This is a genomic window from Aeromonas sp. 3P (genome assembly GCF_051919745.1).
Lineage (GTDB): Bacteria > Pseudomonadota > Gammaproteobacteria > Enterobacterales > Aeromonadaceae > Aeromonas > Aeromonas veronii.
Window position 1 is genome coordinate 2,841,620 of record NZ_JBQBED010000001.1, and the last position, 55,982, is coordinate 2,897,601.

At 60.1% G+C, this 55,982-nt stretch carries 46 protein-coding genes, 4 tRNA genes and 5 pseudogenes (1 of these 55 cut by a window edge); 22 read left to right on the forward strand and 33 right to left on the reverse strand.

What is annotated here, in order from left to right; translation table 11 throughout:
- Positions 1 to 949 carry the 3' portion of a DNA replication/repair protein RecF gene (gene recF / locus ACTG19_RS13045; protein WP_005339305.1) on the forward strand. 155 nt of this gene lie to the left of the window's left edge, so only the last 949 of its 1,104 coding nucleotides appear in the window; its start codon lies beyond the left edge, outside the window; its stop codon occupies positions 947 to 949.
- On the forward strand, positions 946 to 3,357 hold the full coding sequence (gyrB, locus tag ACTG19_RS13050) for a DNA topoisomerase (ATP-hydrolyzing) subunit B (RefSeq protein WP_439989149.1): 2,412 nt from the start codon (positions 946 to 948) through the stop codon (positions 3,355 to 3,357). The genes recF and gyrB overlap by 4 nt, the downstream gene beginning before the upstream one ends.
- A gap of 122 nt (positions 3,358 to 3,479) precedes the next feature.
- On the opposite strand, the gene ACTG19_RS13055 is transcribed toward gyrB, so the two are convergent.
- The 4 genes from ACTG19_RS13055 to ACTG19_RS13070 all read right to left on the reverse strand — a co-directional run bounded on the left by ACTG19_RS13055 (position 3,480) and on the right by ACTG19_RS13070 (position 6,515).
- Positions 3,480 to 3,857: a VOC family protein gene (locus ACTG19_RS13055; protein WP_157161694.1), complete on the reverse strand. Its 378-nt coding sequence runs from the start codon at positions 3,855 to 3,857 to the stop codon at positions 3,480 to 3,482.
- A 66-nt stretch (positions 3,858 to 3,923) separates the two neighbouring features.
- A complete protein-coding gene (locus ACTG19_RS13060) occupies positions 3,924 to 4,628 on the reverse strand; it encodes a helix-turn-helix transcriptional regulator (RefSeq protein ID WP_439989150.1) in 705 nt (234 codons plus the stop codon).
- 65 nt (positions 4,629 to 4,693) lie between these two features.
- Positions 4,694 to 5,653, reverse strand: a complete 960-nt coding sequence (locus tag ACTG19_RS13065) for a helix-turn-helix domain-containing protein (RefSeq protein WP_113740553.1) — start codon at positions 5,651 to 5,653, stop codon at positions 4,694 to 4,696.
- A gap of 91 nt (positions 5,654 to 5,744) precedes the next feature.
- Positions 5,745 to 6,515 carry an MBL fold metallo-hydrolase gene (locus ACTG19_RS13070; RefSeq protein WP_113740554.1) on the reverse strand — a complete coding sequence of 257 codons (771 nt, stop codon included), beginning with the start codon at positions 6,513 to 6,515 and terminating at the stop codon, positions 5,745 to 5,747.
- A 280-nt stretch (positions 6,516 to 6,795) separates the two neighbouring features.
- Between ACTG19_RS13070 and ACTG19_RS13075 the strand changes: the two genes are divergently transcribed.
- Both ACTG19_RS13075 and ACTG19_RS13080 read left to right on the forward strand, forming a co-directional pair.
- Positions 6,796 to 7,209: an Hsp20 family protein gene (locus ACTG19_RS13075; protein ID WP_041210487.1), complete on the forward strand. Its 414-nt coding sequence runs from the start codon at positions 6,796 to 6,798 to the stop codon at positions 7,207 to 7,209.
- Positions 7,210 to 7,301: 92 nt separating this feature from the next.
- Positions 7,302 to 7,742 (forward strand): Hsp20 family protein, encoded by a 441-nt coding sequence (locus ACTG19_RS13080; RefSeq protein ID WP_005339297.1) that lies wholly within the window; start codon positions 7,302 to 7,304, stop codon positions 7,740 to 7,742.
- A 72-nt stretch (positions 7,743 to 7,814) separates the two neighbouring features.
- Here ACTG19_RS13080 and ACTG19_RS13085 read toward each other — a convergent pair.
- Positions 7,815 to 9,064: pseudogene (locus ACTG19_RS13085) on the reverse strand (valine--pyruvate transaminase).
- Between the two features lie 380 nt (positions 9,065 to 9,444).
- Between ACTG19_RS13085 and ACTG19_RS13090 the strand changes: the two are divergent.
- Together ACTG19_RS13090 and ACTG19_RS13095 are read left to right on the forward strand one after the other, a co-directional pair.
- Positions 9,445 to 10,542, forward strand: coding sequence for an ISAs1 family transposase (locus ACTG19_RS13090; RefSeq protein ID WP_439988606.1), 1,098 nt, complete (start codon positions 9,445 to 9,447; stop codon positions 10,540 to 10,542).
- A gap of 39 nt (positions 10,543 to 10,581) precedes the next feature.
- Positions 10,582 to 10,815, forward strand: coding sequence for a hypothetical protein (locus tag ACTG19_RS13095; protein WP_101530237.1), 234 nt, complete (start codon positions 10,582 to 10,584; stop codon positions 10,813 to 10,815).
- On the opposite strand, the gene ACTG19_RS13100 is transcribed toward ACTG19_RS13095, so the two are convergent.
- Positions 10,745 to 11,569: an AraC family transcriptional regulator gene (locus ACTG19_RS13100; RefSeq protein ID WP_101530236.1), complete on the reverse strand. Its 825-nt coding sequence runs from the start codon at positions 11,567 to 11,569 to the stop codon at positions 10,745 to 10,747. The genes ACTG19_RS13095 and ACTG19_RS13100 overlap by 71 nt on opposite strands.
- Positions 11,570 to 11,661: 92 nt before the next feature.
- On the opposite strand from ACTG19_RS13100, the gene ACTG19_RS13105 reads away from it, so the two are divergent.
- Entirely contained in the window at positions 11,662 to 12,789 is a 1,128-nt protein-coding gene (locus ACTG19_RS13105) for a multidrug effflux MFS transporter (protein WP_439989151.1), read from the forward strand.
- 4 nt (positions 12,790 to 12,793) lie between these two features.
- Here the strand turns inward: ACTG19_RS13105 and ACTG19_RS13110 are convergent, their stop codons facing one another.
- The 10 genes from ACTG19_RS13110 to ACTG19_RS13155 all read right to left on the reverse strand — a co-directional run bounded on the left by ACTG19_RS13110 (position 12,794) and on the right by ACTG19_RS13155 (position 29,400).
- The gene (locus ACTG19_RS13110; protein ID WP_005357169.1) at positions 12,794 to 13,477 is read right to left on the reverse strand and encodes a response regulator; all 684 of its coding nucleotides are present in this window, start codon (positions 13,475 to 13,477) and stop codon (positions 12,794 to 12,796) included.
- The gene (locus ACTG19_RS13115) at positions 13,477 to 16,065 is read right to left on the reverse strand and encodes an ATP-binding protein (protein ID WP_439989152.1); all 2,589 of its coding nucleotides are present in this window, start codon (positions 16,063 to 16,065) and stop codon (positions 13,477 to 13,479) included. The genes ACTG19_RS13110 and ACTG19_RS13115 overlap by 1 nt, the downstream gene beginning before the upstream one ends.
- 127 nt (positions 16,066 to 16,192) lie before the next feature.
- Entirely contained in the window at positions 16,193 to 16,720 is a 528-nt protein-coding gene (locus ACTG19_RS13120) for a potassium-transporting ATPase subunit C (protein WP_113740560.1), read from the reverse strand.
- 62 nt (positions 16,721 to 16,782) lie between these two features.
- A complete protein-coding gene (kdpB, locus tag ACTG19_RS13125) occupies positions 16,783 to 18,840 on the reverse strand; it encodes a potassium-transporting ATPase subunit KdpB (protein WP_113740561.1) in 2,058 nt (685 codons plus the stop codon).
- A gap of 67 nt (positions 18,841 to 18,907) precedes the next feature.
- Positions 18,908 to 20,602: a potassium-transporting ATPase subunit KdpA gene (gene kdpA, locus ACTG19_RS13130; RefSeq protein WP_113740562.1), complete on the reverse strand. Its 1,695-nt coding sequence runs from the start codon at positions 20,600 to 20,602 to the stop codon at positions 18,908 to 18,910.
- A 463-nt stretch (positions 20,603 to 21,065) separates the two neighbouring features.
- Entirely contained in the window at positions 21,066 to 22,415 is a 1,350-nt protein-coding gene (gene gorA, locus ACTG19_RS13135) for a glutathione-disulfide reductase (RefSeq protein ID WP_064339089.1), read from the reverse strand.
- A 76-nt stretch (positions 22,416 to 22,491) separates the two neighbouring features.
- Positions 22,492 to 24,459, reverse strand: coding sequence for an ATP-binding protein (locus ACTG19_RS13140; protein ID WP_194495400.1), 1,968 nt, complete (start codon positions 24,457 to 24,459; stop codon positions 22,492 to 22,494).
- Positions 24,460 to 24,577: 118 nt separating this feature from the next.
- Positions 24,578 to 27,658 (reverse strand): multidrug efflux RND transporter permease subunit, encoded by a 3,081-nt coding sequence (locus ACTG19_RS13145; protein WP_005355755.1) that lies wholly within the window; start codon positions 27,656 to 27,658, stop codon positions 24,578 to 24,580.
- Positions 27,659 to 27,673: 15 nt separating this feature from the next.
- The gene (locus ACTG19_RS13150; RefSeq protein WP_005355753.1) at positions 27,674 to 28,807 is read right to left on the reverse strand and encodes an efflux RND transporter periplasmic adaptor subunit; all 1,134 of its coding nucleotides are present in this window, start codon (positions 28,805 to 28,807) and stop codon (positions 27,674 to 27,676) included.
- Positions 28,804 to 29,400, reverse strand: a complete 597-nt coding sequence (locus ACTG19_RS13155) for a TetR/AcrR family transcriptional regulator (protein WP_005339267.1) — start codon at positions 29,398 to 29,400, stop codon at positions 28,804 to 28,806. The genes ACTG19_RS13150 and ACTG19_RS13155 overlap by 4 nt, the downstream gene beginning before the upstream one ends.
- 232 nt (positions 29,401 to 29,632) lie before the next feature.
- Here ACTG19_RS13155 and ACTG19_RS13160 point away from each other — a divergent pair.
- The 5 genes and pseudogenes from ACTG19_RS13160 to ACTG19_RS13180 all read left to right on the forward strand — a co-directional run.
- A tRNA-Arg gene (locus ACTG19_RS13160) sits at positions 29,633 to 29,709 on the forward strand.
- A 51-nt stretch (positions 29,710 to 29,760) separates the two neighbouring features.
- Positions 29,761 to 29,836: transfer RNA gene (locus ACTG19_RS13165), tRNA-His, on the forward strand.
- 20 nt (positions 29,837 to 29,856) lie between these two features.
- Positions 29,857 to 29,942 (forward strand) — tRNA-Leu (locus ACTG19_RS13170).
- Between the two features lie 76 nt (positions 29,943 to 30,018).
- Positions 30,019 to 30,095 (forward strand) — tRNA-Pro (locus ACTG19_RS13175).
- A 216-nt stretch (positions 30,096 to 30,311) separates the two neighbouring features.
- A pseudogene (locus ACTG19_RS13180) lies at positions 30,312 to 30,458 on the forward strand (ricin-type beta-trefoil lectin domain protein); the annotation flags it as partial.
- 35 nt (positions 30,459 to 30,493) lie between these two features.
- Here ACTG19_RS13180 and ACTG19_RS13185 read toward each other — a convergent pair.
- The 8 genes and pseudogenes from ACTG19_RS13185 to ACTG19_RS13220 form a co-directional block, all read right to left on the reverse strand.
- Positions 30,494 to 31,309: a Cof-type HAD-IIB family hydrolase gene (locus tag ACTG19_RS13185; protein WP_139732805.1), complete on the reverse strand. Its 816-nt coding sequence runs from the start codon at positions 31,307 to 31,309 to the stop codon at positions 30,494 to 30,496.
- 89 nt (positions 31,310 to 31,398) lie between these two features.
- Entirely contained in the window at positions 31,399 to 32,439 is a 1,041-nt protein-coding gene (locus ACTG19_RS13190) for an alpha/beta fold hydrolase (protein WP_376889725.1), read from the reverse strand.
- Positions 32,439 to 33,098, reverse strand: coding sequence for a CatB-related O-acetyltransferase (locus tag ACTG19_RS13195; RefSeq protein WP_139440373.1), 660 nt, complete (start codon positions 33,096 to 33,098; stop codon positions 32,439 to 32,441). Before ACTG19_RS13195 ends, ACTG19_RS13190 begins: the two co-directional genes overlap by 1 nt.
- Positions 33,098 to 33,829 (reverse strand): tRNA (guanosine(18)-2'-O)-methyltransferase TrmH, encoded by a 732-nt coding sequence (trmH, locus tag ACTG19_RS13200; RefSeq protein WP_042063570.1) that lies wholly within the window; start codon positions 33,827 to 33,829, stop codon positions 33,098 to 33,100. The genes ACTG19_RS13195 and trmH overlap by 1 nt, the downstream gene beginning before the upstream one ends.
- 44 nt (positions 33,830 to 33,873) lie before the next feature.
- Positions 33,874 to 35,990, reverse strand: a pseudogene (gene spoT / locus ACTG19_RS13205) (bifunctional GTP diphosphokinase/guanosine-3',5'-bis pyrophosphate 3'-pyrophosphohydrolase).
- Positions 35,991 to 36,121: 131 nt separating this feature from the next.
- A complete protein-coding gene (gene rpoZ, locus ACTG19_RS13210) occupies positions 36,122 to 36,397 on the reverse strand; it encodes a DNA-directed RNA polymerase subunit omega (RefSeq protein WP_005307060.1) in 276 nt (91 codons plus the stop codon).
- Positions 36,398 to 36,476: 79 nt separating this feature from the next.
- Positions 36,477 to 37,103, reverse strand: coding sequence for a guanylate kinase (gene gmk, locus ACTG19_RS13215; RefSeq protein ID WP_005357125.1), 627 nt, complete (start codon positions 37,101 to 37,103; stop codon positions 36,477 to 36,479).
- 303 nt (positions 37,104 to 37,406) lie between these two features.
- Positions 37,407 to 38,459: a glycosyltransferase family 9 protein gene (locus ACTG19_RS13220; protein ID WP_439989153.1), complete on the reverse strand. Its 1,053-nt coding sequence runs from the start codon at positions 38,457 to 38,459 to the stop codon at positions 37,407 to 37,409.
- A 222-nt stretch (positions 38,460 to 38,681) separates the two neighbouring features.
- Between ACTG19_RS13220 and ACTG19_RS13225 the strand changes: the two genes are divergently transcribed.
- Both ACTG19_RS13225 and ACTG19_RS13230 read left to right on the forward strand, forming a co-directional pair.
- Positions 38,682 to 39,395, forward strand: coding sequence for a 3-deoxy-D-manno-octulosonic acid kinase (locus ACTG19_RS13225; RefSeq protein WP_005339249.1), 714 nt, complete (start codon positions 38,682 to 38,684; stop codon positions 39,393 to 39,395).
- Positions 39,396 to 39,465: 70 nt separating this feature from the next.
- Positions 39,466 to 40,329, forward strand: coding sequence for a GGDEF domain-containing protein (locus ACTG19_RS13230; RefSeq protein WP_257687313.1), 864 nt, complete (start codon positions 39,466 to 39,468; stop codon positions 40,327 to 40,329).
- A gap of 6 nt (positions 40,330 to 40,335) precedes the next feature.
- On the opposite strand, the gene ACTG19_RS13235 is transcribed toward ACTG19_RS13230, so the two are convergent.
- Entirely contained in the window at positions 40,336 to 41,190 is an 855-nt protein-coding gene (locus tag ACTG19_RS13235; RefSeq protein WP_101531372.1) for a carboxylate/amino acid/amine transporter, read from the reverse strand.
- Between the two features lie 39 nt (positions 41,191 to 41,229).
- On the opposite strand from ACTG19_RS13235, the gene ACTG19_RS13240 reads away from it, so the two are divergent.
- Entirely contained in the window at positions 41,230 to 41,691 is a 462-nt protein-coding gene (locus tag ACTG19_RS13240; protein ID WP_257687312.1) for a TNT antitoxin family protein, read from the forward strand.
- A 124-nt stretch (positions 41,692 to 41,815) separates the two neighbouring features.
- Here the strand turns inward: ACTG19_RS13240 and ACTG19_RS13245 are convergent, their stop codons facing one another.
- Positions 41,816 to 41,977, reverse strand: a complete 162-nt coding sequence (locus ACTG19_RS13245; protein ID WP_005339236.1) for a hypothetical protein — start codon at positions 41,975 to 41,977, stop codon at positions 41,816 to 41,818.
- A complete protein-coding gene (locus ACTG19_RS13250; RefSeq protein ID WP_005357113.1) occupies positions 41,962 to 42,861 on the reverse strand; it encodes a DMT family transporter in 900 nt (299 codons plus the stop codon). The genes ACTG19_RS13245 and ACTG19_RS13250 overlap by 16 nt, the downstream gene beginning before the upstream one ends.
- 91 nt (positions 42,862 to 42,952) lie before the next feature.
- Between ACTG19_RS13250 and ACTG19_RS13255 the strand changes: the two are divergent.
- Positions 42,953 to 43,911, forward strand: a pseudogene (locus tag ACTG19_RS13255) (LysR substrate-binding domain-containing protein).
- Here ACTG19_RS13255 and trpS read toward each other — a convergent pair.
- The gene (trpS, locus tag ACTG19_RS13260; RefSeq protein WP_113740708.1) at positions 43,890 to 44,903 is read right to left on the reverse strand and encodes a tryptophan--tRNA ligase; all 1,014 of its coding nucleotides are present in this window, start codon (positions 44,901 to 44,903) and stop codon (positions 43,890 to 43,892) included. The pseudogene ACTG19_RS13255 and the gene trpS overlap by 22 nt on opposite strands.
- 192 nt (positions 44,904 to 45,095) lie before the next feature.
- Complete coding sequence (locus ACTG19_RS13265) at positions 45,096 to 45,533, reverse strand: universal stress protein (protein ID WP_005339229.1); 438 nt, start codon at positions 45,531 to 45,533, stop codon at positions 45,096 to 45,098.
- A gap of 401 nt (positions 45,534 to 45,934) precedes the next feature.
- Between ACTG19_RS13265 and fabV the strand changes: the two are divergent.
- The 6 genes and pseudogenes from fabV (at position 45,935) to ACTG19_RS13295 (ending at position 52,891) form a co-directional block, all read left to right on the forward strand.
- Positions 45,935 to 47,094 (forward strand): annotated as a pseudogene (gene fabV / locus ACTG19_RS13270) (enoyl-ACP reductase FabV).
- Between the two features lie 92 nt (positions 47,095 to 47,186).
- On the forward strand, positions 47,187 to 47,711 hold the full coding sequence (ftnA, locus tag ACTG19_RS13275; protein WP_005339225.1) for a non-heme ferritin: 525 nt from the start codon (positions 47,187 to 47,189) through the stop codon (positions 47,709 to 47,711).
- 150 nt (positions 47,712 to 47,861) lie between these two features.
- The gene (locus ACTG19_RS13280) at positions 47,862 to 49,046 is read left to right on the forward strand and encodes an NAD(P)/FAD-dependent oxidoreductase (RefSeq protein WP_005355716.1); all 1,185 of its coding nucleotides are present in this window, start codon (positions 47,862 to 47,864) and stop codon (positions 49,044 to 49,046) included.
- Between the two features lie 81 nt (positions 49,047 to 49,127).
- A complete protein-coding gene (locus ACTG19_RS13285) occupies positions 49,128 to 50,801 on the forward strand; it encodes a LytS/YhcK type 5TM receptor domain-containing protein (protein WP_421351951.1) in 1,674 nt (557 codons plus the stop codon).
- Positions 50,802 to 50,847: 46 nt separating this feature from the next.
- The gene (locus ACTG19_RS13290) at positions 50,848 to 51,591 is read left to right on the forward strand and encodes a LytR/AlgR family response regulator transcription factor (protein WP_429039697.1); all 744 of its coding nucleotides are present in this window, start codon (positions 50,848 to 50,850) and stop codon (positions 51,589 to 51,591) included.
- Between the two features lie 109 nt (positions 51,592 to 51,700).
- Positions 51,701 to 52,891 (forward strand): L-lactate MFS transporter, encoded by a 1,191-nt coding sequence (locus ACTG19_RS13295; protein ID WP_005339218.1) that lies wholly within the window; start codon positions 51,701 to 51,703, stop codon positions 52,889 to 52,891.
- Positions 52,892 to 52,964: 73 nt separating this feature from the next.
- Here the strand turns inward: ACTG19_RS13295 and ACTG19_RS13300 are convergent, their stop codons facing one another.
- The 4 genes from ACTG19_RS13300 to ACTG19_RS13315 all read right to left on the reverse strand — a co-directional run bounded on the left by ACTG19_RS13300 (position 52,965) and on the right by ACTG19_RS13315 (position 55,892).
- Positions 52,965 to 54,089, reverse strand: coding sequence for a 5-(carboxyamino)imidazole ribonucleotide synthase (locus ACTG19_RS13300; protein WP_439989154.1), 1,125 nt, complete (start codon positions 54,087 to 54,089; stop codon positions 52,965 to 52,967).
- A complete protein-coding gene (gene purE / locus ACTG19_RS13305; RefSeq protein ID WP_439989155.1) occupies positions 54,086 to 54,595 on the reverse strand; it encodes a 5-(carboxyamino)imidazole ribonucleotide mutase in 510 nt (169 codons plus the stop codon). The genes ACTG19_RS13300 and purE overlap by 4 nt, the downstream gene beginning before the upstream one ends.
- Before the next feature lie 63 nt (positions 54,596 to 54,658).
- On the reverse strand, positions 54,659 to 54,961 hold the full coding sequence (locus tag ACTG19_RS13310) for a P-II family nitrogen regulator (protein WP_335819202.1): 303 nt from the start codon (positions 54,959 to 54,961) through the stop codon (positions 54,659 to 54,661).
- A 4-nt stretch (positions 54,962 to 54,965) separates the two neighbouring features.
- Positions 54,966 to 55,892 (reverse strand): sodium-dependent bicarbonate transport family permease, encoded by a 927-nt coding sequence (locus ACTG19_RS13315; protein WP_267519871.1) that lies wholly within the window; start codon positions 55,890 to 55,892, stop codon positions 54,966 to 54,968.
- Positions 55,893 to 55,982: the final 90 nt, after the last annotated feature.

Sequence of the window (55,982 nt, forward strand, 5' to 3'; positions counted from 1 at the left end):
TCGCACTCATTTGACCGGGCGGGTCATCCGCCAGGGGGAGAGAGCCTTTACCCTGTTTGCCCAGTGCGAGCTGGAAGGGCGTCAGGTACCGATCGGTCTTGCCAAAGACAAGAGTGGCGAGACCCAGCTCAAGATTGCCGGGGCGCAGGCCCAGCGGCTGGCCGATTTGGCGGAGCTGTTGCCGGTGCAGTTGATCCATCCCGATGGCTTCAACCTGCTGACTGGCGGGCCTCAGGCTCGCCGCGCCTGGCTCGATTGGGGGGTCTTCCATCAGGAGCCGACCTTCTTTGCCCTGTGGGGGCGAGTGCGGCGGCTGCTGAAACAGCGCAATGCGCTGCTGCGCCAGAGCACCCAGTACCGCCAGCTGGCGTTCTGGGATCAGGAGCTGGTGCGGCTGGGTGGTGAGCTGGCCGAGTTTCGCGCCAGTTATTGTCAGGCCATTACGCCCCTGATCAAGGAGATGACGGCGGATTTTCTGCCGGAATTCGATATCAGTCTCGGCTTTTACCGGGGCTGGGAGAAAGATACTCCCCTCGGCGATCTGCTGGAGGCGGGGTTTGAGCGGGATCGGGCGCTGGGCTATACCGGTGTCGGTCCACAGAAAGCCGATGTGCGCCTCAAGGCGAACGGTGTACCCGCTCAGGATATTTTGTCCCGGGGTCAGCTGAAGTTGCTGGTCTGCGCCATGCGACTGGCCCAAGGGCTCTATTTGAATCAACATAGCAGCCGTGGCTGTATTTTTTTAATTGACGATTTTGCCTCTGAACTGGATGTCGACAAGCGCCGCTTGCTGGCCGCAAGGCTGAAGCAGTGTGCGTCCCAGGTGTTTATCACCGCCATCGACACCGGTCAGCTCGCAGACATGATGGATGCGAATGACTGTAAGTTGTTCCACGTGGAACAGGGTAAAATCTCCGAAACGTTAGAGAAGGCAGAGAGTAAGCTATGAGTGAAAATACTTACGACTCCTCGAATATCAAGGTGCTGAAGGGCCTGGATGCGGTCCGCAAGCGCCCGGGGATGTATATCGGCGATACGGATGATGGCTCGGGTCTGCACCACATGGTGTTCGAGGTCGTCGATAACTCCATTGACGAGGCGCTCGCTGGCTACTGCTCCGATATTCTGGTCAAGATCCATTCCGACGGTTCTGTATCTGTGCGTGATAATGGCCGGGGTATCCCGGTAGACATGCACGAGGAGGAGGGCCGCTCCGCCGCAGAGGTCATCATGACCGTGCTGCACGCTGGCGGTAAGTTTGATGACAACTCCTACAAGGTATCCGGCGGCCTGCACGGCGTGGGTGTCTCCGTCGTTAACGCCCTCTCTGACAAGCTGTTGCTGACTATTCGTCGTAACGGTCACGTCTATGAGCAGACCTATCATCTGGGTGAGCCGCAGGCGCCGCTCAAGCAGATTGGCGACAGCACCGGCACCGGTACCGAAGTTCGCTTCTGGCCGAGCCCTGCCATTTTCAGCGATACCCTGTTCCACTACGAGATCCTGGCCAAGCGCCTACGCGAGCTCTCCTTCCTCAACTCCGGTGTCTCCATCCGTCTGCAAGACGAGCGTGATGGCCGCGAGGCGCATTTCTGCTACGAGGGTGGCATCAAGGCATTCGTTGAGTACCTGAACCAGAACAAGACCCCGATCCACCCGAAGGTGTTCCATTTCACCACCGAGCAGGATGGTATCGGCGTTGAAGTGGCGATGCAGTGGAACGACGCCTATCAGGAAGGGGTCTACTGCTTCACCAACAACATCCCGCAGCGGGATGGTGGTACTCACCTCGTTGGTTTCCGTACCGCGCTGACCCGTACTCTGAACTCCTATATGGACAAAGAGGACTACAGCAAGAAGGCCAAGTCTGCCGCCAGTGGCGACGACGTGCGTGAAGGTCTGATTGCCGTTATCTCCGTCAAGGTGCCGGATCCCAAGTTCTCCTCCCAGACCAAGGATAAGCTGGTCTCTTCCGAAGTGAAGACCGCGGTCGAACAGGCGATGGGTGAGAAGCTGGCCGACTTCCTGCTGGAAAACCCGGGCGATGCCAAGATCGTGGTCAACAAGATCATCGATGCGGCCCGTGCCCGCGAAGCGGCCCGCAAGGCTCGTGAACTGACCCGCCGCAAAGGCGCGCTGGACATCGCCGGTCTGCCCGGCAAGCTGGCCGACTGTCAGGAAAAAGACCCGGCGCTCTCTGAACTCTACATAGTGGAAGGGGACTCTGCTGGCGGTTCCGCCAAGCAGGGTCGCAACCGGAAGAACCAGGCCATCCTGCCGCTCAAGGGCAAGATCCTGAACGTGGAGAAGGCCCGTTTCGACAAGATGATCTCCTCCCAGGAGGTGGGCACCCTGATCACCGCACTGGGTTGCGGTATCGGTCGTGACGAGTACAACCCGGACAAGCTGCGTTACCACAACATCATCATCATGACCGATGCGGACGTCGATGGTGCGCACATCCGTACCCTGCTGCTGACCTTCTTCTATCGTCAGATGCCGGAAATCATCGAACGTGGCTACGTCTATATCGCCCAGCCGCCGCTTTACAAGGTGAAGAAGGGCAAGCAGGAGCAGTATCTGAAAGACGAAGATGCGCTGCTGCAGTACCAGACCGCCATGGCGCTGGACGGTGCGACCCTGCACGTCAACGAGTCCGCTCCGGCCATCGGTGGCGAGGCGCTGGAGCGTCTGGTCAACCAGCACCGCTCGGTGACTCACCTGATCACCCGCATGTCTCGTCGTGCGCCGGAAGCGGTACTGACCCAGCTGATCTATCAGCCGGAGTTGAACGAAGCGCTGCTGAACAGCGAGAGTGATCTGCTGGCCTGGTGTCAGGGTATGGAAGCCGTGCTCAACGAGAGCAACCACGGTATCCAGTACCAGATCCAGGTTCGTCGTGACGAAGAGCGCAGCCTGTACGTGCCGCATGCCGTGGTACGTCAGCACGGTGTCGACCGCGAATATCCGCTCAGCTACGACTTCCTGCAATCCGGTGAATACCGTCAGCTGGTTTCGCTGGGCAAGGAGATCGCCAACCTGATCGAGGAAGGTGGTTTCATCAAGCGTGGTGAGAAGGTGAAGCCGGTTGCCAACTTTGTGGAAGCCGTCGGGTGGTTGATGGGCGAAGGCAAACGCGGCATCTACATCCAGCGCTATAAAGGGCTGGGTGAGATGAACCCGGACCAACTGTGGGAAACCACCATGGATCCGGAAGCCCGCCGCATGCTGCGCGTCACCATCGACGACGCCGTCGGTGCGGACCAGCTCTTCTCCACCCTGATGGGTGATGCCGTTGAGCCCCGTCGTGACTTTATCGAGACCAACGCCCTGCGCGTAGCCAACCTCGACGTCTAATCGACGCAGTCAGTTCGATATAAAAAGCCGCTCCTTGTGAGCGGCTTTTTTTTATTTTCAGGGGCGGGGAAATGGCACGTTCCACGTGAAACATGAAACTGCTTGGTGTTGATGGTTATAACTCAGCTCAGTTCTGGTGCCAGGCAGTAGAGTCGCAGGCGATGGCCATCGGGATCAAGAGCCATGCCGGTATAGCCAAACTCCATCCGGGTTGGTTGCTGGATGATGGTCAGGCCACGAGCTTGCCACTCTGACAAGCCAGAATCGACACTGGTTTCATCAGGCAGCGAGAAGGCCAGTTCCATGGCGCCAGCACTTTGGGTAACGGCTGGCTCGACGGTGGTACTGGACCAGAGCGCCAGTCTGGCGCCTGACTCGAATACGAACATGGCAAAGGTAGGTGACTCTTCCACCGGTTCACGCCCGAACAGCTGGCGGTAGAAGAGCGCACTGCGGGTCGGGTTGGCAACGTAGAGGATGGTGAACTGGGGAACTAACATGGTGATGCTCCTTGCTGATGAGATGGCGCATTGGCGCCGACCCCGTCAGCATGGTGCTACCTGCTGTCAGTTTCTGTCAGCAATGAATTTCGGTTGCGGGATCTGCTGGGTGGTGCGCCACTTCTTCAGCAGGCTCTCTCTGCTTTTTGGATAGCGGCAATCTTGCGGTTGCATCCGGGTGATGCGATCGACCCGAAAGTGGCGAAAGCCCTGACGCAGTTCGCACCAGGCTACCAGTACCCGCACCTGTTCGAAGTAGCCGAGGGCAAAGGGCCAGACGGTACGCTCAGAGGCCTCATCCTTGAGGTCACGATAACTCAGGGTCACCTTGCGTTGCTGGCGGATGGCGCAGCGCAGCGGGGCTTCATCGGTGAGTCGGTCGCTGCGGGAGGTGCCGATCAGCAGGGCATTGCTCTGGAGCTGCTGGCGATAGTCGGCGGGCAGCACGGCTTCTATCTTGGCCAGCGCACTGCTGGCCGATGCACTCAAGGCTCCGTCACCGTGGGCGACTACCCAACGTGACCCCAGCACCAGCGCATCCAGCTCCTCTTCACTGAACATCAGTGGCGGCAGCATGAAGCCGGGACGCAACACATAGCCGATCCCCGATTCGCCCTCGATATGGGCTCCTTGTGCCTGCAGGGTGGCGATATCCCGATAGAGGGTGCGCAGGCTGATGCCAAGCTGGCTGGCCAGTTCCGCGCCAGTAATGGCGTAACGGTGGCCGCGCAGCAGCTGGAGCAGGGCCAGCAGGCGTTCGGAACGGGACATGGGATGACTCCTCGGGATTTCTGGTTAGCCTGCCATAGCGGAGTGAGCGGGTATAGAGGATGTCATCAGACATTGTTGCCACGAAAAGATCGTCGCCACTCGCTGGGGGAGATGGCAAAGCGGGCTCGAAAGTGATTGCGCAGGGAGGTGGCACTCTTGAAGCCGACCAGCTCGGCGATGCGATCGATGGAATGGCCGCTTACCTCCAGCAGCTCCTGACTGCGCCTGAGCCGCTCCGCCAGCAGCCATTCACCCACCGAGAGGCCGGTAGCCTGATGAAAACGGCGGGTAAAGGTGCGGCGGCTCATCAGGGTGTGGGCCGCCAGAGAATCCAGGGTGTGGGGTTCGGCCAGATGGGCACGCAGGTGATCGAGCAACTGGTTCATCCTGACATCGCGAGTGGAGGCGGGCACCGGCTGTTCGATAAACTGGGCTTGGCCCCCTTCCCGGTGAGGCGGGATCACCAGCCGCCGCGCCACCTTGTTGGCGATGGCCGAGCCGTGGTACTGGCGTACCAGATAGAGGCAGCAGTCCAACCCGGCGGCAGTGCCTGCCGAGGTGACCAGCCCATCGTCATCCACATAGAGGGCGTTGGTATCGAGCTGCACGCAGGGAAAGCGGCGGCAGAAATCCTGTTCGTACTCCCAGTGGGTCGATGCTTTGCGACCATTAAGTAGTCCGGCGTAGGCGAGCACATAGGTGCCAAGACAGAGCCCGACCAGCCGGGCACCTCTGGCTCTGGCGGCAATCAGGGCATCGAGCAGTGCTGCGGGTGGCTGTGCTGCCGGGTCGTGCCAGAAGGGGATGACGATGATCTCCGCCTCGGCCAGCACCTCCAGCCCATGAGGAGCCTGAATGGTGAAGCCTTGCGCCGAGTGTGCATGATGGTTGCCATCACCGCAGCAGATCTTGAGCTCGAACAGCGGCTGGCGCGGCAGGATGTCGCCGAAGATGAGACAGGGGACGGCGCAGTGAAAAGGGCTGAAGTGATCGAAGGTCACCACGGCAACGATCGGGGTGGTCATGGTGTTGGCTCCTCTCTGCGCGCAGACCACTCATCATAAGCGTTTGGCTGTGAAAGCCGAAGGGCCATGTCTGACATGGCTCTCTTGTGGATCATAGCGATATCGCCTCGCCATCTTGCGGCACCCGTACCCGATCCATCATGCCCCGGTCCACCAGATAGTCGCGTAGCTCCTGGCGTGACAGCACGGCGTGGTTGACCGCCTCCATATGACTGGCGATCAGCGTGGCTTGCGGTGCGGCCTGATAAACGGCGGCGACATCTTCCTTACCCATGATGATGGAACCGAGTCCGGGCACCTGTGCATCGCCACAGTTGAGGATGATGACCTCGGGTTGATGCTGTTGCAGGGCTTGCTCGACCCGGGGATGCCAGATGGTATCACCGGCCAGATAGAGGCACTGTTCATCGGGGTGGGAGAAGACCACGCCGCATACCTCTCCCATGCGCTCGCCCAGTACCGCCATCAACTGGTCGCTGCCGTGCTGGCCACCGGTCTGTTGCAGGCGAATGCCGGCAAACTCGGGCTGGTCGCTCAGCAGCCGCACATCCTCAAAGCCACTGGCACGAATGGCATCGGCATCTTTCTGATGTTGCACCAAGAGCGGCAGATGCTTGGGGAGCAGGGCTCTGGCGGCATCATCCCAGTGGTCGGGATGGTCGTGGGTGACGATCACGGCGTCCACATCGACCAGCTCATCGATCGGTAGCGGCAGCTCGACCAGCGGATTGCGCAGATGGCTGTTGGCGGTGCCTTCAAAGCCGGGGAAGGCTCCCTTGGCCGAGAGCATGGGGTCGATCAGAAAGCGGGTGCCGGCATAGTCGAGCAGCAAGGTGGCGTTGCGAACCTGGGTAATCTTCATGAGATGGCTCCATGTTGGCTGGTGGATATGCAACCAATTATGGAGTGCGGAGCGCATTGCCATCAGTGGCCCACGGGTCGATTATCATCACTATCGGGCCAACAGGTTGATGTTCTACAGGTCGGTGCGGCCATTTAAAAAATTCGAAAAAATCCCCTTGAAAGGAAAAAGTGAGCCCCTATATAGGTAACAAGGCCGGAACGCTCGACAGAGGTTTCGACCAGGCGCCCGTCCATAAGGAGGGCAAACAATCCGTTATCGCTCACAAGAGGGTAATACTATGCGTTCTATCGACTTTTCTCCGCTCTATCGTTCTGCCATCGGTTTCGATCGTCTGGCCAATCTCATCGAATCTGCGGCCAGCAATGGCAATGCCGGTTATCCCCCCTACAACATCGAGCAGTTGGGTGACAACGACTACCGCATCAGCATGGCGGTGGCGGGCTTTACCCAGGAAGAGCTGGAGCTGAGCTTCCAGGAAAATCTGTTGACGGTGAAGGGCAACAAGCAGGCCGATACCGAGCGTAACTATCTCTATCAGGGGATTGCCGAACGTGGTTTCGAGCGCCGCTTCCAGCTGGCCGACTATGTGCGGGTTAAAGGGGCCGATCTGAAAAACGGCTTGCTGCACATCGAGCTGGTGCGTGAAGTGCCCGAGGCGATGAAGCCGCGCAAGATCGAGATCAACGGCTGATAGCCTGAATTCACTGAAATTTTAAAATTCCCCGGGTGCCGATGACGGGCCTGTGGAGAGTTGAACCTGTTGCTTATTAGAAGGATAGGATTATGCGTAACCTCGATTTTTCTCATCTCTATTCCAACGCCGTCGGCTTCGAGCGGATGGCCCGTGAGCTGGAAGGTCTATTCGAGCAGAAGACCGCCGCTTACCCCCCGTACAACATTGAAAAGCGCGATCAGGATGGCTATCGCATCACGGTCGCCGTGGCTGGCTTCGAGCGCGAAGAGCTGGAGCTGGAGACCGAAAACGGCACCCTCAAGGTGAAGGGGCGCAAAGGGGCTGCGGCCGGTGAGCGTCAGTTCCTCCATCAGGGGATTGCCGAGCGCGACTTCGAGCTCGCCTTCAAGCTGAGCCAGCACGTGGAAGTGCAGGGCGCCAAGCTGGAGCATGGTCTGTTGACCATCGACCTGGCTCGCGAGTTGCCGGAGGCGCTCAAGCCCCGCGCCATCCCCATCGGTAAACCCGAGCAGCTGGCGCTGCCCGGCTAAGCAAACCGGATTGCGATAAACAATAAAGGCCTGCATCTGCAGGCCTTTCTGTTTTTGGCTGGCCGGACTGATTTAGCCGGCGTAGAGGGCATTGATTTCATCGGCCAGAATGGCGATGCCGCGACGAACCAGCTCCTCACTCTGGGAGTAGTTGAGGCGGACGCACTCCTGGCTGTGGCGCCACTCGGAGTCGTCGATGCCGGGGAAGAAGTAGTGACCCGGCACGATCAGCAGGTTCTTCGCCTTCAGTCGCTCATAGAGCTCCTGACAGTGGATCGGCAAATCTTCAAACCAGAGCCAGAGGAAGAGAGCCCCTTCAGGCTTGTGGATATGGAAGCGCGGGTCGGGGATCGCTTCGCGCAGCAGCTGCACCGCCAGCTCCGCCTTCTGCTGATAGAAGGGCTTCACCACCTGTTCGCTGAGGGCGATGATCTCGCCGCTCTCGATCATCGGGATGGTGATGGCGGGCCCCAGACTGCCCGGCGCCAGATTGATGATGCCGCTCAGGTTGGTGATGGCCTGGATGATCTTCTCATCGGCGATGACGATGCCGCAGCGGGTGCCCGGCAAGCCCAGCTTGGAGAGGCTCATGCAGAGGATGGTGTTGGCGTTCCAGAACGGCTTGGCTTCGCTGAAGATGATACCCGGGAAGGGGACGCCGTAGGCGTTGTCGATCAGCAGCGGAATCCCCTTGTCGCGGGCGATCTGATCGAGGTGTTCGATCTCTTCATCGGTCAGCACATTGCCGGTGGGGTTGGTTGGGCGGGAGACGCAGATCACCCCGATATCGTCGCCCACCTGCAGGCTCTCGAAATCCACGTGGTATTTGAACTGGCCATCGGGCAGTTTCTCGATGGTGGGCTTGTAGGCCACGAAGTAGTCGTCGGCCAGCGCCGAGTCGGCATAGCCGATGTATTCGGGGGCGAGCGGGAACAGCACCTTCTTCTTGCGGCCATCAGCAAATTCACCGGCCAGCAGGTTGAACAGGTAGAAGAAGGCATTCTGGCTGCCGTTGGTCAGGGCGATATTGCGGGCTGAGATATCCCAGCCCAGCTCCTTGCTGAGCAGTCCGGCAAGCGCCCTGGTGAACCTGTCTTTGCCTTGCGGGCCATCGTAGTTGGCCATCGCCTTCACCAGTTCGCCGTTGTCGAGCAGGGTTTTGGCCTCGGCCTGAAAGCGCTCCAGCATGGCGGGGATGGGGGCCGGATTGCCACCACCCAGCATGATGGCGTCCGGATTGGTCAGCCCCTGATTGAGGTCATCCATGAGTTGGGTAATCCGGCGTGGCGAGTGAACTTCTCGCCGAACAAGGAAAATTCCATTCAGTGACAGATCCAGATTTGAGTTACGGGGATGTAGCACCATAGCTCAGTTTAAAAGCGGGTGTCGATCAAAAAGATGGGACGTTCCACGTGGAACATGGTGCAAAAATCAAGCGTGGTTAAAAGCACCAACTGTTGGTTTAAAAATGACCGAGCGGGATGCATTTTGCGACTCAATTTGGTATCGAGATATAGTTAATTTAAACAAAATCATCATGTTATGAATTGCGTGAGGATTGGCACAACTATTGGAATAGCTATCTGGTCATCTCAACCATACCGGAGCAAACCACAGGGCGGGATCGCACTTTGTTAACAAACTTTGAACTGGCAGATCGTCTGTGATCTAATCGCTCCCCTAGTCCAGAGGAGCTCAAGCCATGACACTCATTGAACATCTCACTCTCGTTGAAGAAACCCGTTCAGATATCAACCGCAAGCATGATTTGGTGGACGTGATGTTCCTCGTCATCAGCGCCATCATGGCCGGAGCTGAGGGCTGGCGTGATATCCAGACCTTCGGCGAGTCGAAAGTCGATTGGTTGCGCTTATATCGCCCCTTTACTCATGGCATTCCGCGTCGTCATACCATCGCTCGCATCCTACGGACCATCGTCGTCGAGTCCTTGCTCGAAGCCTTACTCGGTTGGGTCAATGAGCGCCGCACCCACAGCGGCAAGCCCCTCATCGCATTCGATGGCAAAGTGTTGCGCGGGGCCTATCGCAATGATGCCAAGCAGGCGCTGCAACTCGTCACCGCTTATGACACCGAAAATGGGCTGGTGCTTAGCCAAAAAGTCACCCCCTCCAAGCGTGGCGAACTCGGCACCGTCAAGGCGATGCTGGATGTCCTCAACTTGAAAGGGGCGGTAGTCACCCTGGATGCACTGCATTGCCAGCGCGAGACACTGGAGAAAATCAGTGAGAAAAATGCCCATGTGGTGGTGCAGGTGAAACACAATCAGCCCTTGCTGCGTCAGGCGGTGCAGTCCCAATTTCAGGCGCTGTTCGATGCGGGAAAAGAGAAGGTCGTGGTCGAGCACAAAGAGTGCGGCCATGGCCGGGAAGAAGCGCGCTATGTGTTTCAGTTGAAGGCCAAGTTACCGCCTGAGCTGGCCGCAAAATGGCCGACGATTCGCAGCATTATCGCCGTTGAACGGCACCGGACTATCAACGGGAAAGGCACGGTGGATACGTCCTACTATGTCAGTTCACTGTCTCACAAACATAAGCTGCTGGGTCACTATATCCGGCAGCATTGGCGGATAGAAAACAGTCAGCACTACATTCTGGACGTGGTGTTTGGTGAGGATGCGTCCCGGATAGCCATGGAGGATGCCGTGGAGAATATGGCCCTGTTTCGACGATTCGTGATGAACATTCTCACTCAGAGTCAATGTGGCGCGCCAAGCCAGCGAAACAAGTTGAAAAGAGCGGGCTGGGACGATGATTATCGGGCACAGTTATTCTTTGGTTGAAAATCAAGCAAAGTGCGCTCCCGCCCTGGAGCAAACCAGATGAAAAGCCTGATCGTTACCCTGATTGTGAGTGCCCTGAGCCTGAACGTGATGGCCAACGAAAACCCGCGGCCCGAGCTGGAGAGTGCCCAGCTGGAGCAAGATGTGCAGAGCGAGTTGCAACAGGCATCACATGCCGTGGTGCAGGATGCGCTGCACAATCTCAAGCCGCTGGCGCTGGATACCCTGGTGGTGGAGGCGAGTCAGGCTGTGGCGACTCACCCCGAGAGCTGAGGTAGCGCAGGGGGGTCTGTCCCGAATGTTGTTTGAAGAAGCTGATAAAGGCGCTGTCGCTGGAGAACTCCAGCGCAACGGCAATCCGGCTGATGGACTCGCTTTCTGCCAGTAGCTCCATGGCGCGCAACAGCCGCCACTGCTGACGCCACGCCTGATAGCTCATGCCGGTCTCCCGCATGAAGATGCGGCCAATGGTCTTGTCACTGGCACCCACCCGCTCGGCCAGCCGGTTGAGCCGATCGGGCAGGGCATCTCCCCGTTTCAACTGCTGTAGCCAGTCGCCCAGTCTGGGATCGGTTGGCAGCGGCAACTGCCACGACTCCCGCGGCGCCTGCCCCAACTCCTCCATAAACAGTGCCACCGTCCGTTGTTGCTGCTCTTGCGGTTTGTCCCACGGCCAGAGCGCCATCCGCTCGATCAGTTCGTGCAGCAGCGGATTGACCGCCAGCACCTCCACCGTGCCGGGCAACTCGGGGTGCGGCTGGAAGTAGAGTGAGCGGTAGGCCACCACACCGCGCATCAGTACCCGGTGGGCGGTGCCTGCAGGCAGCCAGGCGGCACGGGTGGGCGGCAGCAGGCAGACTCGGCCTTCCAGCTCCATGGTCATGCAGCCGGATTGGGCGAACAACAGCTGGTGGCGCTGATGCTGATGCATGCCCGAGTCGTGCCAACCGAGGGCGGAGGCAATGCCGATCACGCTGCCGGTCAGCTGGTCGGGCTCAAAAGGGTGATCGGGAAGAATAAAGGCCATATGTCCGATTTTTGATGTTTATAGTCCTACTTATTGTAATCAGACAATCGACATCTCTCTAGAATGGCGACCTCTTGTGAAGGAGGTTTGTCATGAACAACAAGTTGCCACCGCTCTGGCTGGTGGTGGGATTGATGATGTTTCCCCAAATTGTGGAGACCATCTACAGCCCGGTCCTGACCCACATTGCTACCCAGTTTCAGGTGAGCGAAGGGCAGGCATCCCAGACCCTGTCGGTCTATTTTCTGGCGTTTGCGGTGGGCGTGGTCTGCTGGGGACGGCTCTGCGATCTGATAGGGCGGCGTCCCGCCATGCTGGCGGGTCTGCTCACCTATGGTGTCGGCACCTTGCTGGCGCTGCTGGCCAACCAGTTTGAAACCCTGCTGCTGGCCCGGGTTATCTCGGCCTTTGGCGACGCCGTGGGTTCTGTGGTGACCCAGACCATGCTGCGCGACAGCTATCAGGGCAGCGATCTGGCGCGGGTCTTCTCGGTGATGGGCATAGCGCTCTCCCTGAGCCCGGTGCTGGGGTTGCTCAGTGGCGGCCAGCTGGCGAGCGGGTTCGGCTATCTCGGGGTGTTCAGCGGTCTGCTGGTCCTGGCGGTAGGTTTGCTGCTGGTGACCTGCTGGCAGTTGCCGGAAACCCGTCCGGCCACCAGCCAGCGGGTCGCGCTCTGGCTGCTGGCGCGCCGGATGATGAAGGATGGCGGACTCTGGCGCAGTGCCATGCTGGTCGCCCTGTTCAACACTATGCTGTTTGGCTACTACAGTCTGGCCCCCTTCCTGTTTGCCGGATTGGGATTGAGCACCGGCGAGTTTGGCTATTCGGGGATCTTGCTGGCGCTGGCGACTCTGCTCGGCAGCTTGCTCAACAAGCATCTGCTGGGGAGGGGGTGGCTGCCGTCATCTCTGGTCAGGTTGGCTTGCGCTCTGGCGCTGGTTGCCGGGCTGCTGGTATGGGTGACTCAGGGCAACCTCTGGTTTCTGTTGCCCATGATGGGTGTGGTGGTGGCCTTCGGGCTGGCTATCCCCAATGTGCTGAGTCAGGCGCTGCTGGCCTATCGCGAGGTAGCGGGCAGTGCTGGTGCCCTGTTCGGGCTTGGCTACTACCTGCTGCTTAGTCTGGGGTTGGCGGTGGCGGCCGGATTGCAGGAGCTCGGCCTGTTGCTGAGTGGCTGCGGTCTGCTGGCGCTGATTTGCAGCGGGCGTCGTTCCACGTGAAACGTCAGTTGCCGATAAAGCGGTAGCCGATACCGGATTCGGTCTCGATAAGCGTCGGTTGCTGGGGGTTATCCCCCAGCTTTTTGCGCAGACTGGCGATGACGATGCGCAGGTAGTGGGTGTCCTCCTTGTGGCTCGGCCCCCAGATGTCGTTGAGCAGCTGGGTCTGCATCACCAGCTTGCCGGGGTGGCACACCAGCGCTTGCAGCAGGGCGAACTCTTTGCGGGAGAGAGGGATCTCCTCGTCTTTCATGGTTACCTTGTGGCTGCTGACATCCAGCGTCAGGCCGCATTGGGGGAAGTGGCGTCGCTCGCCGCTGCTGACGCCAGCACGTTGGCGCAACAGCACGCGAATACGTGCCATCATCTCACCGATGCCGAACGGCTTGCTCATGTAGTCGTTGGCACCGGCATCCAGCAGTCGCACCTTCTCCTGCTCCGAATCACGGGCCGACAACACCAGTACCGGATTGGGGTGGTGTTCGCGAATGGCCTGCAACACCTGAATGCCATCGCCATCCGGCAGACCGAGATCGAGGATCACCAGATCGGGGTTGAGGTGGCGATACTGCTCCAGCCCTTCATTGACCCCCACCGCCTCACTCACCTGATGCCCCTCGGCAATCAGGCTGATCCGCAGAAAGCGACGGATCGCCGCTTCATCATCTATGACCAGAATGTGCGCCATCAGACCTCCGGTGAATTGAGCGCGAGCGGCAGGGAGATGCGCATGCAGGTGCCGTTGCCATTGGGGCCGGAGAAGGCCCAAATCTTGCCGCCGTGGGCCTCTATCATAGCGCGGGAAATGGCGAGGCCAAGCCCGGTGCCACGGCTGCCGCAATCGCCCACCGGTTGGGTGTAGAAGAGATTGAAGATCTTCTCCCGATCCGACTCGGCGATACCGACCCCGATATCGATGATGTCGATGATGAGGTCTGGCTCGGCCACCATTACCTTGAACTCGATGGGGGTGCCTGCCGGCGAGTAGCGAGAGGCGTTGTCGAGGATGTTGACCAGCACCTGTTCGATCAGGGCGCCATGGACATAGAGCTGGGGCACATGCTGATCGAAATGGACCAGCAGCTTGTGCTGGCGCCAGGAGGAGTCGAGCCGCTTGCGGGCGCTTTCCACCAGATCCGCCAGATCGACCCAGTCCCGTTTCAGCTGGAAGTCGGGGGAGCCGATGCGGGTCATATCCAGCAGATTCTGCACATAGCTGTGCAGGCGGCGAGCCTCCTCCTGTACCGAGTGGAGCAGTTCGTTGCGATCATCCGGCGGGATCCGGTCACCATATTCCAGCAGAGTGCTGCCGGCACCCATGATGGTGGCCAGCGGCGTCTTCAAGTCGTGGGAGACCGAGGAGAGCAGGGCGGCCCGCATTCGATCTGTTTCCGCCTGCAACTGGCTGTCGGCCAGCCGCTCGTTGAGGTCGATCCGCGCCAGCGCAGCGCGAATGTCGGTGAGCAGCGCCTGCAGCTGATGCTCGGCGGAGGAGGAGAGCGGATTGGCCAGTGTTATGCCGATCACCAGGTCATCGCTGAGGTGGTGATACTGGGCCTCGGCGGCATTGAGGGTGGCAGTGTGGGCTCCGGCACTCTGCTTCTGGGCCAGACACCAGTCGATGGCCGCCTTGTCGGTCTGGCCGGGTCTGTGTTTCTCGTTGCCGAGGCGGTCGTGAAAATCCTTGTCGATCACTACGGTCGGCTGGCCCAGCGCCAGCGAGATCGCTTGCGCCCCTTGTCTGAGCACCTCCTCCGGGCTGTTGGCGGTCGCCAGCCCCTGACTGAGGGAGAGCAGGGCATTGCCCAGCTGCTGGGTCTCGCGCAGGCCTATCAGCTGCTGGCGCTGGCGGGAGGCGAGGCGCCCCGCCGTCATGCCGACGATAAGCAGCACGAACAGGGTGAGCAGGTCGCTGTGGTTGGCGACGCTCAGGGAGAAGTAGGGGGCGGTGAAGAGCAGATTGTGGGCGATAAAGCCCAGCACCGCCGCCAGTGTGGCGGGAACCAGACTGGTGGTGAGGGCCGTCGCCAGCACCCCCAGTACAAAGATGAGCGGCAACGCTGCTGGTGGCAGCCAGTAGGAGAGCCCCCAAGCGGCGGCTGAGGTGATCCCCATGATCACCACTGCCAGCATGCTGTGGTGTATATCCTTCGGGGTCGGGACGCGCATCCCCACTCTGTGTTTCTGCTTCTCGGTATCGACCAGGGTGATCTCCAGCCCCTGCGCCTGCTTGAGCAGGTGCTGCACCAGCGAGCGACGCCACGGCGCCTTGTGCGGTTTGCCGAGCAGCAGCTGGGAGACCTGCTGCTGCTCGGCAGTCTCCAGCAGGGTATTGGCGACCGCCGGACTGGAGAGGGTCAGCACCTTGGCGCCCAACTGGGAGGCGAGCGCCAGCGCTTGCTCCACGTCGGCCGAGCTGCGGCCATTGCTATCCACGTGCACTACCAGCCAGGGTAGCTGGCGACGCTGGGCAAAGCGGTGGCCATAGCGCACCAGCGCAGCCCCGTGCTGGTTGCCGAGGCAGACCATCAGCTTGCCCCGCAGCGGCAAGGTGCTCTTGCCCGCCGCCTGCCATTGCAGTTGCAGATCGCCCTCCACATGGCTGGCGGCGGTCTGCATCGCCAGCTCCCGCAATGCAGTGAGGTTGTTGAGGGAGAAGAAGGATTGCAAGGCGGCCTTGGCCTGATGGGGTACATAAACCTTCCCTTCGCGCAGGCGGCCGAGTAGCTCCTTGGGGGGGAGGTCGATAAGGATAATGCTGTCTGCATCGAGCAGAACCTGATCGGGCAGGGTCTCTTTGACCCTGACCCCGGTCAGCTGCCACACCAGATCGTTGAGGCTCTCCAGATGCTGGACGTTGAGTGTGCTATAGACGTCGATACCTGCGTTGAGCAGCTCCTCCACATCCTGCCAGCGCTTCTCGTGGCGGCTGCCGGGGGCGTTGCTGTGTGCCAGCTCGTCCACTACGGCGATGGCCGGTTTGCGGGCGAGCAGGCCGTCGAGATCCATCTCTTCCAGTCGCTGCTGGCGGTGCATGTGGATCTTGCGCGGCTGGATTGCGAGTTTGTCGAGCAGGGCCAGTGTCTCCTGCCGGCCGTGGGTCTCCACCACGCCGATCAGGATGTCGACCCCCTCCTTGGCCTGTTCCCGCACCGCCTGCAACATGGCGTAGGTCTTGCCCACGCCGGGGGCGGCCCCGAGAAAGACTTTCAGCTTGCCCTTGTGCTCTTGCTCCAGACTTGCCAGCAGGGCGTCAGCCCTTACCTCATCACGCATCCCCATGCTCCTGCATCAGACTCGTCAGCAGGGCGTCAGCGCTTGCTACATCAGCCATTGTTATCCCTATCGAGCCAACTGCCCGTTTCGAAAATGGAGGTCAACGCCAGATCGGCAAGGAGCGCCCTCAGGCGCCCTTTTGATGATCCAGTTGCAGGTTCAGCTGGAGAATGTTGACCACCTGCGGGCCAAGGATACCAGCTTGTGTGGCCGACATGACCTGCTCCGTCAGTTGGGCGGGATCCAGTCCACGTTCTTTGGCGACGCGGTCCACCTGAGCCAGTACCGCATCCAGCGGCAGGTGGGGATCGAGGCCGGAGGCGGAGCGGGTCAGCATGGCGGGGGAGCTGGTTCCCGGCTGTGCCTTGGCGGCCTGTTCGGCAAACTCTGCCCGCAGCGGTGAGCTCATCCCCAGATTGCTGGCGCTGCCGCCTATGGTGTTGAAATCGCTGGCGGAGGGACGGGGATGGAAATAGTCGGCCCGCTCGAATTTCTGCCCCAGCAGGGCGCTACCAATGAGTTGCTGCTTGCTGTCGGTGAGCTGGCTGCCGTTGGCCTGCCAGGGGAACAGCAGTTGGGCCAGCCCGGTCACCGCCAGAGGATAACCCACGCCCAGCAGCAGGGTGAGGGTCAACAGGGTTCTGATTGCTATCATGATTCTCTTGCTCCAAAAGGATGGCTGGGGATGCGGGTCTGACCCGCATCCCGGTTATGTCGTTACACCAGACCCAGGCCGGTAATAACCAGATCGATCAGCTTGATGCCGATAAAAGGCACCAGCAGACCACCGACCCCGTAGATCAACAGGTTGCGGCGCAGCAGACTGGCGGCCGAGCCTTTCAGGTCGACACCACGCAGGGCCAGCGGCACCAGCGCCACAATGATCAGGGCGTTGAAGATGATGGCCGACAGGATGGCGCTCTGCGGGCTGCCCAGCTGCATCAGGTTCAGTGCCCCCAGTTGCGGGTAGGCGGCGATGAACAGGGCTGGCAGGATGGCAAAGTACTTGGCGACGTCGTTGGCGATGGAGAAGGTGGTCAGGGCACCACGGGTCACCAGCAGCTGTTTGCCGACCAGCACCACGTCCAGCAGCTTGGTGGGGTTGGAGTCTAGATCCACCAGGTTGCCCGCCTCCTTGGCGGCCTGGGTACCCTCGTTCATGGCCAGACCCACGTCAGCCTGCGCCAGTGCGGGCGCATCGTTGGCACCGTCGCCGCACATGGCAACCAGACGACCATCGGCCTGCTCCTGCCGGATATAGGCCAGCTTTTTCTCCGGTGTCGCCTCGGCGATGAAGTCATCCACCCCGGCTTCGGCGGCGATGGCGGCGGCGGTTTTCGGGTTGTCACCGGTGATCATCACGGTACGGATCCCCATATGGCGCAGGATCTGGAAGCGAGCCTTGATACCGGGCTTGATGATGTCCTTGAGGTAGACCACCCCCAGCAGTTTCTCCTGAGTGCAGACCAGCAGCGGAGTACCACCCTGACGGGCGATGCTGTCGACTGACTTGAGCACCAGCTCCGGCACCGCCTTGCGGTCGAGGCTGAGGTAGTTCAGCACGGCATCTACCGCCCCCTTGCGATATTGATGACCGTTGCGATCCAGTCCGCTCAGCCGGGTTTCGGCGCTGAAGGGGATCACCTTGTCGCTCTCCAGTTGGCTCGGCTTGGCCATGCTCTTGCTGGCCAGAGTCTGGATGGATTTGCCCTCCGGGGTGTTGTCACCCAGCGAGGCCAGCATGGCGGCTTGTGCCAGCAGGGCGGGGTCGACGCCCGGTGCCGGGATCAGCTCATCCGCCATCCGGTTACCGAAGGTGATGGTGCCGGTCTTGTCCAGCAGCAGGGTGCGCACGTCACCGGCCGCTTCGACGGCACGGCCAGACTTGGCGATGACGTTCAGCTTCACCAGTCGATCCATTCCGGCAATACCGATGGCGGAGAGCAGGCCGCCGATGGTGGTCGGGATCAGGGTAATGAAGAGGGCAATCAGGTAGAGGCGCGGTACCTGGGTGCCGTTGTAGTCGAGGAACCAGGGCAGGGTGGCGACCACCAACAGGAAGATCAGGGTCAGGCCCACCAGCAGGGCGTCCAGCGCCATCTCGTTGGGGGTCTTCTGGCGCTTGGCCCCTTCCACCAGTGCGATCATCCGATCCAGCGTACTTTCGCCCGGATTGTTGCTGACGCGTACCCAGATCTCGTCGGAGACGACCGTCGTGTTGCCGGTCACGCCGCTGCGATCGGTACCCGACTCGCGGATGACGGGGGCTGATTCGCCGGTGATGGCCGCCTCGTTGACCGAGGCGATGCCGGCGATCACTTCGCCGTCGGCCGGGATCATCTCGCCGCTGCGTACCAGCACCAGCTCCCCCTTCATCAGGCTGGTGGCGGGTACCCACTCGCCCTGACCATCTTTGGCATTCGCCACCCGGCGGGCCTTGAGCTGGCTCATGCCCGCTTTCAGGCTGTCGGCTCGCGCCTTGCCGCGCCCCTCGGCCAGGGTTTCCGCGAAGTTGGCAAACCAGAGGGTCAGCCAGAGCCAGGCGGTCAGCTGCCAGGCCAGTGAGGGAGCAACGCCGGAGAGAGGCTGCCCCAGCAGGGACTCCACCGTCGCCATGACTGCGGCCAGCCAGAGGGTGAACAGGATGGGGCTGCCAAACAGCGCCTTGGGATTGAAGCGATAGAGGGCCTCAACCATTGCTTGGATGATCTGTGATTTCTGTTTTTTGCCCTTCACCAACATGGTGTCGGTGCTCATTGCAGTGGACTTGCTCATTGTAAAGCTCCCAGCATCAGATAGTTGGCCATTGGCATCCGGATGGTGACCGACAGGGTCGGGTTCATCAGAGTGCCCCTCCGATCAGGCTCAGATGTTCGGCCACCGGGCCCAGTGCCAGCACCGGCAGGAAGGAGAGGCCACCTATCAGCAGGACGGTGATGATCAGCAGGGTAACGAACAGCGGACCGCTGATGGGGAAGTCCCCTTCACTTGTCTCCTGACGGGGCGCACGGGCCAGCTGACCGGCGATGGCCAGTACCGGAATGATGTAGCCGAAGCGACCGAGCAGCATGGCCAGACCGATGGCGATGCACTGCCAGTTGTCACCGGCGGCAAAACCGGCGAAGGCGGAGCCGTTGTTGCCGGCAGCCGAGGCATAGGCATAGATGAGGCGTGACAGACCGTGCGGGCCATCATGGCCGATGATGGTGCTGGCATCCGGCATCAGTAGGGTGACACCACCGATCACCAAAACACCGACCGGCATGACCAGCATGCTGGCGACGACCCACTTCATTTCGGTGATGCCGAGGCGTTTGCCCAGATAGGTCGGGGTACGTCCCACCATCAGGCCGCACAGGAACACGGTCAGCAACACGAACAGCATCATGCCGTAGATACCGGAGCCGACCCCGCCGAAGATGACCTCACCCAGCAGCATGTTGATCATGCCCACCATGCCGCCGAGCGGAGTAAAGCTGTCGTGCATGGCGTTAACGGCACCGTTGGAGGCGGCAGTGGTCGCCACTTCCCAGATGCTGGAGAGCACAGGGCCGAAGCGGCTCTCCTTGCCTTCCCAGTTGCCAGTCATGTTGCTGGCGTCAGTGGTGAGCTGGGCGAGGGCGTGATCCGGTTTCAGCTCCTGGGAGAGGGAGACGAAGAGCCCCAGCACCAGCATGAGGGTCATGGCGCCGAGAATGGCGCGGCTGTGGGCCATGTCTTTCACATAGCGGCCCAGAGTAAAGACCATGGCGGCAGCGATGGTGAGCAGGGCGACCATCTCCAGCCAGTTGGAGAGGGCGGTCGGGTTCTCGAACGGGTGGGCGGAGTTGATGCCGAAGAAGCCGCCGCCGTTGGAGCCGAGCTGCTTGATGGCAATTTGTGAAGCTGCCGGGCCGAGGGGCAGCAGCTGCTCCTGACCTTCCACACCGTGGAACGGCAGATAGGCGGAGAGGCTTTGCGGCACCCCTTGCCATACCAGCACCAGCGCCATGATCAGTGCGATGGGCAGAAGCACATAGAGGCAGAAACGCACCAGATCCTGCCAGAAGTTGCCAAGGTTGATGGTCTGCTGGCGGGCGATGCCGCGGAACAGGGCAATGGCTACGGCGGCGCCCGTCCCTGCGGAGACGAAGTTCTGGGTGGTCAGGCCCACCATCTGGCTGAAGTAGGAGAGGCTGGCCTCACCGGAATAGGCTTGCCAGTTGGTGTTGGTCATAAAGCTGACTGCGGTGTTGAAGGCGAGTTGCCAGCTCAGACCCGGCAGTTGTTGCGGGTTGAGGGGCAGCAACCCCTGCGCCATCAGGATCAGGAACAGCAGACCGAAACCGGCGCCGTTGAAGGCCAGCAGGCTGAGGGCGTAGGACTTCCAGTCCTGCTCCCGTCCATCGGTGCCACAGCAAGCCAGCGTGGTGCGCTCGACCGGTGCCAGCCAGTGGATTTTGCCTTCAAATACCCGGTAGATGTAGTTGCCCAGCAGCGGTGCTGGTAGCAGAACCAGCAGCACGAAGGCTACCGGATAGATTATTTCTTGCCACATGTTCTAGTTCCTCACTCGTGGTCACGGTGCGTCAGGGCACGCATTGGATTGCTCACGAGGCTCGGCAGTTTGCTGGCCACCGGGTAGATAAATTTTTGCTGCATATAGGTAGTCCCTCACTCGTGACTGCGCGTGAGTGCGCGCATCAGATAGGCCATCAAGGCGAGGACGAGCAGCAGATATAGCCAATTCATATCGACTCCATTGAGATAATTAGCTGCGAGAGCCGATGTAAGACCATATCGACTCTGTTGGTGTCATTGACGCTGAAAAGGGTATGTAAAACAGGCGTAAAGGCGCCATAAAGCGCCATGTGGCAGGCGTAAAATCGGCGTAAAGAACGACGGATTTGCGAGAGAAATGGCGAGGAGTGATCAAAAAACCCGGCCTGAGCCGGGTTTGGGTGAAGGGGTTACATGGCTGTAGACGCCGGCTGCTCGTGACAGGCCAACTTCATCTGCCCTTAGCGCATAGTGACGAACTCTTCCGCGCTGGTCGGATGGATAGCCACGCAGTTGTCGAAGTCCGCCTTGGTGGCACCCATCTTCATGGCGACACCGAAACCTTGCAGGATCTCGTCCATCGCAAAGCCGATGCCATGCAGACCGACCACCTTCTCTTCCGGGCCGACGCAGACCAGCTTCATCCGGGTGGGCTGGCGATGCTGGGTCAGCGCAGAGTACATGGCGGTGAACTGGCTGCGGTAGACCTTCACCTGGTCCTCGCCGTATTGGGCGATGGCTTCAGGTTCGGTCAGGCCTATGGTGCCGATGGGCGGGTGGCTGAACACCACGGTCGGCACCAGATCGTAGTTGAGGTGCTCGTTGGGCTTGTTGTTGAACAGCCGCTCGGAGAGGCGACGGCCCGCAGCGACGGCCACCGGGGTGAGCTGGATGCGACCCGTGTTGTCACCCACTGCATAGATGTTGGCGACGGAAGTGTTCTGGAACTTGTCGGTCGGGATAAAGCCCTTCTCGTCCAGCGCGATGCCTGCGGCAGCCAGATTGAGGTTGTCGGTAGCCGGTACCCGGCCGATGGCCCAGATCAGGCAGTCGACGGTGAGATGGCGACCATCTTCCAGTTGCAGGGTCAGGCTGTTGTCAGCGTTCTTGAGCACGGCTTTGGGAATGGCGTGGGTGTGCAGCTTGGGCCCTTCCTGCGCCATGATTTCGACCAGTGTCTCGTGGATCATGGGGTCGAAGTTGCGCAGCGGCGCGTGCTTGCGCACCACCAGATGGGTCTCGGAGCCGAGCGCCTGCATCACCCCTGCGATCTCGACTGCGATGTAGCCCGCACCCACTACGGCAACCCGCTTGGGTTGGCTTTGCAGGTCAAAGAAACCGTCGGAGTCGATACCCAGCTCGGCACCCGGGATCGCCGGAATTTCCGGGCGGCCACCGGTGGCGATCAGGATGTGATCAGCCGTGTAGTGCTCGCCATTAACCTCGATGGTGTTGCTGCTGACGAAGCGGGCGAAGCCCTTGATGACGGTGATCTGGTTCTTGCCCAGCACGTTCTGATAGGACTGGTGAATGCGGCCGATGTAGGCCTGGCGGGACTCGACCAGCTTGGCCCAGTTGAAGTGGTTGAGGGTGGTGTCAAAGCCGTAGTCGGCACCATATTTCAGGGCATCGGCGATCTGGCCTGCATACCACATGGCCTTCTTCGGTACGCAGCCTACGTTGACGCAGGTTCCACCCAACTCTTTGGCTTCAATCAGGGCAACTTTCTTACCGTACATGGCAGCACGGTTGGCAGAGGCGATACCGCCGCTGCCGCCGCCGATGGCGATATAGTCAAAATGCTGTGCCATTGCGAGGTTCTCCGCTCATTAAGAATGCAATCACAGCATGATGGGGATAAAGCGGCTGGCTCACAAGAGCCAGCGCTCAGTTATGTTGGATCGGCAGGCGAATATGGAACTGGGCGCCCTGGCCCGGTTCGCTGGCACAGCTGATACGGCCTTTTAGCAGTTGTACTACCAGGTTGTAGATGATGTGAGTGCCCAGACCGCTGCCCCCCTGACCCCGCTTGGAGGTGACGAAGGGATCGAAGATGCGCGGCAAGATTTCGGGCGGGATGCCGCGGCCGTTGTCCGAATAGTCGATAAACAGCTCCTCTCCCTGCTGTTCCACCTTGATGGTGATCTTCTTCGGTTTGTCCCAGCTGTCGAACCCGTGGTTGATGGAGTTGAGGATCAGGTTCGAGTAGATCTGGGTAAAGCTGCCCGGGAAGGAGAAGATTGACAGCTTGGGATCGCACTGGATATCCACTTCGCACTGGCTCTTCTTCAGTTTGTGGCCAAGCGAGACCACCACCTGATGGAGGTTGTCGGCGAGGCTGAAGTTGTAGCGTGCTTCCGATGACTGGTCGACAGCCACCTGTTTGAAGCTGGCGATCAGCTCGGAGGCGCGCCGCAGGTTGCTCTGCAGCAGTTGCATCGACTCGTCGAGGTTGATGGTGAACTCGTTGAGATAGGAGCGCGACAGCTGCTTGGAGTCGATATGGGACTTGAAGTCGGCGACCCGCTCCTGCAGGTAGGAGGAGGCGGTCACGCTGATGCCGATCGGAGTGTTGATCTCGTGTGCCACCCCGGCCACCAGCGAGCCGAGGGAGGCCATCTTCTCCGACTCCACAAGGGTCTGCTGGGCCTGTTTCAGGTCGTCGTACGCCTTGCCGAGCTGGTTGTTGGCTTCGCTCAGGCTGCGGGTACGCTCCACCACCTTGCCTTCCAGCTGTTCGTTGAGCTGGATTATCTCCCGCTCGACCTTTTTCAGCTGGGTGATGTCGTAGCCGAAGCCGATCTGGTACTTGAGGTTGGGGCCATCGTAGAAGGGGACGAAGGTCCATTGCAGTACCAGCTCATGGGCCTGCTGGTCATGCATGATGACCTCTTTGTCAGCCAGTGAACCTTCCGCCGCCAGAATATCGTTCAGCTCTTCCCGTTGCGCCGGGCTGACAAAGAGATCCAGCCAGTTGTGCTGCAACAATTCTTGCTGGTGGTAGCCGGTCAGCAGTATGGCTGCCGGGTTGATGCTGGCGATGGTCAAATCCGGTTCCATGCAGCAGATGACCATGTTGGCGGAGTTGATCAGGGTGGCGGAGAAGTCCCGCTCCTTTTGCAGCTGTTCGACCGCCTGATGGCGGGCAACCAGCTCGTCACGCAGCCGGGTACGCATCTGGTTGAGGGTGGAGACCAGGGTATCCAGCTCATCGGGTTTCTTGCGTGGCTGCGGGCGGCCTTCCAGCTCCAAAGCCATGTCGAGCCGATCGAGGTTGAACTTCTGGGCGTAGTTGGCGATGCGGTTGATGTGCCTGACTACAAGATAATAAATGATGATCAGGATGCAAAATGAGACCACCAGGGTCTTGATGGTCTGGCTGACCATGATCAGCACCGATTTTTCGATGAGGCGCTGGTAGATCTGCTCGAGAGAGGCGGCAACGAACAGCTTGCCGACGATTTCACCCTGATAGGTGAGGTTGAATTCGCGGGAGATATCATAGCTCTCCCGCTCGACCCCCTGGGTCAGCAGCGGGACTTCGGAGTTGCCGAGCATCTCCTTGACCATCACGAACTGCATGTTGGGCAGGTTCATGATCCCTTCAATTTGCACTTTGACCTGCTCTTCATCCAGGTTCCACAAGCTGGCGGCGATGGGTTGCAGGAACGAGGCCTCGATCTGGCCGATGCTGTCTTCGATGACGGCAACATCCTTGCGGTAATCCCAGGCGAGTTGCAGCGCCGTAATGATCATCGCCAATACGGTACTGCAGACCAGAATGTAGGAGAGCAGGCGATATGAGAGTCCGTTGCGGCCTACGGCCCTGGCGGTCTTGGAGAAGAGTCCTGACATGGCGTCCTTGCGGTCTGGATGTGGTGTTTTTTAGTTTAACTGCTTCATGCACTTATGTCGTCTTTCCTGCGAAGCATAAAAAAGGCCCCGTATCGGGGCCTTCGCATGTGATTGATGATTAATGTCCGCCGTTTGCTTTGGGCGGAATGGTTTCATCGAATACCGGCAAGGGTTTGTGCTCGGAAGCCAGATAGGTGTATATCACCGGAAGCACGAACAGGGTGAACAGGGTACCGATGGCAAGACCTGCCACGATGACGATACCGATGCTGAAACGCTGTGCCGCACCGGCGCCTGCGGCGTAGAGCAGCGGGATCAGACCGGCAATCATGGCGGCAGTGGTCATCAGGATCGGACGCAGACGCACCTTGGCGGCCTGCATCACGGCTTCCATCCGGTTCATGCCGCGCAGCAGCTGCTCTTCCTTAGCTACTTCACAGATCAGGATACCGTGCTTGGTAATCAGACCCACCAGGGTGATGAGGCCCACCTGGGAGTAGATGTTCATGGTCGCCATACCCCATGCCAGGGCAATCAAGGCCCCGCTGATGGCGAGCGGTACAGAGACCATGATGACCAGCGGGTCACGCACCGACTCGAACTGGATTGCCAGCACCAGGAAGATGATGGCCAGTGCCAGTGCGAAGGTGGCATAGAGCGCATTGCCTTCGGTGACGAACTGACGGGCTTCACCCATGAAGTCGTAACGATAACCTTGCGGCAGCTTCTCGTCAGCGGTGGTCTGGAACCAGTTGATCGCATCACCCATGGCCACGCCCGGAGCCGGAACGGCGCCTATGGTGGCGGAGTTCAGCTGGTTGAAGTGAGGCAGGGCGCGGGGCTCGCCAACCACTTCAATGCTGATCAGGCTGCCGAGCGGGATCGACTTGCCGTCTGCGGCCCGCACGTAATAGCCCTTGATGGACTCCGGATTGAGACGGTATTTGCGCTCGACCTGCGGGATCACCTCGTAGGAGCGGCCATCCAGGTCGATACGGTTGACGTAACCGTCCGCCATCATGGTGCCCATGGTGATTCCGATATCCTGCATGGTGATGCCGTAGGCACCCGCCTTGTCCTTGTCGATGCGGATCTTCATGGTGGCGGAGTCGTAGTTCAGATCGAGATCCGAATAGACGAACTGACCGTTACTCTGCGCCGCTGCCAGAATTTCACCGGCCACCAGGAACAGGCTTTCGAAGCTGTTCGGGGTGGTGATGACGAACTGGATAGGCAGACCACTCGATGCACCCGGCAGTTCCGGGAACTGGAAGGTGGTGATGGCCATACCCGGAATGTCTTTCACCAGATTGGCGACCCGGTCCAGTACCTCTTTCTGGCTCGCTTCACGCTGGCTCCAGGGCACCATGGAGGCGATACCGAACGCCTGGTTGGCGTTGAACACCCCTGAGAAGACCTGGGAGAAGGCGATCTCGGGCTGGTCGTCCAGGATCTTGTTCACATCCGCCATGGTGTTTTCGATGTAGTCCAGGTTGGCGTTGGACGGTGCGGTACCCAGCACGGCCATTACCCCCTTGTCCTCTGACGGTGCAAGTTCGCTCGGGATGAACTTGAACAGCAGCGGCAGGCTGGCGAAGACGATGACGGCGAACACCACGATGACGGGGCGCTTTTTCATCACGGCGTGCAGCATGCTGTCGTAGCGATCGGTCATCCGCTCCAGAAGGTGGTGGACTGTGCTCTCGAACTTGCCTGGCTGCTCGTTGGCCTTGAGCATCTTGGAACACATCATCGGTGACAGAGTCAGGGCGATGATGCCCGAGACGAACACGGCGCCAGCCAGGGTCAGGGCAAACTCCTTGAACAGGGAGCCGGTGATACCACCCATCAGGGCAATAGGCGCGTATACCGCCGCCAGCGTAACCGTCATGGCGATAACCGGCACCGCAATTTCACGGGTACCGATAATGGCGGCCCGGAACGGTTCTTCCCCCTCCTTGATATGACGGTCGACGTTCTCCAGCACCACGATGGCGTCATCCACCACCAGACCGATCGCCAGCACCATCGCCAGCAGGGTCATCAGGTTTATCGAGAAGCCGAACATATCCATCATCATCACCACGCCGATAAGACTGAGCGGAATGGTGATGATCGGGATGATGACCGCGCGGAACGAACCGAGGAACAGGGTGATGACCACCAGAACGATGGCGGCTGCCTCCAGGATGGTCTTGATAACCTCGTGGATGGACTCGTTGATCGCCACGGTGGAGTCATACATCACGTTGAGACGCATGGTGCTCGGCATGTTGCGCTCAAGGCTCGGCAGCAACGCCAGCACATCGTGGGCGATGTTGATGGGGTTGGCTGTCGGCGCGGCGTTGACCGCCATGACCACGGCTTCGCGGCCGTTGGCGCTGGCGCGATAGATGTCGTGGCTCTTCTCGAGGGTCACCTTGGCAATGTCGGAAAGGCGGATCACCTTGCCGTCACGGGTAGCAACGACCAGACGCTTCAGTTCGTCGACATCCTTGACCTGGGTCTCGGCGTTGCCGTTGAACAGGGTAAAGTAACCGGTCGCCTGACCTGTCGCGGACTGATAGTTGTTGCTGTTGAGCACCGTCATCACGTCACTGGCAGTCAGGTTGAAGGCCGCCATCTTGGCCGGATCCAGCCATACCCGCAAGGCAAACTCGACACCGCCGTAGAGGTCAACCTTGGAGACCCCGCCGACAGTAAAGAGCTGCGGCTTGATAACCCGCTCCAGATAGTCGGTGATCTGGCTGGAGTTGAGCTCCGGGCTGGTAAAGCCGAGGTAGAGCACCGCCGTGGTTGAACCGGTGGAGGAGGTGACCGACGGGTCTTCCGCCTCTTTCGGCAACTGGGAGCGCACCGAGTTCACCTTCGCCAGGATGTCGGACAGCGCGGCGTTGGGGTCGGTGTTGAGCTTCATGTACGCAGTGATGGTGGAGCTGCCCAGCTGGCTGGAGGAGGTCATGAAGTCGATGTTGTCGGCTTGCGCGACCGCCTGTTCCAGCGGCTGGGTGATGAACCCCTGGATCAGATCAGAACTGGCGCCATAGTAGCCAGTGCTGACGGTGATCACCGTGTTGGTCACCTCGGGGTATTCCCGTACCTGCATCTTGAAGATGGCCTGAAAGCCCAGCAAGGCGATCAGGAAGCTGAGCGAGATCGCCAGCACAGGCCGTTTTATAAATATGTCAGTAAATCGCATCGCAGATCTCCGCGCTTACAGCATCGGGGTTTGTGCCGGAACGGCCAGGGCATCGTTCTCGACCACATGCACCTTGGTGTCGTTGCTCAGGCGAACCTGACCCGACAGTACGATCTGGTCACCGGCCTGGATGCCGGAGAGCACATGCACATCGTTGCCACGGCGCTCACCGGCCTTGACCACAACCTGCTTGGCTCGCAGCACTTTCACCTTGTTACCCTCTTTGTCGGTCTCTTCGCCCTCTTTGAGCACGTAGACGTTCTGACCGTAAAGGGTGAAGGAGATAGCGGTTTGCGGGATCACAATCTGATCTTTCACCGTCGGCAGAATGATGCTGGCGCGGGCGAACATACCGGAACGCAGCTGACCGTCGTTGTTCGGAATGTCTGCCTGTACCTGGATCAGGCCGCTCTGGAAGTTGACCGCAGGCTCTATGGCGGTGATGTGACCGTCAAACTGGGTTTGTGGATAGGCATCCACATTGATCTTGATGGTCTGGCCCAGCTTGATTTTGGAGATATCGGTCTGGGGCACGGTGAAGCGCAGGCGCATCACGCTGGTATCTTCCAGGCGCACGATATCTGTGCCCGGCTGCAGATACTGACCGAGGAACACATTGCGCAGGCCGACCACGCCGCTAAAGGGCGCACGGACTTCACGACGGGCAATGGTCGCCTTCAGACTCTCGATATCTGCTTCCAGCGAGCGATAGGCAGCTTCAGCTTCATCCAGCTGTTCTTTGGAGATGGAGCTGGTTTTGTAGAGGTTCTGGAAACGATCGAACTTGGCTTTTGCCGCCGGCAGCTTGGCCTGGGAGGCGCGCAGATTGGCCCGCTCCACGGTGGAGTCCAGGCTCAGCAGCAGCTGGTCAGCCTTGACCGGTTTGCCTGATTCAAAGGTGATGGCGTCAATGGTACCGGCCAGTTCGGTGGAGAGGGTCACCCCCTGATTCGGCTCGATGAAGCCGATCGCTTCGATGGTCGGTACCCAATCCTGCGCCTTGGTCACCATGGCGGTGACGGGGAACTCGGGTTCCGGCCGGTTGGCCATGTATTGGGCAATCATCTTCTGTTTGAACAAATTGAAGCCGATGACGCTGCCAAACAAGGCGATCGCTATCAGCAACATAATGGCCATCCACTTTTTCATGAACAGGCTCCTGAGGTGGAAAGATTGGGGGATAAAATGGCATTCCAGCTGGCCCGGATCGCGGTTTCCAACTGCGATTCGGTCAGCGTGATGTTGTGCACCCTGCACTGCAGGGCCAGATGCATGACACTGTCCAGACTCAACACCTGGAGTGCCCGTATCGGTAAATCAATAAACAATCCTTGTTCAACGCCCTGTTCAAAAAATCGGTCCAGAGGCTCCCAGGCGGCCAGAATGACAGGATTGGTCTCCAATTCTGCCCCTAGCGGAGAGCTCTCGTACTGCAATTTGCACCGGATAGCGTTGGGTTCGTTAACAAAAATGGCATGAATATTGAGCCATAATTGGCGAAATTGTTGAAATGAAACTTTATCGATTGCTACATCGGCCATGACCATGGGCACACACTGCAAGATAGTGTGCTGGTGCAGTTGCCGGATCAGATCATCCTTGTCGCCGAAGTAGCGATAGATGGTGCCGGTGGCAACATTGGCCTTCTTGGCGACTTCTGCAATCGACAGACCATGAAAACCCCGTTCACCCAGCACCTCATGGGCCGCGTTGAAGATGCTCTCTTTTTTATCCAGAATCATCAGTGTGACTTTCGATTGAATGAACGTTCATTCATTCTAGATGGGCATCAAATCAAGTCAAGGCAGCAAGGCGATTTGCGACAGCGATCTGCCCCTTTTCGGCTGGCAGCAGGGGAATAGTGGAAGAAAAGTGCGCAATATGCTTGAAAAAGCAACGAACAGTGTTTCGGTGACAGAAAAGTGTAGACAAACCAGCAACCATCATTAATAATGCGCCCCGTTCGACAGCGTAGCGCCCGTAGCTCAGCTGGATAGAGCGCTGCCCTCCGGAGGCAGAGGTCACAGGTTCGAATCCTGTCGGGCGCACCATCAAAAGTGCGTCGGTTAAACGGGCGTTGTTGTGGAACGAAAACAGCTGTGGTGGCTGTAGCTCAGTTGGTAGAGTCCCGGATTGTGATTCCGGTTGTCGTGGGTTCGAGCCCCATCAGCCACCCCATTTTACAGCTTGTCAGGTACGCGAAGGTGGCGGAATTGGTAGACGCGCTAGCTTCAGGTGTTAGTGCCCCCCGGGTGTGAGGGTTCGAGTCCCTCTCTTCGCACCATACTTGCTGTATGACGAGGATGACCATCAGGTCGTCTTTGTTTTTTTGAAGTAAACTATTTTGAAAGAAATAGCCTCGGTGATTAGCGCAGTCCGGTAGCGCATCTGGTTTGGGACCAGAGGGTCAAAGGTTCGAATCCTTTATCACCGACCACATTTAGAAAAACCTCGCTTCGGCGGGGTTTTTTGCTTTCTGGCCTCCGCCGTGCCAGTACTCTCTCCCTGTTACGTCTGTTTACACTCTATTTGGGCAGCGCGCCCCGCCTTTCGGTTATGCTTCAGCCTCGAGTCACTGACAACCGGATGTCATCGGCCCATTTCAGGCATTTTTCCATGAATAACAAAATTTCCTTTGCTTGCTCTCCCGCCCCGCTGCCTCGATGTGGCCGGGCGACGCCATACCCCCGGCACGCCGCTGCGGCTGGCTGAATGCTACGGCGGGGCGAACCAGAGCTTCAGCTGGCAGCGGCCCAATCCCTGGCTGGAGACCCTGAAAAAACAAAGCCTCACATGGTGAGGCTTTGTTGATTCGAATGTCGGGATTGAAGAGGATCAGGCGGCGCTGACGCTCTCCAGCTCGAACAGCTTCTCCAGATAGACGGCGACGCCATCTTCGTCAGAGGTGAGGGTCTGCTCGTACGCCGGCAGCGCCATTTTCAGGCGGTCATGGGCGTTGCCCATCACGATGCCGCGTCCCACCATGGTCAACATCTCGAAGTCGTTCATGCCATCGCCGAAGGCGATCGCCTCCGACATATCGAACCCGTTCTGCTCCAGCACGGCACGCACCGCATTGCCCTTATGCACCCCGGCGTGCATCACTTCGAGGCAGTCCGGCAGGGAGAAGGTGACGTTGAGCTGATCGCCATAGCGCTGGTTGAGGTGCGCCTCGATCTTCAGCAGTTTCTCGTGGTCGCCGATGTAGAACACCTTGTTGATCTGCTCTTTCGGTTCCTGCTTCAGGTCATCGACCAGACGGTAGGTGAACCCTGACTCGTCGTGGAACTGCAGCAGCCAGGGCAGCTCCTCTTCCACCACCCAGTCATCACCCTGATAGACATTGAGGTGGATAGAGGGGTCGCGCTCCAGCGCAATCAGTTCGGCGGCGATCTCGGTCGGCAGCGGCTGGTTGAAAATCAGCTGATCCTGTTTGTCATGGACCACGGCGCCATTGGAGGTAATGAGGTAGATGTCCATCCCCAGCGCATCGCGGAAGCTGCGAACGTCAACGTGATGACGGCCGGTGGCGACCACGAATTTCACACCTTGTTCTACCAGGCGGTGCAGGGTATCCCGGGTACGGGGAGAGATCTGGTGCTGCTTGTTGAGCAGAGTGCCATCGAGATCGGATACAACTACCTTGAACATCATTACCTCGGCATCGATTGAAAACAGGGGCAGTTTACCTTAGCCCGCACTGTCACCCCATTTATTTAGGGTTACAAAAAATAGCCAGCTCAGAAGCGGGCGAAAAAGTCGACCATCGCGGTCAGGGCGGGCTGGCGTTTGTCATCGGATTCGATAAACAGTTCGTGCCAGGCTCCCTCGATGCGCAGCGGTTTGCCCCCTTCACACTTGGCAATGGTGCAGAAGCGATCCTGCGCGGCATTGTCCACCACGCTGTCGTTGCCAGCTTGCAGCACCAGCAGCGGGGTTTTGATGGCGCCCGCATCGGCAATGGCGGCATCGGCACCTGTGATCCCCTGATAAATCCAGTGGGCGGTGGCGCCACCCAGCTTGATCTGCGGGTGCTGTTCGTAGAGTTGGCGGAAGGCTTGATAGCGGGGCTGGCTGTGAGTCAGCTCGTTATCAGCAAAGCCGTGATCCTGATAGGCGCCCTGACCGGGGCCGTAGGGAGGCTCGCCAATCCAGCCGCCGACCGTGCCTATGGTGCTCGCCAATCCCTTGGCCAGCCACTTGGGCAGACCGCCGAGATTGATGCCCAGCATGGGGGAGGAGAGCACGGCCGCCTTGATATCATCGGGCCAGCGTTCCAGATAGCGGGCCGAGATGGCGCCGCCCATGGAGTGGGCCAGCAGGAACAGCTTGGCAGGCTGGTCCGCCATGATGATCTGGTCGTGAAACCGCTTGAGATCTACCACATAATCGTCGAACTGGTCGACATATCCCTTCTGCGGGTCATCCAGCATCCGGCTAGACATCCCCTGACCGCGATGGTCGATAAGGTAGAGGCTGTAGCCCTGACGCCAGAGATCCCACGCCAGCTCCTGATACTTGAGGTAGCTTTCGACCCGGCCATTGACGATGAGGATGGCGCGATCAACCTTCTCCTGCCGCAGCGCGGCATAGCGGATGGTCACCCCGTCCTTGCCCTTGAACTCTCCTTCAACCGCATGCTGGCGCCAGAAGTCGGGTAGGGTTTGCTGGTAGAGGCTGGGTACATCGGCTTCGCTGGTGAGCTGATAGGTATTGGTCACGGCAAGGGCTCCGGCAGAAAACAGGGTCAGGGCCAACAGGGAAAGAGAGAGGGGGTTCATCAGGCACACTCCTGTTGCCAATGGTGATAAAGGGAGGCGATATCCCCCGAGCAGAGCAGCGCCATGCTGGCTTGCAAGCGGGGCAGGGGCCAGTCCCACCACTGCATCTCTTGCAGCATGGCGATCTGCTCATCGCTGAAGCGGCGGCGGATCGGCTGGGCCGGGTTGCCGCCGACTATGGTGTAAGGGGCCACATCCCTGGTCACGACGGCGCGGGTGGCGATGACGGCGCCATCACCTATGGTGATGCCGGGCATGATCATCGCTTCCGAGCCGATCCAGACGTCATTGCCAATCCGGGTGTCCCCCTTGCGCTGAAAGCCGCTGCGGGCCCCTTCGCCAAAGGTGTCGGGGTTGAACGGGAAGGTGGAGACCCAATCCAGCCGGTGGCCCTGATTGCCCGCCAACATGAAGGTGGCGCCCGAGCCGATGGAGCAGAATTTGCCGATGATCAGCCGGTCCACCTCGCCCCAGAGGCCGCTCTCCCAAGTGTCGCGGGTCGAGCCATCGCCGAGCAGGTAGCGGACGCAGTGATCCTCGAACGGCTTGCCGTGGTAGTAGCCGGAGTAGTAGCTGTAGTCGCCGGCCTCTATGTTCGGGTTGGTCAGGTGATCTCGGATGATTTGCGATTCCAGCCAGCTGCCAAAAGGGTTATCCATCACTCCTCCTGCGGATCGTCCTGTTCGCTCTGCTGCGCCCACCCTTTGCGGGTCAGCTGCATCCGTTGCCACCACTCTTCGTCCGCCAGAATTTCACCGGCCGGGCCGAGCTGGGGGTAGGGCATCTCTTTCTCTTTGCAGAGCTGGGCATAGATAGGATAACCCCCCTCGAACAGGATGCTGTTCTGCTCCTCCAGCGTGAGCGGGCAGCCGCGTTGATAGCAACCGGCCAGCTCGCGCTGGCGCTGCGCCTCGTAGAGGATAGCGGCGGCAGCCACCGAGACGTTGAGGGACTGCACCATGCCCACCATGGGGATGACGATATGGTGGTCGGCCAGCGCCAGCGCCTCTTCACCGATGCCGTGCTTCTCCTGACCCACCAGAATGGCGGTCGGTTTGGTGTAGTCGATAGCGCGAAAATCGACGGAGCTGTCGGAGAGGTGGGTTGCCAGGATCTGCATGCCTGAAGCTTTCAGCTCGGCAACGGCGCTGCCGATGTCCGGGTGCAGTTTTACATCCACCCAGTTCTGGCTGCCGCGGGCGGTGCCCTTGCGTTTGTGGATCCAGGTTTTGGGCCAGACGGCGTGTACCCGGTGGATGCCGATGGCATCGGCGGTACGCACGATGGCGGCCAGATTGTGAGGTTTGTGTACCTCTTCCATACAGACGGTCAAATCGAGCTGACGCTGGGCCAGCATATCGGTGATGCGCTTGAAGCGTTCGGGGGTCATGGCTTGTCTCTATAAAAGCAGCAGGCGGCTTGCGCCGCCTGTGTTCAGTTCTTCTGTCGGCTCACCTTGAGCACGTTGGGCATCACGCGGATCTTGCGCATGATGTTGGCCAGGTGGATGCGGCTCTTGGTGGTGATGAGCAGGCTGACCTGATAGACCCGGCCATCCTTCTCTTCGGTGCTGATGGCGTGAATATTGGCGCCGGTGGCGGCAATCACGTTGGCCAGCTCGGCCAGCGCACCCTGATGGTTGACGATCTCGATGCTGATGCCGGTGCGGAACTCCTGTTCCTGCTCCTTGTCCACTTCCCACTGCACCGGCAGGTACTTGTCCGGCTCCTTGCTGTAGCCCTTGATGTTGCGGCAGGCTTCCTGGTGGATAACCAGACCCTTGCCCGGACTGATATGGGCGATAATGGCATCTCCCGGGATCGGGCGGCAGCAGTTGGCGAAGGTGACCAGCATGCCGTCGGCACCCTTGATCGGCATCTTCTTGCTGCTGGTTTTGGGCTGCTCTTCCGGCGGCAGTTCATCCCCCAGCATGCGGCGCGCCACCATGACGCTCATGGCGTTGCCGAGGCCCACATCGGCCAGCAGCCCCTGCAGATTTTCGTGCTTGGTATCGGCCAGCACCTGCTTGATGCGTGGCTCGGGAATATCTTCGATATTCTTGGCGCCCAGCGCATGGTTGAGCAGGCGGCGACCCAGCACCACCGACTCTTCGGTGCGCAGGTTTTTGAGGAACTGGCGGATCTTGGAGCGTGCCTTGGTGGTCACCACAAAGTTGAGCCAGGCCGCGTTGGGGCGGGCGCCCGGCGCCGTGATGATCTCCACCGTCTGGCCCGAGTGCAGCGGGCTGCTGAGCGGGTAGGGGTGGCGGTCGACCCGCGAACCGACGCAGGCGTGGCCGATGTCGGTGTGCACCGTGTAGGCGAAGTCCACCGGCGTGGCGCCAGCGGGCAGCTCCATGATGCGTCCTTCCGGCGTGAACACGTAGATCTCGTCGGGGAAGAGGTCGGTTTTGACCCCTTCGATGAATTCAAACGAGCTGCCGGCGCTCTGCTGCAATTCCAGCAGGCTCTGCATCCAGCGCTGGGCGCGGATCTGGGCTGTGGTGCCCGAGCTGTCGCCATCCTGCTTGTAGGCCCAGTGGGCGGCAACCCCTTTGTCGGCCATCTGATCCATGAACTCGTGCGGATCTGTACCTCGACCGGCACTCCGTGCGGCCCCACCAGCGAGGTGTGCAGCGACTGGTAGCCGTTGGTCTTGGGGATGGCGATGTAATCCTTGAAGCGGCCGGGGCGCGGTTTGTAGAGGCTGTGCATCTGTCCCAGCACCCGGTAACAGGTATCTATGTCCTTCACCTTGACACGAAAGGCGTAGATATCCATTACCTCATGAAATTGCAGCTCTTTTTTCTCCATCTTGTTGTAGATGGAGAAGAGATTCTTCTCGCGGCCACTGACCTGATGCTCGATCCCCGCCTCTTTCAGGCGACCGCTGATTTCGCTCTGGATGGAGTCGATGATCTCGCGACGATTGCCACGGGCGCGGCGCACCGATTCGCGCAGCACGCGGGATCGCATCGGATAGAGCGCCTCGAAGCCCAGCTCTTCCAGCTCGTTCTTCATGGTGTGAATACCGAGGCGGTTGGCGATGGGGGCGAAGATTTCGAGGGTTTCCCGAGCGATGCGGCGGCGCTTGTCAGGGCGCAGGGAGCCCAAGGTGCGCATGTTGTGAGTGCGGTCGGCCAGCTTGATCAGAATGACCCGGATATCCTGGGTCATCGCCATCACCATCTTGCGGAAGTTCTCGGCCTGCGCCTCTTTGCGATCGCGAAACTTCAGCTTGTCGAGCTTGGAGACCCCGGCCACCAGTTCTGCAACCGCATTGCCAAACTGTTCGGCCAGATCGGCCTTGGTGACAGAGGTGTCTTCGATGACGTCGTGCAGCACGGCGGCCATCAGGGTTTCATGATCGAGGCGCATGTCACCCAGGATTCGGGCAACGGCAACGGGGTGGGTGATATAGGGTTCGCCACTGGAACGCATCTGGCCCTGGTGGGCATCACGGGCCACCACATAGGCTTGCTTGAGCTTCTCAACCTGCTCTGGCGGCAGGTAGGAACTGGCTATTTCTTTAAGGTTTTCAAATAAATACAAGACAGTCCCCGCAGCGGTGAAACGGCAATTCGTGGAATTGAGGGTATAGCCCTGAGTTTGCGAGGTTTTCGAGCGGTTGTAAATGGGGATGAACAGTCGGCACCCGGGCGGGTGCCAACCGGAGGAATAACTTAACCGCGGCCTTCGGCGATGGCAGCAACGGCAGCCAGCTCGGCGGCTTCCTGCTCTTGCTGTTCGTAGCGGTCCTGGGTGTCCATCACTTGATTGTTCACCAGACCCAGCTCGATCTCACGCAGGGCGATCACAGTCGGCTTGTCGTTCTCTTCGTCGACCAGGGGATCTTTGCCTTGTACCGCGATTTGACGAGCGCGGCGCGCGGCGACCAGCACCAGGTCAAAACGGTTACCTACCTGTTTTACAGCATCTTCTACAGTAACGCGTGCCATGCAGGACTCCAGTGTTTGGGCTTTCTGTATTTAGAAAAGCAGTGTTTAAAAATGACGCAAAAGTTTACTTGTTTTTGGCTTACTCTGCCAGTAGCTGTTGCAGCAAGTTTTTTTGAGCCTGTTGCTGGTGACGCATCTCCAGCCGTTGGCACTCAATAATGGACCTGAGCTGGAACAGCGCCTGCTCGAAGTCTTCATTGATAATGACATAGTCATACTCGTCGTAGTGCACCATTTCGGCAATGGCTTTCGCCATTCGGCCGGCAATCACTTCGGCGCTGTCCTGACCGCGCCCAATCAGGCGGCGTTCCAGCTCTTCGCGGCTGGGGGGCAGGATGAAAATGGATTTGGTCGGCATCTGCTCGCGGATCTGGCGGGCACCTTGCCAGTCGATGTCGAGGAATACGTCGATCCCCTTGGCCAGACAGGCTTCGATGGCGGCGCGTGAGGTGCCGTAGTAGTTGCCGAACACTTCGGCCCACTCCAGAAAATCACCGCGTTCGATCAGTGCCTTGAACTCTTCCACCTGAACGAAGTGGTAGTGTACGCCGTGCTCTTCGCCCGGGCGGGTGGCGCGAGTGGTGTGGGAAACCGACAGCTGCATCTTGCCCGCAGCGTTATGTTGGGTCAGCAAGGCATTGAGCAGACTGGATTTACCCGCGCCGCTCGGAGAGGAGATGATATAGAGAGTGCCTTGTTGCGCCATATTATTACCTTTAATCGAAACCGCTGTTTTGGTTGTAGCAGAGACTGCCGTCTTGTGCCCGAAAGGGAGACAGCCAAACGCAAAACGCGGAAAATTCTTGAGTCAGAAGGATGTAAAGGCGGCGAATTTTACCAGAATGCGGCGAATAAAAAAACGGCCGGAATCATATTCCAGCCGATCAAAGTATTCGTAGCTTGCTGCGGAAGCGTAACCCACATCAGCCTGCATTGTGCCTTTGGCTGAGGGCAGAGGCTATCAGGTTATCCCTGCCTGATGGCTCGGAATTCCCGAGGTGCCCTGTCACTACGGCAGCTGACGATCGGCACAGAGCCGATCGAAGGCGGCGATCACCTGCTCGCTGGTGATTTTTCGCATGGCCTCCGGATCCTTGAGGCGGGTGCGCCAGCTCAATTCGGCCAGCGGCTTGCCGGTCTCCTGCTCGACCAGCTCCTGATAGACGCTGACCACGTAGTCGCGGCAGAGATATGGGCCGGTGCGGGCCGGATTGTGGTGGGCATAGAGACCGATCACCGGCGTGCCCACTATGGTGGCCATATGGGTGGGGCCGGTATCGGGGGCCAGTACCAGCCTCGCCTCGCCAATCAGCGCCAGCAGCTGCTTGAGGTTGGTCTGCCCCACCAGATCGACCGGCTTGCTCTGGCTTAAGCGCTGGATGTCGGCAGCCAGATCCCGCTCCAGTTTGGCCGGCCCGCCACAGAGATAGACCTGAAAGCCCTTGCTGGCGGCGTGATCCGCCAGCGCGGCATAGCCTGCGGCCGTCCAGTTCTTGAAGGTCTTGCTGGCGGCGGCGCAGATCAGCAGGGTCGGTTTGCCGCCAATCTTCTCCCTTGCCCACGCCTGATGTTCGGCGCTGATGGGCAGCTGCCAATCCGGGGTCAGATCCTGGATGCCGAGCTCTTTGGCGAAAGCGAGGAAACCGTCCAGCACATGGGGGGAGGCAGGCGAAGGCACCTTGTGGTTGGTGAACAGCCACTGGCCGTCGTTGGCCCGTTCCCGATCAAACCCGAGTTTGACCTTGGCGCTGATGCCGAGGGTGGCGATGCTGGCTCGCATCGCTGCCTGCAGGTGGAGCAGGGCATCGAATTTGCGTCCCTTGAGGGTCTGCCAGAGATCGCGATAGCCGCGCCATCCCTTGCTCTTGTCGAAGGGAATCAACTCGACGCCGGGCAGATCGGCAAACAGGGTTGCCTCGATTTTGCCGGTGATCCAGGTGATACGGGTCTGTGGCCACTCCCGCTGGATGACGCGCACCAGTGCCAGTGCGTGGCAGCAATCCCCGATGGCGGAGAGCCGCAGGATGCAGATGGAGGAGGGGGGCGTTTGAAATAGCGGCATGTTGTGGCGCACGGCTGGCAAAAAGGGTGGATGGCATTATGCAAACTCCCCTCTGGATTGTAAAATTGCGCACAATCGTCAGCCAGGATAGGCCGGGCCCAGCGCCATGACCTGTCTCTGCACGTCGTTGATTAAAGGCCACTATTGCGGGCATGCCAGAGCGGCAGCCTCATCGCCAATTGAAAAATTGCGATCCATGACCCACCGAGCGGGATCTCCACGATGCGAGTACAGACCGAACACAACCAGATCTGCTGGTATGCCGAAGGGGCCTTTCGCGACCCTTCTCCCCAGTTATTCGATCCTGCCTGGTGGCAGAACAACCGTCAGGTGGTAGGGACCTCCATCGGACGGGGAGTGACCTGGTTCGTCAAGGATGAGTCCCGCCATCTGGTGCTGCGCCACTACTATCGCGGCGGCATGGTGGGCAAGGTGGTGCGGGATCGCTTCTGGTTCGAAGGGGTCGAGTCGAGCCGTGCCATGGCCGAATACACCCTGCTGGCCAAGCTGTGTGAGCTGGGGTTGCCGGTGCCGCGTCCGTTTGGTGCCCGCATGGTCAAACAGGGCCCATTCTATCGTGCCGATATCCTGATTGAGCGAATTCGCGGTGCCAAGGATATGGTGGCGCTGCTCAAGCAGGGGCCGGTGGCGACCGAGGTGTGGCACAAGATAGGCCAGACGGTGCGCCAGCTGCACGATGCCGGGGTCTATCACGCCGATCTCAACAGCCACAACCTGCTGCTCGATAAAGAGGGCAAGGTGTGGGTGATCGATTTTGACAAGGGGGCGATCCGCTCCCCCGGCGAGTGGCAGAAGGCCAATCTGGAACGCTTGCTCCGTTCATTCAATAAAGAGTCTCAACTGCATACCAGTTTCCACTTCGTACCGGAGAACTGGCAGACCTTGATGAACGGGTATCAGGGAAAAGCACTCTGACCCTGTTGCTCGGCGTGAACGCCAATGTTACTTATTGAGCAGGTATTCAGATCCTGTTTCGAGGCGCCCCATGGAAATGCTCAAGACACCTTTGGTCGATGTGACTGTCCGGCTTGATCCGGGTCTGCTGTCTGATGCCATGGCGCTGCTGGAGGCGGGGATCTGGAGCTGGTCAGCCCAACATGGACTGCAGCGTGATCCCTCCTGCCTGCGCCTGTTGGGATTGGGAGAGTGTTGGCCGGATGATCTCGGCTGGCTGGATCGGGTTCATCCCGACGATGTTGCCCGGCTGGAAGATGCCCTGCTCGCCTGCCAGAGCGGCCGCAGCAGCGGTCTGCGCCTCGAATACCGCATTCTGCATCATCACGGTCACTACATCCGGCTGGAAGAGCGGATGCGTCGCGATGAGCGGGGCTATCTGCTGGGGGTTGTCCGTCACCTCGATCCCGCAGCCGTGCTGGTGGAGGAGCGACATGGCACCGATCCGCTGACCGGTTTGGAGAGCCGTGGCCGCTTCGAGCAACTGCTGGAGGATCGGCTGGCGACCGAGAGTGGCACTTTCAGTCTGCTGCAGTTTTCGGTCGATCATATGGCCAAAATCCAGCAATTGTTTGGCGAAGCTGCTTGCGACGCCATGCTGGCCAAGCTGGCGCGTATCGTACGTCACGAACTGCGGCGGGAAGATCCCTTCGCCCGCTGGGATGAGGACGGTTTTATCCTGATGCTCTCCCAGACCGAGCGGATGAGTGCGCTGGAGATCGCCGAGCGGCTGCGCCTCGAGATTGCCGATGCCAGCCTGCTGTCACAGCGGCCGGTCACCGTCAGCATCGGGCTGGTGCAGAGTCAGGCTGGCGAGCAGCTCGATCATCTGCTGGCCCGGCTGGCCAGCTGTCACAGTCAGGCCAGACGGGAGCACAACACCGTCGTCGGCTGAGTGAGGTCAGGGTTGGCCGCTTTTGTCACGCTGGCAGACCCAGAGCGAGGCCAGCATCAGCAGGCCGCCGATGGTCAGTCGGGTCAGATCAGTATCCTTGCCCCAGAGCAGCAGATTGACCAGCAAGCCGGCCGGAATGAGCGCATTGTTCATGATGGCCAGCACCCCGCTGGTGACCAGCGTCGCCCCCTTGTTCCAGAGGAAGTAGCCGAGGCCGGAGGCACCCACCCCCAGCCAGAGCAGAATACCCCACTGCAACCCTGACGTCGGATATTGCGGCTTGCCCAGTAGCCACCAGGCGGGCAGTGCGATCACCAGCGCCCCCAGATAGAAGCAGCCGAACACCGCCAGTTGCGGCGGTTGCTCCACCTCCCGTGCCAGCAGTACCTTGTAGCCCACCTGACCCAGGGCGAAACAGAGGTTGGCCCCCTGCACCACCATAAATCCCAGCACATAGCTTTCGGTCAGGCCGTCGAAGCGGATGACGGCAGCCCCGAGCACCGCCAGCAGGGCGCCCCACAGATAGGTGGGCTTGAAGCGCCCCTCCAGCAGATCGTGGAGCAGGGTGACGTAGATGGGGGTGAAGATGGTAAAGACCAGCACTTCCGGCACCGTCAGCAGCAGGAAGGAGTGGTAGTAGAAGAGATACATGATGCCGAGCTGGATGGCGCCGAGGGCCATCAGCTTGGCCGCCAGATCGGGGCGCAGCCAGCGGCGGCGCAGGAAGGGGAGAAACACCAGACTGGCGAGGGCGATGCGGGTCAGCACCGAGAAGTAGGCATCCACCTGGCCAGCGAGGTAGACCCCGATCAGGCTGAAGGAGAATGACCAGAGCAGGGTGACCCCTATCAAGTAGTTCATGTGTTTGATTTATCATCAGTTGTCAATTTTAAGGGGGCTATGATGGCCGAGATGGAAGCGGCAATCCAGCGTTTATGGGCGCGATTGCCACAGGTCGGAGCATTTTCCTTTACCGCCAGCAATGGCGAGGGGTCGGCGACCGACTGGAATGGTCGGGGCGAGGGGCGTGTGCAGGTGACCGATCATCAGGGGGGCTGGCTGTTTAACGAGCAGGGTCGCTACACCACGCCTCATGGCAGGGAACTCGCCATGCACAACTGCTTCTGGTGGCAGCGCAGCGAACGGGGGATCCGTCTCTCCCATCTGCGTTATGAAGCGCCGGTCGCACTGTTCGAGCTGCTGCAGCAGGGGGATGGCCGCTGGCTGACCGCCGAACCCCATCTGTGCGGGGCGGATCACTACAGCGCCGAGTTGACCGAGATCGACGGCGGTTTTCTGCTGAGCTGGCAGATCACCGGGCCGCGCAAGAACGAGCGACTCAGCTATCGCTATCTGATCTGACGCCGGCTGGCAGGCATAAAAAAACCGGCGCAGAGCGCCGGTAGCAGGGGACAAATCGGAGGTTTTTTAAAACAGTCCCAAAAACAGGAGAGATAGACTCTCGTCACACATTCAGAGATGGACTTCAGGCATTCAGGGCATAGCTCAGCATGGCTTGCAGCTTGCTATCGAAGAACCAGGGCAGCAGTACCATCAGCAGGCCCAGGATCCCGGCCAGCCGCTGGCGATATTGCCAGCCGGCAATCAGTACCAGACCACCGCACAGTGTGGTCAGGATGCCTGACATAGGGAGACCTCGCGCTGCATGCGACGCTGTTGCGCCCACTGGTTCATGGCGACCGAGCCGAGGATCAGGGCCAGAGCAACACCTGTGGTGGGGTGGATCTGCTCGCCGAGGAACAGGGCACCCAGCATCACACCGAACAGCGGCACCAGATAGTTGCTGAAGGAGGCGAACGTCGGGCCGGCCTTCTGGATCAGCGCCATGTAGAGGAAGTAGACCAGACCGGTACAGAGGGTACCCAGCACGGTGATCGCACTCAGGGCCTGGGTGCTCGGCAGGGTCAGGCTGCCGAGATCAACCATGAAGGGGGCGACCAGCAGCAACTGGATTGCCGAGGAGATCAGGATATTGCGGGCGACCACGACCGGATGGTCCTTGGCGAAGCGCTTGATCATCAGCAGGCCGATGGCGAAGCAGCTGGCACCCAGCAGGATGGCCATGGCACCGAGCAGACCGGCGTTCATGCCCTGGGAGAGTTTCGGCCAGAACAGGGTGAGTACACCGGCAAAGCCGATGATCACGGAAAGCAGACCGGTTTTGGTGATTCTTTCACCAGAAATAAACAGTGGTGCAGCCAGAATGGTCACAAACGGGATACAACCCATGACTACGGCGGCGATGGCGCTATCCACATACTGTTGGCCCCAGGCGACCATGATGAAGGGGATGGTGGCATCCAGCAGGGCGATCAGCATATAGGTGCGCCACGGGGTGTGCTCACTCTTGAGCCGCATGAACAGGCAGAGCAGACCCAGAGTCAGGCTGCCGCACAAGGCACGACCGGCAGCCACCAGAATGGGGGGCAACTCGGCAACGGCTTGGTGCATGAAAATGAACTGTGAACCCCACAGCAGGCCAATGGCCAGCAATAACAGATAGCTACGCATTTGAATCTCCGATGTATTAAGCCAGCGCATTCTAGGCAATCTGTTACTATGGTAAAAATGAATTGTTGGCATTTAACTATGGCTAATATCGATGGATAGCTCGCTCGCCCGTCTCGACCTCAACCTGCTCGCCGTATTCGACATGCTGATGCAGGAGCGCAATGTCACCCGTGCCGCCGAACGGCTGCATCTCTCCCAATCCACCGTCAGTCACGCCTTGGGGCGGCTGCGAGTGGCGCTGGATGATCCGCTGTTCGTGATGAGTCGGCGCGAGATGATGCCGACCGAGCGAGCCAAGGCGCTGGCCGGTCCGGTGCGCCAGGCGCTGGCGATGCTGGAGCAGGGATTGCGGCAGGCCAAGGGGTTTGATCCCGCCACTGCGCGGCGGATTTTCCGTATCGCCACCCCGGGCTCGGTGGAGCATGGGTTGGTGCCGGTGCTGGTGGAGAGGCTCCATCGGCAGGCCCCTCACTGTCGGCTTGAGGTGTGCGAGCTGGCCGATAGCAACTACGAGCGGGAGTTGGAAAAAGGTGAGCTGGATCTGGTGATCGGTTTCGCCGGGGCGAATCATCTCTCACCCCGTTTGTGGCGGGAGGAGTGGTTCAACAACCCGCTGGTCTGCCTGTCGCCCCTTGGCAGCGAATTGCCCGATGTGCTGCACCGGTCGAGCTGGTGAGCCGTCCCCACATCCACACCTCCAGCTGGGGTCACAGTCAGGCGATGGTGGAACTCTGGCTGGCTCGCTTCGGGGTGGAGCGGGAGCTGGGCGTGCGGTTGCCGAGCTTTATGGCGGTGCCGCCACTGATGGCGACCGGCCGCTATCTGGTGGTGGTGCCCGAGATGATCGGGCGCCACTTCTGCCGCTACTACCCGCTGCGGATGCATCAACTCGACCCCGCCATCCCCATCGTCTACCTGATGACGGGCCACCCGCTCACCGCCCACGACGAGGCGATCGGCTGGTTCAAGAGCCTGCTGCACCAGCTGGTGTTCGACCTCTATGGCGACGATGCACTCGGGACTCCCGCTCAGCGGATGCTGGCGAAGTAGTCGAGCCCCATGGCGCTTTTCACCTCCGCCAATACCTCATCGGTGATGATGCGGGCCTGCTCGGTGCCCTGATAGAGCAGTTCCAGCAGCATCTTCTTGTCGGCAATGGCCGCGGCACGGCGCTCCCGCATCGGGGCGAGCAGGGTTTGCAGGCAGTCATTGAGCACCTGCTTGCAGCGCATGTCCCCCAGTCCGCCGCGCCGGTAGTGCGCCTTCATCTCGGCGACCAGCGCCTTGTCCGGATGGAAAGCATCGAGATAGGTGAACACCGTATTTCCCTCCACCTGACCCGGATCGCTCACCTTGAGGTGGTTGGGGTCGGTATACATGGCGAACACCGCCTGTTTGACCTCTTCCGCCGACATGCCGAGTTCGATGGTGTTGCCGAGGGATTTGGACATCTTGGCCTTGCCGTCGATGCCGGGCAGGCGGCCGGTGTCGCTCAGGATCGGCTGGCACTCGGTCAGCACCTGTTTGCCTACCAGAGAGTTGAAGCGGCGGACGATCTCGTTGGTCTGCTCCAGCATCGGCAGCTGATCTTCCCCAACCGGCACATGACTGGCGCGAAAGGCGGTGATGTCGGCGGCCTGACTGACCGGATAGACCAGAAAACCGGCCGGCAGCGTGCGTTCGAACCCTTTCTGCTGGATCTCTGCCTTGACGGTGGGATTGCGCTCCAGCCGGGCGACGCTGACCAGATTGAGGTAGTAACAGGTGAGCTCGGCGAGGGCGGGCAGGGCGCTCTGCAAACAGAAGGTGGTCTTGGCCGGGTCGAGGCCGACCGCCAGATAGTCAGCCATCACCTCCAGCACGTTGTCTGTCACCTTGGCCGGGTTGTGGCCGTTGTCGGTCAGCGCCTGCAGATCGGCGATCATCACGAATTGACGGTAGTGGTGCTGGGCTTCGACGCGCTGGCGCAGGGAACCGACATAGTGGCCGATGTGCAGTTTGCCGGTGGGACGATCGCCAGTCAGGATTACGGGGTTGTGCATGTCACTCTCTCCAGTTGGGTGAGCCGGGAGGCGACAAAGGGATAAAAACAGTTGACCGCCTCTCGGCGGTCACGGTGTTTTCTTTGGGAAATCTTGAATAGAAACGCGGTGCCGCCTGTTTAGGAGCAGCACCACCAGTAGTTGTGATTGAATGCGGTCATGTTCATAGCAAATCAAACTACGCCGGTTTCATTACTTCTGCAAGGGGACGACCAGCAGATCGCAGGGCACGGTATTCATCAGCTGACGGGCGCTCGAGGTGAGCAGGCTCCAGAAGCTCTGGCGATGGCCGCACACCAGCAGGTCGATCTCGTACTCCTTGACCGCCTGATTGACCCGCTCGCTCAGATCGCCGCAGATCACCAGCTTCTTCTCGATGGGATAGTCCACCGAGGCCAGAAATGCCTCCAGCTTCTCTTTCGCTTCGGCGATCACCTGATCCTGCACGTTGTCGATGTCGATATCGATCATCTCGGTGTAGAGATCCTTGAGGTCCACATCGACATGGATAACCGACAGCTTGGCGCCGTTGGAGCGGGCTCTGTCCACCGCCTTGTCGATCACCTTGCGGTTATCTTCAGAGAGGTCGATCGCAGCCAGAATATGCTTGTAATAGGTTGTTCCACTCATGGGGGTTCTCCTTACCGATCCTTCAGCCCACTATACCAATCTCTGCTGAAACTAAAATGGTGCCTCAGGCACAGTTTTGGGATTTAAATGAGTTTAATGACGTGTGACACAGGGTCCGCCACTCAGTTATTAACCACTATTTGCCTATAAATTAAACAAGAGTTTGACGCCGGTCACACCCCTCGGCTTGCCGATCAGGGGGGAGAGGCATAGGATGGGCCCGTGCTTCGCAACGAACACAAAACAACAAAAAGCATCTGAATACCGCTTTGGGGAGCCACGTGCTCCCTTTTGTTTTTCTGCCTCAATTCCCGCGGCTTTTCTGACTGATAGCGATCCGGCATCAAGTTAATCTCTTTCGATTTGGTTATGCTGTAGCCAGTTTCTTTGGAGGCCTTCCCATGATCATTCATCCCCAGATTCAAGGTTGTGTTGCCCGCAACTGTCACCCCATCGGCTGTCGCGCCGCCGTGCAGCAGCAGATCGAACGTATCAAGGCCGCTGGCCCGTTCAATGGGCCCAAGCGGGTGCTGGTGCTGGGTGCCTCCTCCGGGTTTGGACTGGCGTCGCGCATTGCACTCGCCTTTGGTGCCGGTGCCGACACCATTGGTATCTCCTTCGAGCGTGGCCCCTCCGACAAGGGGCTCGGCAGCGCCGGTTGGTACAACAACATCTGGTTTCGCAAGGAGGCGGAGCAGGAGGGGCGTATCGCCATCAACCTGATTGGCGATGCCTTCTCCGACGGGATGCGCCAGCAGGCCATCGATACCATCCGCCAGCAGCTTGGGCAGGTGGATCTGGTGATCTATTCGCTGGCGAGTGGCATCCGGGTGCTGCCCGATGGCACGCAGGTGCGTTCGGTGCTCAAGACCACCGGCCAGCCGTTCAGCGGTTGGGGGCTGGATCTGGAGCGCGATACCCTGGTGCAGCAGTCGCTGGCACCTGCCACGCCGGAGGAGATCCGCGATACCGTCACCGTGATGGGGGGCGAGGATTGGCAGCTCTGGATGCAGGCGTTGCAGCAGGCCGGTTGTCTCGCCCCCGGTGCGCAGACCGTCGCCTACTCCTACATCGGCCCCGAATCCACCTATCCCCTCTATCGGGATGGCACCATCGGTTATGCCAAGGAGCATCTGCACGCCACCGCCGAGACCATCAACCTGCAGCTGGCCGAGATTGGCGGTCACGCCTGGGTGTCAGTCTGCAAGGCGCTGGTGACCAAGGCGAGCGCCTATATTCCGGTGCTGCCGGTTTATCTGGGCCTGCTGATGTGGGTGATGAAGGAGCGCGGTGTGCACGAAGGCTGCATCGAGCAGATGCAGCGACTGTTCGCTGCCAAGATGTATGGGCCCAATGGGGTAGTAGCCGATGGCAACCGGCTGATCCGGATGGATGACCACGAGCTCGACCCGGCCATTCAGGCCGCCGTTTCGGCGCTCTGGCCCAAGGTGACACCGGAGAATTTCCACGGGCTGGGGGACTTTGCAACGGCTTCGAGCTGCCGGGCGTCGATTATGCTGCGCCGGTGGATGTCGCCTCCCTTGGGGAGCTGACCCCCTGAGCTGAAAGAAACGGGATCTCCCTCTCGTTGGCGGGTTGATTCGCGGCGGGAGTGTGGCGACAATCGATACCAAATCACTGAGGAGAAACAAGATGCTGGCCCAAGCCATGATCGAGAAGTTGAACGAGCAGATTAACCTGGAGTTCTACTCCTCCAATCTCTATCTGCAGATGAGTGCCTGGTGCGAAGACAAGGGCTTTGAAGGGGCGGCGACCTTCCTGCGCCAGCACGCGGTCGAGGAGCGCCAGCACATGGAGCGTCTGTTCACCTACGTGAGCGAGACCGGTGCCATGCCAAAACTGGGTGCCATCGATGCCCCTCCCCACGAGTTCAAGTCGCTGGGCGATGTGTTCCGTACCACCCTGGAGCACGAGTACCACATCACCAAGTGCATCAATGGTTTGGCCCACGTAGCCTTCACCACCCAGGACTACTCCACCTTCAACTTCCTGCAGTGGTATGTGGCCGAGCAGCATGAAGAGGAGAAGCTGTTCAAGAGCATCGTCGACCGTCTGGGTCTGGTGGGTGAAGATGGCAAAGGCCTCTACTTCATCGACAAGGAGCTGGCCGAACTGGCCAAGGGCGCCCCTGCCAGCATCATGGACAGCAACGCCTGATAGTCGTGGACACTTAGTGTTCAGCCAGTACAATAACGGCCCTTTTAAGGGCCGTTATTTATTCTGGTGGGCAGCCACTATGGTTGTGTTCCGTCAGAGGCAATCTCGGTTCTGGCCAGGTGCCGTTTCTATTTTGATAAGTGAGTGATGATGAAGCAGGTCGATGTGGTGGTGATCGGGGCCGGTGCGGCCGGATTGATGTGTGCGGCGCAGGCGGGCTACCGTGGCCGCTCCGTGCTGGTGCTCGACAACGCCAAGAAGCCGGGCCGCAAAATCCTCATCAGTGGCGGTGGCCGCTGCAACTTCACCAACCATCAGGCGGGCGCTCACGCCTACCTGTCGGAGAATCCCCACTTCAGCAAGTCGGCGCTGGCCCGCTACACCCAGCAGGATTTCATCGATCTGGTGGATCGCCACGGGGTCAACTATCACGAGCGCACTTTGGGGCAGCTGTTCTGTCTCGAGAGCGCCAAGGATATCGTCGATGTGCTGCTCACCGAATGTGACTGGGCCGGGGTGACCCTGCAGTTCCAGACCGAGATCCTCACTGTCAGTAAGCAGGATGAGGGCTTCGTGCTGACGACCAGCAAGGGGGAGATCGGCTGTCACTCGCTGGTGGTGGCGACCGGCGGTCTCTCCATGCCCAAGCTGGGCGCGACCCCGTATGGCTTCAAGCTGGCGGAGCAGTTCGGTCTCAAGGTGCTGCCGACCCGCGCCGGTCTGGTGCCCTTCACCCTCCATCAGGCGGAGAAAGAGGCCTTCGCCGATCTGGCGGGCATCAGCCTGCCGGTAGCTGTGACCGCCGAGGATGGCACCCGCTTCAAGGAGGCGATGCTGTTCACCCACCGCGGCCTCTCCGGCCCCGTCATCCTGCAGATCTCCTCCTACTGGCACGCCGGCGAGAAGATCCACATCAACCTGTTGCCGGAGCTGGATATTCCGGCTGCCCTGCGTGAATGGGCGCAGGCTCACCCGGCGCAGGAGCTGAAAACCGTGCTGGGGCGCGAGCTGCCCAAGCGCTTCGTCGACAAGCTGGTGGAGCTGGGCCAGCTGGTCAGCAAGCCGATGCGCCAGTACAACGAGCGGGAGCTGGAAGCGGTGGCCAACCTGCTGGGTGACTGGCAGATCCTGCCCAACGGCACCGAGGGGTATCGCACCGCCGAAGTGACCCTGGGCGGCGTCGATACCAACGAGCTCTCCTCCAAGACCATGGAAGCGCGTAAGGTGCCGGGCCTCTACTTCATCGGCGAAGTGGTGGACGTGACCGGCTGGCTCGGTGGCTACAACTTCCAGTGGGCCTGGTCCTCCGGCTGGGTGGCCGGTCAGTACTGTTGATGTCACAGGGGCTGGTTTATCCGGCCCCGATTTATTGGTCAGGGTTAGGGTGATCGGTCGGGTTGCCGCAAGGGGGCGCAGATGCTTGAGAATCAGATGATGTTGTTGGCGGTGTTCGAGCGGGCGGCGCTGATGCTGATGACCCTCTTCTTCCTGACCCGCACCCGGCCGTTCCAGCGGCTATTCCAGAAGCGGGATCACACCCCGGCGGAGCTGGTGCTGGTGGCCACCATCTTCTGTCTGTTTGCGGTGTTCAGCACCTACACCGGTATTCCGGTTGAGGGGGCGCTGATCAACGTGCGGATCATCGCCATCATCTCCGGCGGCATTCTGTTCGGCCCCTGGGTCGGCATACCGGCCGGGGTCATCTCCGGCCTGCACCGCTATCTCATCGATATGGATGGCCACACCTCCATCCCTTGCCTTATCGCCAGTATTATCGCCGGTCTGCTCGCTACTTGGCTGCACCTGCGCTGCCGCAAGTCGCGGCTCTGGCTCTACGGCATTCTGGCGGGAATGCTCTGTGAAGGGCTCACCATGCTGCTGATCTGGCTGCTGACCGAGCCCCACGAAGTCGGGGTGGAGATCGTCAACCATATCGCCTATCCGATGATCGCCGGGGCGCTCTGCATCGGTCTCATCATCAAGCTGGTGCAGGATCTGGATGACGAGAAGGAGCTGATTGCCGCCAAGCAGGCCAAGCTGGCGCTCGATATCGCCAACAAGACGCTGCCTTTCTTCCAGAACATCGATCGCCACTCCCTCAGTCAGGTGTGCGATGTGATCCGGCGCGACATCAGCGCCGATGCGGTGGCCATCACAGATACCCATGACGTGCTGGCTTATGTCGGGGTGGGCAAGGACTATTACGAGCTGGATGAGCACCACGCCATCAGCGGCATGACCCAGCAGGCGGTGCTGCTCGACCAGATCATCATCAACAACGATTTGCGCCAGTATCACCTCTCCGATTTCCACTCGGTCATCATTATTCCGCTGCGGGAAAACGGCTCGGTGAGCGGCACTCTCAAGATCTATTACCGCCGCACCCACAGCATCACCAGTTCGCTGCGGGAGATGGCGGTGGGCCTCTCCCAGCTCATCTCCACCCAGATGGAGGTGTCGCGCATCGAGCAACTCAAGGAGATGACCCGCAAGGCGGAGTTCACCGCGCTGCAGAGCAAGATCAACCCGCACTTCCTGTTCAATGCCCTCAACGCCATCTCGTCGCTGATCCGCATCCGGCCCCAGCAGGCGCGCCAGCTCATTGCCAATCTGGCGGATTATCTGCGCTACAACCTCAACAAGGGGGATGAACTGATCGACATTCAGGAGGAGCTGCAGCAGGTGCGTGACTACGTGGCCATCGAGCAGGCCCGCTTCGGCGACAAGCTGGAGGTGGTGTTCGAGGTGGACGACGTGCACATTCAGGTGCCGAGCCTGCTGTTGCAGCCGTTGGTGGAAAACGCCATCCTGCACGGCATCCAGCCCCGCAGCGCGCCGGGTCGGGTCACCATTGAGGTGAAGCAGCTGGCGGGCGGCATCCGGGTATCGGTGCGCGATACCGGTTACGGCATCAGTCAGGCGGTGATCGACGGGGTGGCCGCCGGTCGGGTGGAGAGCCGCAGCATCGGTCTGATGAACGTGCATCAGCGGGTCAAGCTGCTCTATGGCGACGGCCTGCACCTCAAGCGGCTGGAGCCGGGTACCGAAGTGAGTTTCTATCTGCCGGATCAGGAGTCGATGCCATGTTGAGTGCCATCATGGTTGAGGATAAGTGTGTGCCGCGAGAGGTGTTGTCATGCTGAAAGCCATTATTGTCGAAGATGAGTATCTGGCCCGCGAGGAGCTGGCCTATCTGGTGGGGCAGCACAGCACAATCGAGATAGTGGCGAGCTTCGAGGATGGGCTGGAGGCGTTCAAATACCTGCAGGATCACGAGGTGGATGTGGTGTTTCTGGATATCCAGATCCCCTCCATCGATGGCCTGCTGCTGGCCAAGAACCTGCACAAGTCGAGCCATCCGCCCCACATTGTCTTCGTTACCGCCTACAAGGAGTTTGCGGTGGAAGCGTTCGAGCTGGAGGCGTTCGACTATATCCTCAAGCCCTACAACGAGCCCCGAATCATCAATCTGCTGCAAAAGCTCGAGCATGCGGGCAAGTCGCAGCCAGTCACCACGGGGGAGGCGAGCGGCGAGGGGAACAGCCCGCACAATCGCACCGTCAATCTGGTGAAGGGGGAGCGCATCATCGTCACCCCCTGCGAGCAGATCTACTACGCCGAGGCCGACGAGAAGCTCACCTATGTCTACACCCGCGACGATCGCTACGTGATGACCATGACCATCAGCGAGTTTGTCAGCCGCCTGCCTGCCGAGGGGTTCTTCCGTTGCCACCGCTCCTACTGCGTCAACATCAACAAGATCCGCGAAATCGTCCCCTGGTTTAACAGCACCTATCTCATCCGACTCCATGATCTGCCGTTCGAGGTGCCGGTCAGTCGCAGCAACATCAAGGCGTTCCGTCAGCTGATGCGGCTCTGATTGTCATTCATTCCCGCCGATCTGCATTTCATGCCTTAATCGATCGGCGCGAACTGCGTCTTGCCTATAGTGGCCTCAATTTCCTTAAGGCCATCGACCGAGACGCATCATGACCATCGATCTGAATCGCACCCGGTACCTGACACTGATCGGTACCATTATCACCCAGTTCGCACTGGGTTCCGTCTACACCTGGAGCCTGTTCAACGCCCAGCTCTCCGACAAGCTGGACGAGCCGGTGAGTCAGGTTGCTTTCGCCTTCGGGCTGCTCAGCCTGTCGCTGGCGGTCGCCTCCTCCATGGCGGGCAAACTGCAGGAGCGGTTCGGGGTGCGCAACGTGACCCTGGGCGCCGGCGTGCTGCTCGGCATCGGCTTCTTCCTCACCGCCCATGCCAGCAATCTGGCGATGCTCTACCTCTGCGCCGGCATTCTGGTCGGTTTTGCCGACGGTACCGGCTACCTGATGACTCTCTCCAACTGCGTGAAGTGGTTCCCGGAGCGCAAGGGGCTCATCTCCGCCTGCTCCATCGGTGCCTATGGTCTCGGCAGTCTCGGTTTCAAATATATCAACCTGCTGCTGCTCTCCAGCTCCGGCCTTGAGACCACCTTCCAGTTGTGGGGCTTGATTGCGATGTCCATGGTGCTGGTGGGCGGTATGCTGATGAAGGATGCGCCCAAGCAGGCCGCCTCCGTGCAGCAGAGCGAGAGTCGTGACTTCACCCTGGCCGAGGCGATGCGCAAGCCGCAGTACTGGATGCTGGCGCTGATGTTCCTCACCGCCTGCATGAGCGGCCTCTACGTCATCGGTGTGGCCAAGGATATCGGCGAGAAGATGGTGGGTCTGCCTGCTGTAGTCGCCGCCAATGCCGTCGCCATCATTGCCATGGCCAACCTGGGTGGCCGTCTGGTGCTGGGTATCCTCTCTGACAAGATGTCCCGCATCCGGGTTATTACCATCGCTCAGCTGATTACCCTGGCGGGCATGGCGCTGCTGCTGTTCGTGCCGCTCAATGCCAATCTGTTCTTCGTGGCGGTTGCCTGTGTGGCCTTCAGCTTCGGTGGCACCATCACCGTCTACCCCTCGCTGGTGAGCGACTTCTTCGGTCTCAACAACCTGACCAAGAACTACGGCGTCATCTATCTGGGCTTTGGTCTGGGCAGCATCATCGGCTCCATTGTGGCCTCCCTGTTTGGCGGCTTTATGGCGACCTTCCACCTGATCCTGGTATTGCTGGTGGTGGCGCTGGTGCTCTCCCTCACCATCCGCCTGCCGGCACCGGTAGCGGTGGAGCGGGCCTGATAAGCCTCCCTGCCACAGCAAGCAAAAACAGAGACCCGGGCCATGCCCGGGTCTTTGCATTTCCGATGCTCGATCAGCGTGGCGCTAGCCCCAGCAGCTGGCGGGCCTGACGGCAGCGCTCCTCCACCGTTGACCAGTCGTCATCGGTTACCGTGATGTGGCCCATCTTGCGGCCGGGGCGGGGGTCGCCCTTACCGTAGAGGTGCAGCTGCAGGCCGGGCAGCGCCAGCAGGGCAGCCCAGTCTGGCGTGCCGTTTTGCCAGAGATCCCCCAGCAGGTTGATTAACAGGGCGGGGCGTACGGCGATCTGCTCCGGCAGCGGCAGATCGCACAGGGCGCGCACCTGCAACTCGAACTGGTTGCATCCAGCGTTGTCGAGGCTGGGGTGACCCGAGTTATGGGGACGGGGCGCCAGCTCGTTGACCAATAGCCTCCCCTCCACCAGAAAGAATTCCACCGTCAGCACCCCGACGTAATCGAGGGTCGCGATCAGTCGCTCAGCGATTCCTTTGGCTTCGCGCTCCAGCGTTGGCACGTTGGCCGGGGAGCGGGTCTGATCGAGGATGCCGCCGCTGTGCCAGTTCTGTACCAGCGGCAGGGCGCTGATGGCACCATTCGGACTGCGGGCCAGGGTCAGGGCAAACTCCCCCTCCAGTGCCAGCCGTTTTTCCAGCACGCAGGGCACGCCACTGGCTGCCATCGCGCTCGCCAGCTCATCCAGATCGCTCACCTGCCACTGTCCCTTGCCGTCGTACCCTTCGCGGGCCGTCTTGAGAATGGCGGGTAAGAGTTCGCTGGCCTGTGCGGGGATAGGCTCTTCCGGCAGTAGCGCCAGATAGGGGGCGACCGTGATGTCAGCTCCGCGCAGAAAGGCTTTCTCCTCGCGGCGATCCTGACAGATGCGCACCGCGCTGGCGCCCGGGCGTACCGGCTTTTGTTTTTCGAGCAGGGCGAGGGTTGTTGCGGGCACGTTCTCGAACTCGCAGGTAATGGCATCGCAGCGGAGTGCCAGTTGGTGCAGGGCGGTCTGGTCGTCATAGGGGGCGACAATATGGTGATCGGCGGCGGCACCGGCGATGCTGGCGGGATCGGGATCCAGCACCACTACCTTGTAGCCGAGGCGGTGGGCGGCCATCACGAAGTAGCGACCGAGCTGGCCGCCACCCAGCATGCCGAGGGTTGCGGGTGGCAGGATCATGTCGGCTCCTCCAGTTGCAGTGCCAGCACCCGATCTCGCTCGTGGGTGCGGAAGTCGTCGAGCTGCTGCCGGTAGCGGGGGGCGTCGCCGTCTTGTGCAACGGAGAGCAGAGAGACCGCAAACAGGGCTGCGTTGGCAGCCCCCGCCTCGCCGATGGCGAAGGTGGCGACCGGCACCCCCTTGGGCATCTGCACGATGGAGAACAGGGAGTCCATCCCCTTGAGATGGCGGGAGGGGATGGGCACCCCCAGCACCGGAAGAGTGGTCTTGGCGGCGACCATGCCCGGCAGGTGGGCGGCGCCACCGGCCCCGGCGATGATGGCGCGCAGGCCGCGCTCGCGGGCTGTGGCGGCATACTCGAACAGCAGATCCGGGGTGCGATGGGCCGAGACTACCTGCGCCTCGTACGGCACGCCGTGCTCCTTGAGGATGCGGGCGGCGGCCTGCAGCACGGGCCAGTCGGAGTCGGAGCCCATTACCAGGCCGATCAGGGGAGGTGTGTTCATTTTCTCTGAATCCTTGATGTTAAACGTTTGCTTTCAGTGAACAAAAAGAGCCGGCAAGCCGGCTCAGAATTTCTCGGGGCGCACGATTTCGACCTGTTGCAGGAAGGCGATCATGGCGTAGTCGGGGTAGTAGCGACTCTGCAGGTGGGCCAGCAGCCGCTCCGCCTGCTCCCGACTGCAGATCGCCTCCAGCCGGATGTTGCCGCTCTCGCTCCAGCTGGCGTTGCGCTCGCCATGATCCCCCCGGCCGCGGGCATCTGTGATGGTGTAGCCGCGCAGCCCCTCGCGGGTGAGGGTGCGCAGCAGGGTCGGCTCCAGATTGGCTTCCGTGATGACTGTCAGCAGGGTGCGGGTCTCGGTCTGCATGTGGCTACTCCGTGAAGTGGCGGGCCCAGCTGTGGTAGAGCGGGATCCCCAGCATGATGTTGAACGGGAAGGTGACCCCCAGTACGGCGCTGAGGGACAGCCCCGGGTTGGCCTGAGGCACGGCGATGCGCATGGTAGCCGGCACGGCAATATAGGAGGCGCTCGCCGCCAGGGTGGCCAGCAGGGTCAGGCCACCGAGGGAGAGCCCCATCAGCTGGCCAGCCGCCAAACCCAGTCCCGCCGAGGCGAGCGGCATCAACAGGGCGAAGCCGAGCAGGAACAGGCCGTGGCGGCGCAGATCCTGACACTGGCGGGCGACGATGAGGCCCATCTCCAGCAGGAACAGCGCCAGCGCTCCCTTGAACAGGTCGACAAACAGCGGTTTGAGCGGGGCAATCCCATCCGGTCCGGCCAGATAGCCGATGGCCATGCCGCCGAGCAGCAGGGTTACCCCTTTGCCGAGGAAGGTCTCGTGGGCCAGCATGCGCCAGCGAGTCTCGCGACTGATGCCCCGGGCCAGCACTATGCCCACCAGAATGGCGGGGATCTCCATCACCGCGAGGAAGATGGAGAGCTGGGATTCAAAGCTGATGCCCCGCTCGGTGAGCCAGTTCACCCCGACCGCAAAGGTGGCGACGCTGACCGAGCCATAGTGGGCGGCGGTGGCGGCGGCATCGACCCGGTTCATCTTGAGGCTCAGCACGGCAAAGCCGAGCAGGGTTTGCACCACGCCGAGCAGGATCACCAGCGCCAGTTGCGGCAGCAGAGGCTGCAGGGATTGCTGGGCCAGACCGACGCCGCCCTTGAGGCCGATGGCCAGCAGCAGAAAGAGAGAGAGGGTGTCGTAGAGGGCAGGAGGCAGTTTGAGCTCGGAGCGCACCAGACCGGCCAGCAGACCAAACAGAAAGAAGAGTACAACAACGTCCAGCATGATGGTTCGCAGGGCAGTTCAGATAATGGTTGCATGCTAGAGCCCGCAATGTTTCGATAAAATCAGATTCTCGCTGATGGTTGTTCGGTA

What these genes read in the sequence shown, in the direction of transcription:
- ACTG19_RS13105 (WP_439989151.1), top strand. Translation starts at nt 11,662, where the DNA reads ATGAACAACAAGTTGCCACCGCTCTGGCTGGTGGTGGGATTGATGATG.
- rpoZ (WP_005307060.1), bottom strand. Translation starts at nt 36,397, where the DNA reads ATGGCACGCGTTACTGTAGAAGATGCTGTAAAACAGGTAGGTAACCGT.
- trmH (WP_042063570.1), bottom strand. Translation starts at nt 33,829, where the DNA reads ATGACCCCCGAACGCTTCAAGCGCATCACCGATATGCTGGCCCAGCGT.
- ACTG19_RS13310 (WP_335819202.1), bottom strand. Translation starts at nt 54,961, where the DNA reads ATGCAGACCGAGACCCGCACCCTGCTGACAGTCATCACGGAAGCCAAT.
- kdpB (WP_113740561.1), bottom strand. Translation starts at nt 18,840, where the DNA reads ATGAGCAAGTCCACTGCAATGAGCACCGACACCATGTTGGTGAAGGGC.
- gyrB (WP_439989149.1), top strand. Translation starts at nt 946, where the DNA reads ATGAGTGAAAATACTTACGACTCCTCGAATATCAAGGTGCTGAAGGGC.
- ACTG19_RS13265 (WP_005339229.1), bottom strand. Translation starts at nt 45,533, where the DNA reads ATGAGTGGAACAACCTATTACAAGCATATTCTGGCTGCGATCGACCTC.
- ACTG19_RS13230 (WP_257687313.1), top strand. Translation starts at nt 39,466, where the DNA reads ATGGAAATGCTCAAGACACCTTTGGTCGATGTGACTGTCCGGCTTGAT.
- ACTG19_RS13070 (WP_113740554.1), bottom strand. Translation starts at nt 6,515, where the DNA reads ATGAAGATTACCCAGGTTCGCAACGCCACCTTGCTGCTCGACTATGCC.
- ACTG19_RS13120 (WP_113740560.1), bottom strand. Translation starts at nt 16,720, where the DNA reads ATGATAGCAATCAGAACCCTGTTGACCCTCACCCTGCTGCTGGGCGTG.
- gorA (WP_064339089.1), bottom strand. Translation starts at nt 22,415, where the DNA reads ATGGCACAGCATTTTGACTATATCGCCATCGGCGGCGGCAGCGGCGGT.
- ACTG19_RS13065 (WP_113740553.1), bottom strand. Translation starts at nt 5,653, where the DNA reads ATGACCACCCCGATCGTTGCCGTGGTGACCTTCGATCACTTCAGCCCT.
- ACTG19_RS13140 (WP_194495400.1), bottom strand. Translation starts at nt 24,459, where the DNA reads ATGTCAGGACTCTTCTCCAAGACCGCCAGGGCCGTAGGCCGCAACGGA.
- kdpA (WP_113740562.1), bottom strand. Translation starts at nt 20,602, where the DNA reads ATGTGGCAAGAAATAATCTATCCGGTAGCCTTCGTGCTGCTGGTTCTG.
- ACTG19_RS13235 (WP_101531372.1), bottom strand. Translation starts at nt 41,190, where the DNA reads ATGAACTACTTGATAGGGGTCACCCTGCTCTGGTCATTCTCCTTCAGC.
- ACTG19_RS13110 (WP_005357169.1), bottom strand. Translation starts at nt 13,477, where the DNA reads ATGGCGCACATTCTGGTCATAGATGATGAAGCGGCGATCCGTCGCTTT.
- ACTG19_RS13155 (WP_005339267.1), bottom strand. Translation starts at nt 29,400, where the DNA reads ATGATTCTGGATAAAAAAGAGAGCATCTTCAACGCGGCCCATGAGGTG.
- ACTG19_RS13225 (WP_005339249.1), top strand. Translation starts at nt 38,682, where the DNA reads ATGCGAGTACAGACCGAACACAACCAGATCTGCTGGTATGCCGAAGGG.
- ACTG19_RS13095 (WP_101530237.1), top strand. Translation starts at nt 10,582, where the DNA reads ATGAAAAGCCTGATCGTTACCCTGATTGTGAGTGCCCTGAGCCTGAAC.
- ACTG19_RS13315 (WP_267519871.1), bottom strand. Translation starts at nt 55,892, where the DNA reads ATGCTGGACGTTGTTGTACTCTTCTTTCTGTTTGGTCTGCTGGCCGGT.
- trpS (WP_113740708.1), bottom strand. Translation starts at nt 44,903, where the DNA reads ATGCACAACCCCGTAATCCTGACTGGCGATCGTCCCACCGGCAAACTG.
- ACTG19_RS13060 (WP_439989150.1), bottom strand. Translation starts at nt 4,628, where the DNA reads ATGTCCCGTTCCGAACGCCTGCTGGCCCTGCTCCAGCTGCTGCGCGGC.
- ACTG19_RS13115 (WP_439989152.1), bottom strand. Translation starts at nt 16,065, where the DNA reads ATGCGTGATGAGGTAAGGGCTGACGCCCTGCTGGCAAGTCTGGAGCAA.
- ACTG19_RS13195 (WP_139440373.1), bottom strand. Translation starts at nt 33,098, where the DNA reads ATGGATAACCCTTTTGGCAGCTGGCTGGAATCGCAAATCATCCGAGAT.
- ACTG19_RS13220 (WP_439989153.1), bottom strand. Translation starts at nt 38,459, where the DNA reads ATGCCGCTATTTCAAACGCCCCCCTCCTCCATCTGCATCCTGCGGCTC.
- ACTG19_RS13245 (WP_005339236.1), bottom strand. Translation starts at nt 41,977, where the DNA reads ATGTCAGGCATCCTGACCACACTGTGCGGTGGTCTGGTACTGATTGCC.
- ACTG19_RS13280 (WP_005355716.1), top strand. Translation starts at nt 47,862, where the DNA reads ATGAAGCAGGTCGATGTGGTGGTGATCGGGGCCGGTGCGGCCGGATTG.
- ACTG19_RS13250 (WP_005357113.1), bottom strand. Translation starts at nt 42,861, where the DNA reads ATGCGTAGCTATCTGTTATTGCTGGCCATTGGCCTGCTGTGGGGTTCA.
- ACTG19_RS13185 (WP_139732805.1), bottom strand. Translation starts at nt 31,309, where the DNA reads ATGTTCAAGGTAGTTGTATCCGATCTCGATGGCACTCTGCTCAACAAG.
- purE (WP_439989155.1), bottom strand. Translation starts at nt 54,595, where the DNA reads ATGAACACACCTCCCCTGATCGGCCTGGTAATGGGCTCCGACTCCGAC.
- ACTG19_RS13285 (WP_421351951.1), top strand. Translation starts at nt 49,128, where the DNA reads ATGCTTGAGAATCAGATGATGTTGTTGGCGGTGTTCGAGCGGGCGGCG.
- ACTG19_RS13055 (WP_157161694.1), bottom strand. Translation starts at nt 3,857, where the DNA reads ATGTTAGTTCCCCAGTTCACCATCCTCTACGTTGCCAACCCGACCCGC.
- ACTG19_RS13295 (WP_005339218.1), top strand. Translation starts at nt 51,701, where the DNA reads ATGACCATCGATCTGAATCGCACCCGGTACCTGACACTGATCGGTACC.
- gmk (WP_005357125.1), bottom strand. Translation starts at nt 37,103, where the DNA reads ATGGCGCAACAAGGCACTCTCTATATCATCTCCTCTCCGAGCGGCGCG.
- ACTG19_RS13100 (WP_101530236.1), bottom strand. Translation starts at nt 11,569, where the DNA reads ATGGCCTTTATTCTTCCCGATCACCCTTTTGAGCCCGACCAGCTGACC.
- ACTG19_RS13090 (WP_439988606.1), top strand. Translation starts at nt 9,445, where the DNA reads ATGACACTCATTGAACATCTCACTCTCGTTGAAGAAACCCGTTCAGAT.
- ACTG19_RS13300 (WP_439989154.1), bottom strand. Translation starts at nt 54,089, where the DNA reads ATGATCCTGCCACCCGCAACCCTCGGCATGCTGGGTGGCGGCCAGCTC.
- ftnA (WP_005339225.1), top strand. Translation starts at nt 47,187, where the DNA reads ATGCTGGCCCAAGCCATGATCGAGAAGTTGAACGAGCAGATTAACCTG.
- ACTG19_RS13150 (WP_005355753.1), bottom strand. Translation starts at nt 28,807, where the DNA reads ATGAAAAAGTGGATGGCCATTATGTTGCTGATAGCGATCGCCTTGTTT.
- ACTG19_RS13145 (WP_005355755.1), bottom strand. Translation starts at nt 27,658, where the DNA reads ATGCGATTTACTGACATATTTATAAAACGGCCTGTGCTGGCGATCTCG.
- ACTG19_RS13190 (WP_376889725.1), bottom strand. Translation starts at nt 32,439, where the DNA reads ATGAACCCCCTCTCTCTTTCCCTGTTGGCCCTGACCCTGTTTTCTGCC.
- ACTG19_RS13075 (WP_041210487.1), top strand. Translation starts at nt 6,796, where the DNA reads ATGCGTTCTATCGACTTTTCTCCGCTCTATCGTTCTGCCATCGGTTTC.
- ACTG19_RS13240 (WP_257687312.1), top strand. Translation starts at nt 41,230, where the DNA reads ATGATGGCCGAGATGGAAGCGGCAATCCAGCGTTTATGGGCGCGATTG.
- ACTG19_RS13080 (WP_005339297.1), top strand. Translation starts at nt 7,302, where the DNA reads ATGCGTAACCTCGATTTTTCTCATCTCTATTCCAACGCCGTCGGCTTC.
- ACTG19_RS13290 (WP_429039697.1), top strand. Translation starts at nt 50,848, where the DNA reads ATGCTGAAAGCCATTATTGTCGAAGATGAGTATCTGGCCCGCGAGGAG.